Source organism: Micromonospora sp. NPDC049049 (genome assembly GCF_040649115.1).
In the GTDB taxonomy this organism is placed as follows: domain Bacteria; phylum Actinomycetota; class Actinomycetes; order Mycobacteriales; family Micromonosporaceae; genus Micromonospora.
In genome coordinates this window covers 1-56,275 of record NZ_JBEZEX010000028.1, presented here as the reverse complement: position 1 = coordinate 56,275, position 56,275 = coordinate 1, and the positions used below count along the sequence as shown (strand labels likewise).

The following is a 56,275-nucleotide window of genomic DNA, read 5'->3' as shown; positions in this document are numbered from 1 at the left end:
GCCGGAGCCGGGACCGGCCGTGCAGGTGGTGAGTCGTCCCGGTGAGACGCACGACCTGCGCCGCGATCCGGCCGGCACCGCCGCCGTCGTACGCGACTGGCTGTCCGCCCAGGGCTGGGCGGCCGGCTGACCCGTCGCGCCCGGCTCGCCGGGTCGACCGTTTCCGGGGCGGGCACGGGTCGTTGCATCCGTTGGTGCCGCCGGCCCGAGCAGGGCCGGTGACACCAGTCCTCCCAGGCCCTTCCTGGTCCCAGCGCCGGCCGCCGTCGGGGCCGGGACCAGGAACGGGGAGGGGCGGCCGGAATGCCCCAGTGGTCATCTCGCGTTACTACCCCCGGACGACTTTTCTGCGAGGGGGGTGACCGGTGCCAACCGAGACACGAAGCCTGGAACGGGACGAGCGGGACGCCCGGCAGCTGAAGCGGCTGCTGGACGGCCCGGAATGGCCCGCGACAGCGGGACCGGGCGGGGTGGGTGCGGTGAGCACGGGCACACCGGCCGGAAGTGAATCTGCGGGCAGGTCCGTGCGCGTATCCTCGGCGGGAAAGCATCCGACGCGAGGGGATGTGCGGTTGACCACCGAGAAGACGGACGAGCGCAGGGCCCGATTCGAGCGGGACGCGATGCCATTCGTCGATCAGCTCTACGCTGCTGGGCTGCGGATGACACGCAACCCGGCGGATGCCGAGGACCTGGTCCAGGAGACGTACCTGAAGGCGTACGCGGCCTTCCACCAGTTCGAGCAGGGCACGAACCTCAAGGCCTGGCTCTACCGGATCCTGACCAACACCTACATCAACTCCTACCGCAAGCGGCAGCGCCAGCCGATCCAGGCGCCCACCGAGGAGATCACCGACTGGCAGCTCGCCGAGGCCGAGTCGCACACCTCCAGCGGGTTGCGCTCGGCCGAGACCGAGGCACTGGACCGGCTGCCGGACAGTGACGTCAAGGAGGCCCTCCAGCAGTTGCCGGAGGAGTTCCGCCTGGCCGTCTATCTCACCGATGTCGAGGGCTTCTCCTACAAGGAGGTCGCGGACATCATGGGCACGCCGATCGGCACCGTGATGTCGCGTCTGCACCGGGGCCGTCGTAATCTGCGCAAGCTGCTCGAGCGTTACGCGGGCGAGCGGGGCTTCAGTGCGGCCCGCTCGGCGAAGGGCTCGACCGCCGCTGCCGGCCGGGAGGTGTGACGTGAGCTGTGGGGAGCCGCACGAGACGGACTGCCGCGAAGTGCTCGCGGAGGTGTATCTCTACCTCGATCTGGAGTGCGCCGACGAGCGTCGCTCGCTGATCCGGCACCACCTGGACGAGTGCGGGCCCTGCCTGCGCGAGTACGGGCTGGAGCAGGAGGTGCGGGCGCTGGTGGCGCGTTGCTGTGGCAACGAGACCGCGCCGGATGAGCTGCGTGAGCGGCTGCGGGTCAAGCTCACCGAGCTGGTGGTCTTCGAGACCAGCGACTCCCGTGAGCTGGCCGACTGATCGTCTGAGGACGCCGACCGAGCGTCGGCACCAGCTGGCAAGACCGGTGGCCCGGGTCGACATCGACCCGGGCCACCGGTGTACCCGGCCTGGGCCGGCTGAGCGACGACGGGCAGTTGGCCCGCCGACCCGTTCAGGAGTTGGGACGCTTGCCGTGGTTCGCGGCGCTCTTCTTACGAGCCTTCTTCTTCCTGGACTTCTTCGCCATGCTGACCTCCTCGTGATGGGTCGGATCCGTCCTGCGCACGACCTCGGCGCGGATGCGGCCACCGGCGGTCCGGCGTCGGGTCCGACCCGCTGATGGTAGTGCGGTCGACACCCGCCGCCTTCCCCAGGGCGGGCCTGTCATCCCGGCTGCGCCGCTGCCCGCCCACCGCCGGTCGACGCATGATTGGATACATCGGCAGGCACGTCGCGAAGAGGGAGGGCCTGGACATGGCCGAGGAGATCCGCGCCGAGATGGTGGCCAACGTCTGGAAGGTCGTCGCCACGGCGGGCGACACGGTGACCGAGGGCGACACCCTGGTGATCCTCGAGTCGATGAAGATGGAGATCCCGGTCGTCGCCGAGTCCGATGGTGTGCTCCAGCAGCTCGTCGTCAACGAGGGCGACGTCGTGCAGGACGGTGACCTGATCGCCGTGATCGCTTGACCGGGCTGCGCGTCCGTTCGGCCGAGTCGGTCGACTTCCCCGCGGTGGCCCGGCTGACAGTTGCCGCGTACGAGGCGGACGGCCAGCTCAAGGGCGAACACGGGTACGGCGAGGTGCTGGCCGACGTGTCGACCCGGGCGGCCAGCGGCGAGGTGCTGGTCGCTGTCGACGAGGTGACCGGGGCGGTGCTCGGCTCGGTCACGTTCGTGCTGCCGGGCAGCCCGTTCGCCGAGCTGGCCGGGCCGGGCGAGGCCGAGTTCCGGATGCTCGCTGTCGACCCGGGCGCTCAGGGGCGGGGTGTGGGTGCCGCACTGGTCGAGGCGTGTGTCGACCGGGCGACCGAGTTGGGTTGCACGGCGGTGGCGATCTGCGTCCGGGCGGGGATGGCCGATTCGGCGCACCGGCTCTACTCGCGGCGCGGTTTCGTCCGTTCGCCGGACAAGGACTGGTCACCTTTGCCGGGTGTGGACCTGCTCGGCCTCCGGCTGGAGCTGACGCGCGGCTGAGCCGGCGACCGGCGGGCTCAGGTCGGCCGGCCGGCGGACCACTGACGGGCCGGACCGGCCACATCGATCACGAGATGGTCAGGCGTCAGGCTGCGTGCCGATGGCGGCCAGCAGTTCGTCGGCCACCTCCAGGGCGAGCTTGCGGCGTTCGTCGTCGCTGATGTGCGGCGCGCGGACCGCGAACCAGCTGGTGTGCACCGCGAACAGGGACAGCGCGGCGCGTAGCTGGGCGGCGGGGGAGTCGTCGCCCCGGCAGAGCGCTTCGGCCAGCTCCATCATCCGGCCGCGCATCTTCTGGCCGGAGGAGAGGCTCTTGAGCGCGGTCTGGTTCTGCTCGAAGAAGCGCATCACCGACGGCTGAGTGCCGTCGAACATCGTGTCGGCGTAGCGGGAGATCAGTTCGCGCCGGGTGGCCAGGGTCGCGGGCTGGGTGGCGGCCCAGGCGGTCAGCGCGTCCATCCGCTCCAGCCGGTCCTCGACGAAGCTGGCGACGATGTCGTCCTTGCTCTTGAAGTGGTAGTAGAGCGCGGCCTTGGTGACGTTGAGACGCTCGGCGATCTCCCGAAGCGAGGTCTTCTCGTACCCCTGCTCGGTGAAGAGTTCAAGCGCGACGGCCTTGATCCGTTCCCGCGTTCCGCCGCCTGTGCTCTCGCTCACCCACGCCCCCCAAATGGCTTGACCGCTCCTCGTACCCAACTTACCGTGCGGCTAGTAAGGTGACTAGCCGGGCGGCAAGTAAGTACGGCAATCCTCGGGGGGAGCTTACCTATGACTCAGGCAACCCAGGCCGGCACGCGACCCAACAACATCAGGGTCGTGCTGTTCGGGCTGATGATCGCGATGATGCTCGCGATGCTCGACAACATGATCGTCAGCACCGCGTTACCGCGGATCGTCGGCGAGTTCGGCGGGCTCAACCACTTCACCTGGGTGGTTACCGCGTACGTCCTGGGCACCACCGTCTCCACCCCGATCTGGGGCAAGCTCGGTGACCTCTACGGCCGCAAGTCGGTCTTCCTGACCTCGGTCGTCGTCTTCCTGGTTGGCTCCGCCCTCTGTGGCATGGCCGGCTCCGGGATGTTCGGCGGTCCAGAGGACGGCATGGTCCAGCTCATCGCCTTCCGGGCCGTGCAGGGCCTCGGCGCCGGCGGCCTCATGGTCGGCGTGATGGCGATCATCGGTGACCTGGTCCCGCCCCGCGAGCGCGGGCGCTACCAGGGCATGATCGCCGGCATCATGGCCATCGCCATGGTCGCCGGCCCGCTGGCCGGCGGATTCATCACCGACCACCTCTCCTGGCGCTGGGCGTTCTACGTGAACCTGCCGCTGGGTGGTATCGCGCTGCTCGTGCTGATCAGCACCATGCACCTGCCGAAGTACCGCACCGAGCACCGGATCGACTGGCTCGGCGCCGGGCTGCTCTCGGTCGGCATCACCGCGATCGTGCTCATCACCACCTGGGGTGGCAACGAGTACGACTGGGTGTCACTGCCGATCCTCGGCCTGGCCCTGCTGGCCGTCCTCGCGTTGGCGGCGTTCGCAGTGGTGGAACGCCGGGTCCAGGAGCCGATCCTGCCGCTGGCGCTCTTCGCCAACCGCAACTTCGCGCTGATCTCGGTGATCGGCTTCCTGCTCGGTTTCGCGATGTTCGGCGCGATGAACTTCCTGCCGCTCTACCAGCAGACCGTGCAGGGTGCCTCGGCCACCAACAGTGGTCTGCTGCTGCTGCCCCTGATGTTCGGCATGCTGGTCGTCTCGCTGGTCATCGGCCGGGCGATCACCCGCAACGGCAAGTACCGGGCGTACCCGATCATCGGTGGCGTGGTGATGACCGCGGGCATGGCGCTGCTGTCCATGCTCGACACCGACACCAGCAAGCTGATGTCCTCGCTGTACATGATCGTGCTCGGCGTCGGCATGGGCTTCCTCATGCAGACGTCGATGCTGATCGCGCAGAACAGCGTGGAGCAGAAGGACCTCGGCGCGGCCAGCGGCGCTGCCACCTTCTTCCGGTCGATCGGCGGTTCGTTCGGCATCTCGCTGTTCGGCGCGATCTTCGCCAACCGGCTGGCCAGCTCCGAGGGCGGTCGGGCCTTCGGCGGCGAGTCCGGCGGCGCGGGGATGGACCTGGAGAAGCTCAAGGAACTGCCCGCCCAGGCGCGCGAAGCGGTGCTCGGTGGTCTCTCCGACGCCATCTCGCACGTCTTCCTCTGGGCGGTGCTGTTCACCATCGTGATCCCGGTGCTCGCCTGGTTCATCAAGGAGATCCCGCTGCGCACCGCGAACGAGGCGCCGCCGCAGGCCACCCCGGAGGAGGACGCCGAGGTCGCCCTCGGCAAGGCCCCGGTCGCGTAACCCCCAAACCCCGCGATCTTGCAGTTTGTGCGCGTGCACAAGCACTGTTTCCGACAAGACGGCGACAGTAAGTGCAAGATCGCGGGGTTGCGGGGAATCAGCGGCGGAGCAGGCGTTGCCAGAGGCGGCGCAGGGGGTTGCGGGGGCGGGGAAGCCGGGGGGAGTTGGCTCTCAGCAGCTCGGTGGCCAGTGCCGCCGTCGCCGGATCCAACTGCGGGGCGGCGAGTGCCAGGTGAGCCAGCGAGGCGGCGATCGGGACCGGTCGGCTCCGCGCCACGTCAGCCGCGTCGGCCAGCCGCTCCGCCACCACCCGGGCCACGTCCGGCCGCACCGAAGGGTCCACCCAGGCGGCGGTGACCAGGGCGAACAGGGCCGCCTCGGTGACCCAGTCCTCGACGCCCCAGATCAGATCGAGCAGCACCCGGCGTCGGGTCGAGCCCTCCCACGGCTCGTCGGTGCGGTGGTGCAGCAGCCCCAGACAGGCCCACACCTGGACTCCACGCACCCAGACCGACGGGTCGTGGGCCGCCAGCAGCCGACCCACCGCGTTCGCCGGTGCCGCCGGCGGGTGCACCAACAGACCGAGCAGGTCGTCCACGTCGAGGCCGGCCAGACCCACTGCCGCGTCGTACGCCGCCGGCGGGTGTGCCCACGCCGGATGGGCGATCTGCCCGATCCGTTCGACAGCCGTCGCCGAGGGCGCCGCCAGCGCGGGTGTGGGCACCGTGTCCGCGTAGTGCCACAACCGCTGAGCGGACTCCCGCCGGGGCTCGCGCGGGTCGGGCTCGGGCGCGCCGACGACCTCGATCCGCAGCCCGGGGGCTGTGGAGATCGCCGTCCCGACCGCGCTCGGCGGGGCGGCGGCGGAGAGGCGTACGGCACCGCCGAGACCGTTGTCGTCATCGGCCACCGCCTGGCGCATCGCGTCGACCAGGGGCCCGCCGGCCGGCGTGAGTTGGCCGAGCCAGGGCCGACCCCGGCAGCACTGGGCCAGGTCGCCGTGCTCGTGGCTGTCGTCCGGGTGGTCCCGTACGAAGTCGGCGAGCGCGACCAGGTGGGCGAGGTCGCCGTCGCGCAGGTGCCGCAGGCGGTGAGCGGTGTGCACCGCGCAGTCGAACGACGGATCGCGCGCCAGCGCCCGCTCGGTCCACTCCAACGCCTCGTCCAGCCGGCCGATCTCGGCCAGGGTGCCGGCGATGTCCGCGTAGATCGCCAGGTCGTCGGGGTCCAGCTCGACGGCCCGACCGAGGGCCGCGAGGCCGTCGCGGGTCCGGCCCGAGCTGCGGTACGCGTACCCGAGCCACACCTCGCCCATCTTCGAGGGCTGTGCGCGTACTCCGCGGGTGGCCCAGCGGACCGCCAGCTCGACCTCGCCGAGGCGCCGGGCCAGCGCGGACGCCGCGCCCAGCAGCAGGCCGTGTTCGGGGTGCACCGTCGCCGCGTTGCGGGCGAGCGTGAGGTACGGGGTCAGCGGAGCCCGGCCGATCCGTGGCACCGGGTCGGGCAGTGCGGCGCAGACCTGCATGAGGACGCGGGCGATGTGCTCCGGTTCCAGTCGTTCGACCAGCTCGGGCGCGGTGACCCAGGGCACGCCGGCCCACTCGGTGCCGGGCGCGTACGACGTCGCCGCGGCCAGCAGTTCCAGCCCTTCGGCGGGACGCCCGGCGGTGGCGAGGAGGTGGGCGCGGGCGACCACCGCACCGACGAAGGTGTGGTGATTGATTGGGAAGAGGTCGAGGCCGCCGCCGCTCGACACGGCGAGCCGGGCGAGGGTCTCGTGCACCTCCGGCAGGGTGGGGGCCCGTGCCAACGCGCCGGCGAGGTGGCCGGCGGCGTGGTGCAGGTCGCCCTCGTCGAGTGCCAGCCGGGCCAGCGCCAGCTCCTCCGTCGCGGAGAGCGCGGGATCGTCCGTTCCCTCGGGCACGTCGTCCTCTCGTGGCAGTTAGACCGGGTGCAACGGGTAAAGCGTAGTTGATATTGAGATCAACTGGTGATCAGCTGCGCAGTCCTGCTCGTTCGATTGCTGAGATACGCTTAAAAGTGCAAGACTGAGCAGGAATCGCGCGGCAACCGCGCAGGGGAGGGGTTTCCGTGACACGTGCAGGGGCTGGAATGGCCGCCGACATCGACGAGCAGCCGGCTGGCTACGCGCGCCTGCTCTCCGCCGCCAACGCCGCCGAGATCGCCCGGGTGGCGGCGGTCATCGCCGAACGTCGGCCACGGCACGTGGTCTTCACCGCGCGGGGCACCTCCGACCACGCGGCGCTCTACGGGGCCTACCTGACCGAGATCCGGCTCGGCCTGCCCGCCGGGCTGGCCTCGCCCAGCGTCGTCACCCTCTTCGGGGCCCGCCCCGACCTCTCCGACGCGCTGGTCGTCGGGGTCAGCCAGAGCGGCGGTTCGCCCGACCTGGCCGAGGTGCTGCGCGCCGCCAGGGCCTCCGGTGCGCTGACCCTCGCGGTGACGAACGCCCCCGACTCGCCGCTGGTCGACGTGGCCGAGCTGAGCGTCGACATCGCCGCCGGGCACGAGCGGGCGGTCGCCGCCACCAAGACGTACACCGCGGAGCTGCTCGCCCTGCTGATGCTGGTGGAGGGGATCCGGGCCGGCGACGGCGTGCTTCCGAACGCCGAACGGGAGGCGCTCGACGCACTGCCCGAGCTGGCCGCCCGCACCCTTGCCGACGGCACCCCGGCCCAGCTCGCCCCGCGCTACCGGTTCGCCCGTCAGCTGGTCACCACCGGCCGGGGGTACGCCTACCCCACCGCCCGGGAGGCTGCGCTGAAGCTGATGGAGACCTCGTACCTGCCGGCGCTCGCCTTCTCCGGCGCCGACCTGCTGCACGGCCCGCTCGCCATGACCGACCCGGAGGTCCCGGTGCTCGCCGTGGTCGGATCCGGCCCCGGCGGCCGGTCGATGGGTGAGGTGCTGCCCCGCCTCGGCGAACGCCGCGCCGACGTCGTGGTGGTCGGCTCCGCCGACGTTCCGGGCGCCACCCGGCTGGCCGTCCCCGAGGTCGACGAGCGGTACGCCCCGCTGCTGGACATCCTGCCGATGCAGCGCTTGGCGCTGGCCCTGGCGCTCACCCGGGGCGAGGACCCGGACGCGCCGCGCGGGTTGAAGAAGGTCACCGCGACGATGTGAGGCGTGGCGTGGCACCCTGGTCACCGTGTCCACGCTGCGCGACCTCGCCGAGGAGCACACCCATCTCCGTCCGGCCGACATCGACCACCTGCACCGGATCGCGGGCGACTGGCAACTGCTCTCCGATCTGTCCTTCGCTGACCTGCTGCTCTGGGTGCCGGTCGACGCCGAGGGCACGTTCCTCTGCGTCGCCCAGGTGCGCCCGACCACCGCACCTACCGCCTACCAGGACGACCAGGTGGGTCGGATCGTCGGCGGGCCGGAGGTGGCCCACCTGGGGGTGGCGTACTCCCAGGCTCGGATCTGGCGTGAGGGCGACCCGGTCTGGTACGGCGACGTGCCGGCCCGGCACGAGGCGATCCCGGTCCGGCTGCGTACCGCCGAGGGGGAGGCCGGCGAGGTGATCGCCGTGGTGGGGCGGGACACCAACCTTTCCACCGCGCGTACGCCCAGCCAGCTGGAGCTCAACTACCTCACCACCGCCGACGACCTGGCGCAGATGATCGCGGACGGCACCTTCCCGCCGCCGCGGCATCCGGGCGAGACCACCTCGGCGCCCCGGGTCGGCGACGGACTGGTCCGGCTCGACGCCGGCGGCAAGGTCACCTACGCCAGCCCCAACGCCCAGTCCGCGTACCGCCGACTGGGCTACGCCTCGCACCTGGTGGGGGAGGACCTGGCCGCGCTGCACCGCCGGTTGGCCGGTGACCCGCTGGACGGCACCGAGGCCTCGAACGGCATCCTGGCCGCGCTGCGTGGTGAGGCGCCACCCCGCCGGGAGATCGACGCACGAGGTGCCACGATGCTCACCCGGGCGCTGCCGCTGATGCCGGCCGGGGTGCCGATCGGAGCGTTGGTGCTGGTCCGGGACATCACCGAGGTCCGCCGCCGGGACCGGGCACTGATCACCAAGGACGCCACCATCCGGGAGATCCACCACCGGGTGAAGAACAACCTCCAGACCGTGGCCGCGCTGCTGCGGTTGCAGGCCCGCCGGGTGGCCATGCCGGAGGCGCGGGTCGCGCTGGAGGAGTCGGTACGCCGGGTCGCGTCGATCGCCCTGGTGCACGAGACGCTCTCCATGTCCAGCGACGAGGCGGTGGAGTTCGACGGCATCGTCGACCGGGTGGCCAGCGCGGCGACCGAGGTCGCGGCGACCGAGGTGAGCGTCGGCATGCGTCGGCGGGGCAGCTTCGGGGTGCTGCCGGCGGAGATCGCCACCTCGCTGGTGATGGTCCTCAACGAGTTGCTGCTCAACGCCGTCGAGCACGGCTTCCCGCCGGCCGACGAGGCGGAGGAGGAGGCCCCGGTGGCCTCCGCCTCCGGCATGGTGCCGGTCGCCGCTCCCGAGGTGGACCCGTCGCTGCGGCCCGAGGTCGTGGTCTCCGCGCACCGGTTCCGCAAGATGTTGCACGTCTCGGTGACCGACAACGGGCGCGGCCTACCCCCGGACTTCGACGCCGAACGCGGGAGCCGGCTCGGCCTCCAGATCGTCCGAGCCCTGATCACCGGGGAGCTGCGCGGCACCATCGAACTGCGCGCCGGCGCCAACGGTGGCACCGAGGCCATGCTGGTAATCCCGCTGGCCCGCACCACCACCCACGACGGCCGCTCGCAGACCTGACCCGCTCTGCCGCCTCCGGTGGGGCGGGCGACCGGGCCCGCCCACCTCGATGCGCCTGGTGACGGTGAGTCATCGTGATGACTGAGAGGCATCACGCCCATCCTGATGTCCGCTCCCGCCGCAGACCCCCGCCGGCACCTGGGGGTCGGGTCAGCGGTCGGGGCGGCTGGTCAGCAGGGCGACGGTCAGGCCGGGGCGCTGCCAGACCTGGGCGACGGTGAAGTCCCTGCGGAGCGCGTCGCCCTTGGCGTCGGGCACGGCGGCCAGCGGCTCGGCGTGCCGGCCCGAGACGACGAGCCACACCCGTGTCGTACCGGCCAGGCACGGTGCCGGCTGGGGGCACTCGGCGGCCCACAGATCGCCGCGGCGGACCTCGTCCTCGGTGACCAGCACGTCGCGTGGTGGACCGCTGAGGTGGTACTCGATGCCGAGATCGAGGAAGAGCCAGCTGTGCCGGGGTGAGTAGACCACCGCGTCACCGGGACGTTGACCGTCGGCGATCACCCGGGCCGCCCCCGCGTAGTCCACCGGCGCGCTGCGCGGCCACTCGTGGGTCCGTCGCAGCGCGGCCTGATCGGGCAGGCCGAGCAGCCCGGCCAGCACCACCACGACGAGCGCCGCCGGAGCGGCCACGGCGGCCAGCGCCGCGCCCGCCAGCAGGCACGCGAAGGGCACCACGAAGACCAGATACCGAGGCACCCACAGCGGTACGACAGCGCCGGCGGCGAAGAGCAGCAGTACGGGCAGCAGCACCGCGCTGACCGGCAGCAGGGCGCGCCGCCCGAGCCGGGCCGCGCCCAGCGCGGCGACCCCGAGCAGCAGGCCACCCACCACGCTGCTCTGTGCCACGCCGCCGGGCAGCGCGGTCAGGTCGTCCAGCCGGGCCAGGTGGACCCAGTTCAACTGCCGGGACTGCTGGGTCCGCGCCTTCACCAGCAGCGGGCCGGCCAGCAGCGCGACCGGCAGCACGGCGACCAGCCACCGCCACACCCGCCGGTCCCGCGTGGCGTCGGGCTGGGCCGGGGTGGCGATGCCGGCCGGGGTCGGGCCGCGCCACCAGGCGACGAGGACGACCAGCGCATGGGCGGCCAGCAGTGTGAGCGCGATCAGGTGGATGAGCCCGAGAGCGGCGACGGCGGCCGCGTAACCGGCCCAACGGGCCCAGCTCGGTCGGCGCAGCGCGCTCACCAGCAGCAGTGTGGCGAGCACGGCGAGCATGGTGGCCAGCGCGTACGGGCGAGCCTCCTGGCCGTAGCGGGAGGTGCCGGGGAGCACCGCGAACAGCAGCCCGGCGAAGAGGCCGCCGCGCCGGTCGACGAGCCGCGCGCCGAGCACGGCGAGCAGCCCGGCGGCCACCGTCATCGCCAACACCGCCGGTACGCGCAGGGCGATGGTGGAGTCGCCGAAGACCCCCGTCCAGAGGTGCATCAGCAGGTAGTACGGCCCGGTGGCGGCGTCGATGGTGCCGGCCAGTCGGGCCAGGTCGCCGGGCGACCGGGTGGCCGCGCTCCACGTCGCCAACTCGTCGCGCCAGAGCTGGGCGGAGCCCAGCCCGGTCACCGTCACCGCCACTGTCACCAGCGCCGGGGGGAGCCAGACCGGCAGGCGGCGCAGGTGCTCCCACGCCGCCCCGGCCGACCTCTCGGACAATTGCCCCACGGTTCGAGCCTGCCACGGCCGGCCGGAGAACTCGGCCCGTGATGTGGGATCCAGCACGCGGACATTGGCCGGCCCCCATGGGGTGTGGCAGCATGGGGCCCATGACCGCCGCAGTCGTCCGCCGCTTCGTGGCACGTCGCCACGTCGATTACGGCCGCGTGCGCAGCGCGATCTGTCCGGCCTACTGACGACGCCCGACCAATCCGTCTCGGGCGCGCTCCGCGCCGGCTGTCTGAAGACACCGTTGTCCCGCCCGCTTCGCCGGGCCGGCCGCCGCGCCCCGCGTATCCCGAGGCACAGCAGACAACGGAGGACGCCGCGATGGCGGTCAGCAGCATCCCGGCCCGTTCCGAGGACCCGACGGCTCGTCCGACCCGAGCGCCGCGCCGGCCACGGGGTGAGGGTCAGTGGGCGCTCGGCCACCGCGAGCCGCTCAACCCCAACGAGCGGATCAAGAAGGACGACGACCCGCTCAATGTCCGGGCCCGCATCGAGACCATCTACGCGCACCGGGGCTTCGCCTCGATCGACCCACAGGACCTGCGGGGCCGGTTCCGCTGGTGGGGCCTCTACACCCAGCGCAAGGCGGGCATCGACGGCGGGCGTACCGCAGTGCTGGAGCCGCACGAGCTGGAGGACGAGTTCTTCATGCTCCGGGTCCGCATCGACGGCGGGCAGCTCAGCCTCGCCCAGCTGCGGGTGATCGCGGACATCTCCCGGGAGTTCGCGCGGGACACCGCCGACATCACCGACCGGCAGAACATCCAGTACCACTGGATCCGGGTCGAGGACATGCCGGAGATCTGGCGTCGGCTGGAGTCGGTCGGTCTGCAGACCACCGAGGCGTGCGGCGACTGCCCGCGCATCGTGCTGGGCAGCCCGGTCGCCGGGGTGGCCCGCGACGAGCTGCTCGACCCGACCCCCGCGATCGACGAGATCGTCTCCCGGTACGTCGGCGACAAGCAGTTCTCCAACCTGCCCCGCAAGTTCAAGACGTCGATCTCCTGGCTGGTGGACACCCCGTACGAGTCGAACGACATCGCCTTCCTCGGCGTCGACCACCCGGAGCACGGGCCCGGTTTCGACGTCTGGGTCGGCGGGGGCCTCTCCACCAACCCGATGCTCGCCAAGCGCCTCGGCGTCTGGGTGCCGCTGGCCGAGGTACCGGACGTGTGGGCCGGGGTGGTCGGGATCTTCCGCGACTACGGCTACCGCCGGCTGCGCAACCGGGCCCGGTTGAAGTTCCTGGTGGCCGACTGGGGCGTGGAGCGCTTCCGTGAGGTCCTGGAGAAGGACTACCTCGGTCGTACGCTGCTCGACGGCCCGGCACCGGTCCTGCCATCGAAGCCGGTCGACCACGTGGGCGTGCACGAGCAGGCCGACGGGCGGCACTACGTGGGCGCCGCTCCGGTGGTCGGGCGGGTCTCCGGCGCGCAGCTCAGCCAGCTGGCCGACGTGGTCGAGGCACACGGCAGCGACCGGGTGCGGCTCACCCCGTACCAGAAACTGCTGGTGCTCGACGTGCCGTCGGAACGGACGGAGTCGCTGATCGACGGGCTGCGTGCGATCGGTCTGGAGGCCCGGCCGTCGGCCTGGCGGCGCGGCACGATGGCGTGCACCGGCATCGAGTACTGCAAGCTCGCCATCGTCGAGACGAAGGCCCGCGGCGAGGAACTGGTGGCCCGGCTCGAGCAGCGGCTGCGCGACTTCGACGCGGACATCTCGATCCACATCAACGGCTGCCCGAACGCGTGCGCACGTACCCAGGTGGCCGACATCGGGCTCAAGGGTCAACTGGTGGTCGGCCCGGACGGCCGACAGGTCGAGGGCTTCCAGGTGCACCTGGGCGGCGGGCTGGGCATGGCCCAGGGGCAGACCGCCGGTTTCGGCCGCAAGCTTCGCGGCCTGAAGACCACCGCCGACGAACTTCCGGAGTACGTGGAACGGCTGGCCCTTCGCTACCTGGCCGGTCGGAGCGAGGGCGAGACGTTCGCCAACTGGGTGATCAGAGTCGACGAGGAGGAACTGCGGTGAGCAGCGAGAACCGAGCGGCACCCCTGTACTGCCCGTACTGCGGCGAGGAGGACCTGCGGCCGCACGAGGCGGGTCACGGCGCCTGGGAGTGCCACGCCTGCACCCGGGTCTTCTCGGTGAAGTTCACCGGGCTGCTGAGTCGGGCGGTGACCTCATGAGTCTCGTCTCGGCCGCGAACCTGCGCCTGGTGGGCCCGGGCGGCTCGACGTCGGTCGACCCGGCCCGGCGTGACCCGGACGAGCTGCGGGCCCTGGCCGAGCAGGCCGCTCGGGACCTGGAGGGCGCCCCGGCGCTGGAGATCGCCCGCTGGGCGGCGCAGACCTTCGGTGAGCGGTTCTGCGTGACCAGCTCGATGGCCGACGCCGTGCTGGCGCACCTGGTCTCCCGGGTGGCCCCCGGGGTGGACGTGGTCTTCCTCGACACCGGCCTGCACTTCCCCGAGACGCTGCGGGTACGCGACGAGGTCGCCCGGACGCTGCCGGTGAACGTCCGGTCGATCCGGCCCCGGCTCACCGTCGGCCAGCAGGACGGCCAGTACGGCCCTCGACTGTTCAACAAGTCGCCGGACGACTGCTGCCAGTTGCGCAAGGTGGAGCCGCTGGAACGGGCGCTGACCGGGTACGACGCCTGGGCTGCCGGGCTGCGCCGGGACGAGTCGCCGAGCCGGGCCAACACACCGGTGGTGACCTTCGACGCGCGTCGGGGCAAGGTCAAGGTCAACCCGATCGCGGCCTGGTCGCAGAAGGATGTGGACTCCTACATCGCCCGTTACAACGTGCCGGTCAACGAGCTGTTCAAGCAGGGTTACGGGTCGATCGGCTGCTGGCCGTGCACCCGCCGTACGAAGGCCGGCGAGGACGCGCGGGCCGGCCGGTGGGCCATGTTCGAGAAGACCGAGTGCGGGCTGCACGTCTGACCTCCCCGGCGACGACCCCGACCGGCCTCGGTGCGGCCGGCGGGGCGGATCCGGTGGTGTTGGTCGCGCACGGCAGTCGTGATCCACGGGCGGCCGATGCCACCCGGGCGCTGGCTCGGGCGGTGTCGGCGGCCCGGCCGGGCACACCGGTGTGGGCGAGTTGGCTGGACCACACCGAACCGGGGCCGACCGAGGTGCTGCGCGACCTGGCCGTGGCCGGTCACCGCCGGGCGGTGCTGGTGCCGCTGCTGCTGACTGCCGCGTACCACCATCGGGTGGACATTCCGGCGGCGGTCGCCGCGGCGGCGCGGTCCGGGCCACCGCTGTCGGTACGGGTCACCGATGTGCTCGGGCCGGCAGACGACACGCCCGATCCTGGGCTGCTGGCCGGGCTGTGTCGACGGCTGGGCGAGACGCGTGAGGGCCGCTTCGACGCGTTGGTGCTGGCCGCGGCGGGCACCCGGGACGCGCGGGCGCGACGGTCGGTGGGCCGGGTCGCCGATGCGCTCGGTGTGGAGTTCGGGGTGCCCTGCCGGGTGGCGTACGCCTCGGCGGCTCCACCGGCTGCCGGTGTGGCGGTGTCCCGCTTGCGGGCGTCCGGCGCGCGACGCGTCGCGGTGTCCGCGTACTTCCTGGCGCCGGGGCTGTTCCACGACGCGGTGACCGAGGCGGCCGGGGCGGCGGGTGCGGTGGCGGTCGCCGCGCCGTTGACCGACGCGCCGGAGCTGGTCGAGTTGGTGCTGCGTCGGGTCGACGACCGGCCCGCGCTGGCGTCCACGGGCTGACCCATGCCGGCCGGCACTGTGGGATCCACGGTGCCTACACTGTGTGATCCGGTGCCGGACGGCAGAACGCCCCGGCGGGCGAACCCACCGGGGCGTGCAGCTGTGTCGTTGGGGATCAGGCGGAGTGAGCGCGCAGCACCCGGAGACCGCCGCGCCGCTTGACGGCGCGCCGCTCTTCCTCGCTCATTCCGCCCCAGACGCCGGCGTCCTGACCAGACTCGAGTGCCCACTGAAGGCACTGGTCGGTCACGGAGCAGCGCCTGCAGACGGCCTTGGCCTGCTCGACCTGCAGGAGAGCCGGACCGGACGTCCCGATCGGGAAGAACAGCTCGGGGTCCTCGTCGCGGCAGACACTATGGTGACGCCAGTCCATGGCGGCAACACTCCTCATTCTGGATGGGTGGCGAACAATTGCTTGTCGTGCTTTTCCTATATGCATCCGCAGTGCCGATGGTGACAGTTAGCGTCTGTCCATTCGGCAGTGCGTGAGCAGGCGTTCAGCGCCGGGGACCTGCTGGAACAGCTCAACCTGACGAGCATATCCAGGCAATGTCCCGGTAACTCAAGTTCGCTTGTGAATACTTTCACGAACAGTCGCGATGTCAAGGGTGACGCTCGGAAAAACTCCGGGCGGTGAGCAAGCCCACAACCCATTTGTCCGGGTTCCAGTGCTTTCCTGGTTACCCGCCGTGCCACAGTCGAGGATCAATATAGTACAGTCCGCGTGACATTGCTGACATTTCCGGCACCTGCTCCTCGGTGTGGCGGCGACCAGGTCGATCGGTTGTGGCCACCGTGTCGACCAAGGGCAGTACCCGAGACCTAGCAGATTACTCTCAGTGCGGCGGGAACGGAGGTGAATCTGACTTTCTCCCGCTCGCCGAGATAGTCCCCGTCCAGCTGGAACGCCTGCGGACGGCCTGAGACCAGCGTGAACTCCGGCGTGTCATGGAGTCGTAACACCTGCCGACCGCGTGGATCCGGTTGCCGGGACAGGAACTGCGTCACTGTCCGTGTTGTGCTAGCCACCCGGAGCTGACGCAGCGCCAGCACATCGAGCCCGAGATCGAACGACGCCGCCGGGTTCGGGTTGACCTCGCGGTCGCCCAGGTACGTCCACGGCGCCGTGTTCTGGATGATGACGGTGGCCAGCTCGGTCTCCGCCGGCTCGCCCGGACGCTCCAGGACGATCGCCGGGTGCCGGCGGTCCGAGGCGAAGAAGTACTGATTCATGATCGAACGCAGATAGAGCGACGGCGTCGAGACCCGACCCTTCCGCCGGGCCTGCTCCACCCGGTGGATCACCGCGGCGTCCAGGCCGAAGCCGGCGCAGAAGGTGAAGTAGCGGTCGTCGGCGAGGCCCAGCCCCACCGTCCGGCTCCGGCCCAGCCGCAGCCCTTCCAGGATCATGCTGGTCGCCTCCGGCCACTCCCGGGGCAGACCCACCGCGCGGGCGAACACGTTGGTCGAGCCACCGGGGACGGTCGCCAGCGCGGGCAGCCGCTCGGCCATCGGCGCGTCGTCGCCGCGAGTCGGCGGTTCGGCCGTCATCAGGCCGTTCACCACCTCGTTCACTGTGCCGTCGCCACCCAGGGTGACGACCAGGTCGACGCCCTCAGCGGCTGCCTCCCGGGCCAGCGCCACGGCGTGCCCACGCCGACGGGTGTAGCGCACGCTGAGATCGACTTCGCTGCGCAGCGCCCGGACGAGCACGTCCCGGCTGCGTTCGCTGGTGGTGGTGGCCTTCGGATTGACCACCAGGACGGCCCGCATGGGCGGCACTGTACCTTCCGGCAGCCCGGGTATCGTGGCGCGCGTGACCATCGACTCGGCCCCGATCCCCGTCACGCTCCGCTGGGCGGTCCGGCTGCTGTGGGCGGAGGCCGCCGTCGTCGGGCTGATCGCCGTCTGGCTGGTCTGGGCCGACCTCACCGCCACCCGCACCGACCTGCTGGCGGCACTGCTGGTGACCGTGTTCGCCGTCGGGGCGGCCGTCGCGCTCTGGGCCCTGGGTCGGGCGCTGCTACGGCGTCAGGCGGGCGCACGAGCCCCCGCGATCGTGCTTCAGCTGATGCTGCTGCCGATCGGGTGGTTCATGATCCAGGCCGGCCTGGGCTGGCTGGGCGTGCCGCTGATGGTGTTCGGCCTGGGCGTGGCCTGGCTGTTGATCTGCCCACCGACGACCCGCGCCCTCGGCTTCGAGTGACCGCGCCGGTGCGTCGGACCGGTCAGTAGCCGCCGGAGCGACGGGTGAGCAGCGCGATAGTGGCCCGATCGCCGGCGGAGGTGGCGGACGCCGAGGTGGTCAGCGCGGTGAGCACCTTCCAGGCGAAGGACGACTCGGCGGGCAGGGTGGCACCGCGCACCGTCGGCACCGTCACCTCGACCGTCAGCGCGTCGTCGGTGACCGCGAAGCGGCACTCCAACTCGGCGTCGCGGGTGGCGATGGCGAGCAGCATGGCGCACGCCTCGTCGACAGCGATCCGCAGGTCCTCGATCTCGTCGAGCGCGAACTGCAACCGGGCCGCGAGACCCGCGGTGGCGGTGCGGAGCACGCCGAGGTAACCGCCGTCGGCAGGCACCGTGAGGTGCACCACGTCGTCGTCGGTCGCTGGCTGGCCAGTCAGTTGAGTCACGCCTCATCCCCCCGGTCGGGGACTCTACCCGGTCGGTCGCCCATTACGCGTGCCGGCGGTGGTGGCTTGCTCGGCCAGCTCGCGGAGCGCGGTGCCGCTGAGCCGGTAGGCAACCCACTCGCTCATCTGTTCGGCGCCGATCGAAGCGTAGAAGCCGGCAGCCGGATTCCAGTCGATCATCTGCCACTCCAGCCGCTGGTAGCCCCGCCGTACGCAGATGTCGGCCAGCGCGGCGAGCAGCAGTCGACCCGCTCCGGTGCCCCGGGCGGACGGCCGGACGTAGAGGTCCTCCAGGTGGATGCCGTGCACGCCGGCCCAGGTGGAGAAGTTGAGGAACCACAGCGCGAACCCGACCGGCTCGTCGTGCTCGTCGACCGCGACGTGACCGAAGAGCGCCGCAGCGGTCGTACCACCGCTGCCGCTCGGCGTGCCGCTACCTGGAGCAGCCGCGAAGAGCGCCGAGGTCAGCTGCTCGTTGGTGAGGTGGCACTGCTCCGGGGCACGCTCGTACTCGGCCAACTCGTGCACCATGGCGACGACGGCCGGCACGTCCTCGGGACGTACCGGCCGGATCGTCGGAATGACCGGGGAGGTCACGCCTTCTTGGTCTCCCAGAAGATCTTCGAGATCTCGTCGATCTTCGCGAGCAGCTTGTCGGCGGTGGCCGGGTCGAGGCTGCCCTTGACGCCGCCGGCGCCGGCGAGCTTGGTGGCCTCGTTGAACAGGCTGTGCAGGTTCGGGTACTTCTCGAAGTGCGGCGGCTTGAAGTAGTCGGTCCACAGCACCCAGAGGTGGTGCTTGACCAGCTCGGCGCGCTGCTCCTTGATGATGACGGCGCGGGTGCGGAACTCCGGGTCGGTGTTCGACTGGTACTTCTCGCAGATCATTTTGACCGACTCGGCCTCGATCCGGGCCTGTGCCGGGTCGTAGACACCGCACGGCAGGTCGCAGTGAGCGCTCGCGGTGACGCGGGGCGCAAGGATGCGCGGAAGTCGCATCAGGATCCTCCATGGGAAGTTTGCGATGATCAAAGGCGACATTACTCCTGGGAATGCTCCCCGAACCGGGTGGAGGTGAAACCAGTGGCCGCCGATCACCCGGCTGAGGTGCCCCGGTTGCGGAGGCCGCTGACCGCCGTCCTGGTGACCGGCCCGTCCATGGCCCCGACCCTGCGCCACGGTGACGCGGTGCTGGTTCGTCCCGGTGGCCGCCCGATCCGAGCCGGCGACGTGGTGGTCGCGGTCTTCCGGACCCGGCCCGATCTGCTGGTGGTGAAGCGTGCGGTCCGGCCACAGGACGGCGGCTGGTGGCTACGCGGCGACAACGACCTGATCACCGATGACTCCCGGGCGTACGGGGTGGCCGACGTACGTGGACGGGTGGTGGCCCGCTACTGGCCGCGCCCCGGACGGGTGCCTCGTCGTCAGTTATGACCCTGCTCACATCCGGGGGGTGGTGCCGACACTATGCTCGGAAAGTGCCCGGGTGACCCCCCGCACCGCGTGCCACCGCTCGCCGCCCACCTCGCGGCGGGGCAGGCCGCCTCACATCTGCTCGACAGATCCTGGAGTCACCACCATGTCTTCGTCCACCGTGGACCCCGCTGATCCCGTCTTCCTGCTGCACCGGGGCGGCAAGATGGCCGTCACCTCGACCGTGCCGCTCACCAGCCGGGAGGACCTCTCCCTGGCGTACACCCCGGGGGTGGCCCGGGTGTGTGAGGCGATCGCCGCCGACCCCGCCCTGGTGGACGACTACACCTGGGTGTCGCACACGGTCGCGGTGGTCACCGACGGCTCGGCGGTGCTCGGGCTGGGCAACATTGGCCCCCGGGCCGCGCTGCCGGTGATGGAGGGCAAGGCGGTGCTGTTCAAGCAGTTCGCCGGGGTGGACGCGGTGCCGGTGTGCCTGGACACCCAGGACGTGGACGAGATCATCGCGGTGGTGCGGGCACTGGCGCCCTCGTTCGGTGGGATCAATCTGGAGGACATCAGCGCGCCGCGCTGCTTCGAAATCGAGCGCCGGCTCGACGAGGCGCTGGACATCCCGGTCTTCCACGACGACCAGCACGGCACCGCCATCGTGGTGCTGGCCGCGCTGCGCAACGCCGCGATGTTGCTCGACCGCAAGCTCGGTGACCTGCGGGTGGCGGTGAGCGGCGCGGGCGCGGCCGGCGTGGCCGTGACGAAGATGCTGATCGCCGGGGGCGTCAACCCCGACCAGGTGGTGGTCTGCGACTCCAAGGGGATCATCGGCCGGCACCGCACCGAGCTGACCGGCACCAAGGCCGAGTTGGCGGCGAGCACCAACGCCGACGGCCGCCACGGCGACATCACCGAGGCGCTACGCGGCGCGGACGTGCTGATCGGGGTCTCCGGCGGGCAGATCCCCGAGGCCGCGGTGGCTCAGATGGCACCCGGCGGGATCGTGTTCGCGCTGGCGAACCCGACTCCCGAGGTGCACCCCGAGGTGGCCGCCCGGCACGTCGCGGTGGTCGCCACCGGGCGCAGCGACTACCCCAACCAGATCAACAACGTGCTGGCCTTCCCCGGGGTGTTCCGCGGCGCGCTGGATGCCGGTGCCACCCGGATCACCGAGGCCATGAAGGTCGCCGCCGCGGACGCCATCGCCGGCGTGGTGGCGGAGTCCCTGACCGCCGACGCGATCGTTCCGTCCCCGCTCGACCCGCGTGTCGCGCCGGCAGTGGCCGAGGCGGTCGCCGAAGCCGCCCGCCGCGACGGCGTCGCCCGCCGGTAAACCGCACGCGTAGGCCCGGGGTGCCCAGGCGCAGCATGCGCCGCTGGTCTGCGCGCACGCGTGGGCCAGGGGCGCTCCGGCGCAGCACGCGCCGCTGGCCTACGCGCACGGCTTCTTAACGAGCGCTCAGCTTGTTACCGTGCCGATCATGCGTGCTGCCTTTGCCTCCCGTTTCGACGACGCCGACCCGCTCGCCGCGCTCACCGTCGGCGAGCGGCCCGAGCCGACCCCGCCGGCCGACGACTGGGTGACCGTGCAGTTGCGGGCCACCTCGCTCAACCACCACGACCTCTGGTCGCTGCGCGGGGTCGGTCTCACCGAGGCCCAGCTACCGATGATCCTCGGCTGCGACGCGGTCGGGCTGGACCCGGAGGGACGCCCGGTGGTCGTGTACCCGGTGGTCGTCACGCCGGGTGACCCGCGCGGGGTTTCCATCCTCTCCGAGCACTTCGCCGGGACGCTCGCCGAGCGGGTGGTCGTACCCCGGTCGAATCTGATCCCGCTGCCCGACGGCATGGCGGCGACCGACGCGGCGTGCCTGCCCACGGCCTGGCTGACCGCGTGGCGGATGCTGACCACCAAGGGACGCGTCGCGGACGCCGACAGCGTGTTGGTCCAGGGCGCGGGCGGCGGCGTGGCCACCGCGGCCGTCGCACTCGCCGTCGCGATGGGCAAGCGGGTGTACGCGACCAGCCGCGACGCCGTCAAGCGGGACCGGATCTCGGCCCTCGGCGCCACCGCCTTCGAGCCGGGTGCCCGGCTGCCGGAGCGTGTCGACGTGGTGATCGAGACGGTCGGCGCTGCCACCTTCGACCATTCGCTGAAGTCGGCCGCGCCGATGGCCCGGATCGTGGTCTCCGGCGCGACAGCCGGGCACGAGCCATCGGTCAACCTGCGCCGGGTCTTCGCCATGCAGCTGGAGATCCTGGGCACCTCGATGGGCACGCCCGGCGAGCTGTACGAGCTGCTGGCGTTCTGCTCCGACAACGAGGTGCGCCCGGTGGTGGACAGCGTCATCCCGTTCAGCCGGGTCGAGGACGCCTTCGCCCGACTGCACTCCGGCGACGCCTTCGGCAAGGTCGTCATCGACCACACCGCCTGACGCGCCGCACCGCAACGCCCGCCCGGCCCCGCGCCGTCCAGCCGGGCCCGCCGCAAGATCGCGCAACATCATGGAAATAGTGGCCTCCACGTCGTGGGAGGCCACTATTTCCTGGTTACTGCACGATCGTGGGCGTGGGCGTGGGCGTGGGCGTGGGCGTGGGCGTGGGCGCGGCGCAGCGGAGCGCTCGGGGCGCGGGGCGCATCGGGCGCGCGGTCAGAGGTGGTCGTCGAAGGTGGCTATGTCGCCGCGCGTCGCGTCGGTGGAGATGCGCTTCTTGGCATCCGCGTCTCCGTAGAGCGACCAGCGCAGGAACTCGATCGACGTGTCCGACACCACCCGCAGCGCGGCCTTGTCCTTGAGCATCGTCCGCCCATGGTCGCCCTTCGGCAGGCTCAGCATCGCCTTTGGCCAGGGCACCTTGTCGTACGCGGCCCTGCCCGCCGCGTACTCGACCACCTCGTCCAACTCGCCGTGCACGAACAGTTGCGGTGCGGCGGCACCGGCGAACGCGGTGCCCACGCCCAGCGCCGTGCCCGCGAACACCACACCCGCGTCCAGCCGCTTGTCCCGGCTCGCGGTGAACAGCCCGATGGTGGTCACCCCGCCCGCCGAGTGCCCGGCCGCGGCCACCCGGTCGGCGTCCAGCCGGCCCTGCAACTGGTCGTCGGCCTTGCTGTCCAACGCGAGCACCTGGTCCAACGCGTACGACACATCGGCGGGTTGGTTGAGCACGTCGAGGACGTTGTTGTCCGCGCCCCGCGAGGTGTGCGGGAACGTCGGCGCGGCCACCACGAACCCTGCTGCCGCCCAGCGGGTCAGTAGCGTGGCGTAGTCGTCCGGCCGGCCACCCAGGCCGTGACTGAACATCACCACCGGGAACCGGCCGTGCGCCCCCAGCAACCCCGGCGTGACGGGGCCGTTCTCGCCGAGCGCCGGGTACCAGATCCGCACCGGCAGCGCCCGGCCGTCGCGGTTCAGCTTCAGGTCGCGTACGCCGACGGGGTAGGGATTTTCTGGCGCGTGCCCGGCCGGGACCTGTGGCGTCGCCGGGGCGGTGGGCTCCGGCGCGGCCGGCGCCCGCCGAACCGGGGCGTCCGTGGAGCACCCGACGAGAGCGACCAGAAGCAGGGCGGTGATCAGCATTGTGGGGGTGACGCGACGCGGCATGAATCTGATTGTGCCCTGCCCGGCGGACCCGCCCGGCTGGCTTCGTCGCGCTGTGCCCACCCGGTCACCGGCCGCTGCGTCCCGGCATCAGGCTCAGTCAGGCCGCAGCACGTTCGGTCAGCGGACGTCGCCGTCGTGCGGTGTCGGTCAGCGCGCGCGGAGGGAAGGCGGCGTTGGGGTCGTACCGGTTCGTTCCGGGCGGAACGATCTCGTCGATCCGGTCGAGGGTCGCGTCGTCCAGGGTGAGCGTGGCGCCCTTGAGCAGGTCCTCCAGGTGCGGCATGGTCCGCGGTCCGATGATCGCCGAGCTGACGGCCGGATGGGCCACCGTGAAGGCGATGGCGAGCTGCGGGAGCGTGCAGCCGATGCTCGCCGCGAGGTCGACGAGCTGTTCCACGATGTCGAGCTTGGCGGCGTTCTCGGCGATCGTGGGGTCGAACTGCGCCGGCCGGAGCACGGCCCGCCCGGTCGACAGGTCGATGGGCTGGTCCCTGCGGTACTTGCCGCTGAGGAACCCGAAGGCGAGCGGGCTCCAGACCAGCACCCCCATGCCGTAGCGCTGGCAGACGGGGAGGATCGACGCTTCGACGCCGCGGGCCAGGATCGAGTACGGCGGCTGCTCGGTGCGCAGGCGTCCCAGGCCACGACGCTCGGACACCTGGTGCGCCTCGACGATCTCCTCGGCCGGGAAGGTCGAGCAGCCGAAGGCGCGGATCTTCCCGTCGCGGACGAGGTCGCTGAGTGCCGAGAGCGTCTCCTCGATGTCGGTCGAGGGGTCGGGACGGTGGATCTGGTAGAGGTCGATCCAGTCGGTGTTCAACCGCCGGAGGCTCCCCTCCACCGCTTTGAGGATCCACCGCCGCGAGTTGCCGCCCTGGTTGGGTCCCTCGCTCATCGGAAAATGCACCTTGGTGGCGAGCACGACGTCGTCCCGGCGGCCCCGCAGCGCCTTGCCCACGATCTCTTCGGACTCGCCCCGGCCGTACATGTCGGCGGTGTCGATGATGTTGATGCCCTGGTCGAGGGCGGTGTGGATGATGCGGGCGCAGTCGTCGTGGTCGGGGTTGCCGACGGCGCCGAACATCATGGTCCCGAGGCAGTGGGTGCTCACCTGGATGCCGGTGCCGCCGAGGTTGCGATAACGCATGTCGATGCTCCTTGGCTGATGTGCTAGCGATCACCGCGCACCCTAGGAGCTAGAGTCAGCTCTAGGTCAACTCCTCGTTACCCTGCTCGGCATGGCCGAGATCACCGCGGGTCTGAGCATCGGGCAGGTCGCCGAACGCACCGGCTTGAGCGTGCACACCCTCCGCTTCTACGAGCAGGAGGGCCTCTTCGTCGGCCCGGTGCGGCGTGGCCCTGCCGGGCGTCGCAGCTACAGCCAGGACGACGTGGACTGGCTGACCGTCTGCATCATCCTTCGCGCCTCCGGGATGCCCCTGCCCGCGCTCCGGCGGTACACCGACCTCGTCCGGGAAGGCGCCGGCAACGAGGAGGAACGGCTCGCGCTGATGCGCGAGCACCACAGTCGCGTCACCACCCAGATCGACAGGCTCACCCAGAGCCTGGACCTGATCACCTTCAAGGTCGGGGTGTACGAGGACCTACTCGACCCGCACCGGAGCGCAGCCGAGCTAGATCCTCGGCGTCCTTCGGGCGACGGGGACGTTCCGGCATCCAGACCGGGTACATCTGCTTGAACTCGATCTGAGCCGCCACCGAGATGGTCGGCGCGCAGAGCGGGCCGATCCGGCCGGGTGGGGCGTCCAGCATCCCGGCCGGCAGCGGGGTGCCGGTCCAGGACCCGGCGCCCACCGTCGGTCGGCCGGCGGCGTCGCGACCCAGGTACGCGAAGCTGACCTCCACGTCGGCGGCGAACAGGTCGAGCTGCGACTCCACGGGCATCCTCGGGTCGGGAAGCCAGCCTCGGGCCAGCAGCAGGTCGGCCAGCCGGTCGGCGTCGTCGCGCCAGCAGTACCAGTCGACGTCGAGGTGCGGGCGGGTCACCGCGCCGAGCTGGAAGTCCATCGCCCAACCGCCGCGCAGCCACACCGGGATGCCGTCCGCCCCGGTCACCTCGATGACCTCGGCGATGCTCGCCAACTGCCGGCGCGCAAGCTCGTCCATCGGACGACCGTACCGACATCGACAGGGTCAGTGGGCCGGGCGGGACTCGTAACGGGTCAGGATGGGGGAGTGGGCGTCGGCGGGGAGCCGGGCAGCGGCGGCCCGGTCGCCGTAGAGGGTCCAGCGTAGGAAGTCGGTGGTGGTGGCGAGGACCGGGGCGAAGCCCGGGTGGCCCGGCGCGAGGTACGCGCCGTGGTCCCCGCCGAGCAGGCTGAGGAACGCGGCCGGCCCTGGGGTGCGCGCGTACGCCGCCCGGCCGACCGTCACCGGCACCACCGGGTCGGCGGTGCCGTGCACGAAGAGCACCGGCGCGGCCGGTCCGGCGAAGCTGCCCGGCAGCCCACCGCCGGCGATCACGATCCCGGCCCGTAGCCGGGCCGGGTGGCCCTCGCTGAACATGCCGGAGGTGGTGAAGCCGCCCGCCGAGTGCCCGGCGGCGGCGACCGAGGTCAGGTCGAGGTGCCCGGCGAGGGGATCGGCAGGGCGCCGGTCGAGGTCGCCCAGATAGCGGATCAGTCGCCAGGCGTCGGCCGGCTGGTGGCGCACGTCGGCCCGGGTGAAGTGGGCGGCACCCTGTCGGGTGTGCGGATACGCGGGTGCGGCCACCACGAAACCGGCGGCCGCCCAGCGGCTGGTCAGGCCTGCGTGCAGCTCGGGTCGGCTGCCCAGCCCGTGGCTGTAGATCACCACCGGGAACCGTCCGGCCGCCACCCGGCCGGTCGACGCCGGGTACCAGATCGTCACCGGCAGAGGGCGCGCCGAGCGCGGATCGAGGGTGAGCGTATGCACGCCGACGGCGTACGACCCCTCGGGCGCCCGACGCGCCGACGCCGGCCCGGTGGCCCCGCCAGCCACGGCGGTGGCCGGCGCACAACCGGTCAGCAGCGCTGTCACCAGTACGGCCATCAGCCGGCCCGCCCCCATCGTTCCACGGTAGGTGCCTGGGCGGGCGTAGCGTCCCCGCCGTCCGGCTCGGGTGCACCCGCCACCCGGTCGGGTCACCTCCGCCGGCCGGGTCCACCCCTGGGACGCAGCGGGCCAGGGACGGTGCGGCGTGACCAGCTTCGCTAGGGTCACCGACATGCCTGAGAACTACACGGACCCCAGCGGCAACACCGAGGCGTTCCGCGCCTTCAACCAGACGCCGGAGACTGCGACGCCGACGGAGGCTCCGTCCCGCCTGCCGCTCATCATCGGTGCGGCAGTGGTCGTCGTGGTGCTGGTGGCACTCGTCGCCTGGCTGGCGACCGGCTGACCGAACCGACCGGCTGGCCTAGCTGCCTGGCTGGCCCCGGCACTGAATGGGCTTCACCGACTCGCGCGCACCCTCGGGCCTCCCGGGGGTGCGCGCCTCAGTGGTGTCAGGCCGCCCCGACCACGTCCCGGGTCTGCCGGGCGATCTCCCGCTCCTCGTCGGTGCGGATGACGCAGACGCTCACCTCGGCGCCGTCGGGTGAGATGAACCGGTCGCCCTCGCCGTCGTTGCGGGCGTCGTCCACAGTGATGCCGAGCCGGCCCAGGCCGGCCAGCGCGGCGGCCCGGACCGGCGCGGCGTGCTCGCCGACCCCGGCGGTGAAGGTGATCGCGTCGACCCGGCCGAGCAGCGCGTAGTACGCCCCGACGTACTCGGTGATGCGCCGGCAGTACACGTCGAAGGCCAGCGCCGCCGCCCGGTCACCGGCGGCCCGGCGTTCGAGCACCTCGCGCATGTCGTTGACGCCGGTCAGCCCGAGCAGGCCGCTGCGGTGGTTGAGCAGGTCGTCGATGTCGTCCACCGACAGCCCGCCCTCCCGGCGCAGATGGAAGATCACGGTCGGGTCCACGTCGCCGCTGCGGGTGCCCATCACCAGCCCCTGCAACGGGGACATGCCCATCGAGGTGGCGACGCTGCGGCCGTTCGCCACCGCGCAGGCGCTGGCCCCGTTGCCCAGGTGCAGGGTGATCGTGTTGACCTGCTCGTACGGGCGGCCCAGCAGCTCGGCGGTGCGCCGGGACACGTACGCGTGTGAGGTGCCGTGGAAGCCGTACCGGCGGATGTCGTACCGCTCGGCGGTGTCCCGGTCGATCGCGTACGTCGCGGCGGCCTCCGGCAGGGTGTGGTGGAACGCGGTGTCGAAGACGGCGACCTGCGGCACGTCGGGCAGCGCCGCGCGGGCCACCTCGATGCCGGCCAGGTTGGCCGGGTTGTGCAGCGGGGCGAGCGGCACCAGATCCTTGATCGCGGCCAACACCGCGTCGTCGACAAGCACCGGCGCGCTGAACGTCCCGCCACCGTGCACCACCCGGTGTCCGACCGCCGTCAGCCCGGTCAGGTCCAGCCCGTCCAGGATCTGCCGGACCGCCTCGGCGTGGTCCGCCGGGCCGCCACCGGGCTCACCGATCCGCTCGACGGTGCCGTGGTCGATTGCCTGGTCCCCGTCGTAGCGGCGCCACTTCACCGACGACGACCCGCAGTTGAGCACCAGCACCCGACTCACGACGCCTCCTCGGTGGCCGCCTGGATGGCGGTGATCGCCACGGTGTTGACGATGTCCGGCACTGTGGCACCCCGCGACAGGTCGTTCACCGGCCGCCGCAGGCCCTGCATGACCGGGCCGACGGCGACCGCCCCGGCCGAGCGTTGCACCGCCTTGTACGTGTTGTTGCCGGTGTTCAGGTCCGGGAAGATGAAGACCGTGGCGTGCCCGGCGACGGGGCTGTCGGGCAGCTTCGTGGCCGCCACCGCCGGGTCGATCGCCGCGTCGTACTGGATGGGCCCTTCGACCAGCAGGTCGGGCCGGCGCTGCCGGACCAGCGCGGTGGCCGCGGCGACCTTCTCCACGTCGGCGCCCGCGCCGGAGCTGCCGGTCGAGTACGACAGCATGGCCACCCGGGGTTCGATGCCGAACCGGGCGGCGGTGTCGGCCGACGAGATCGCGATGTCGGCGAGCTGGGCCGCGTCCGGGTCGCGGTTGACCGCGCAGTCGCCGTAGACCAGCACCCGGTCGGCGAGCAGCATGAAGAAGACGCTGGAGGCCACCGAGACGTCCGGCAGCGTACGGATGATCTCGAACGCTGGCCGGATGGTCGCGGCGGTGGTGTGGGTGGCGCCGGAGACCATGCCGTCGGCTCGGCCGGTGGCCACCATGAGCGTGCCGAAGTAGTTCGGCTGCGCGACGATGTCGTGCGCCAACTCGGCGGTGACGCCGCGGTGGGCGCGCAGCCGGGCGTACTCGGCGGCGAAGTCGTCGCGCCACTCGCTGGCCCCCGGGTCGACGACCCGCACGTCGCCGAGGTCGATGCCCAGCTCCCGGGTGCGTCGGGCGATGTCGTCCGGCCGGCCGAGCACCGTCAGCTCGGCCACTCCACGCCGTAGCAGGATCTCCGCCGCGCGCAGGACCCGCTCGTCGGTGCCCTCCGGCAGCACCAGGTGCCGGGGCTTCGAGCGGGCACGGTCGATCAGCTCGTTCTCGAACATCAGTGGGGTGACCCGCGCCGACCGGCTGACCCGCAGCCGACGGGCCAGGTCGTCGGTGTCCACACAGCGCTCGAACGCGCCGAGCGCGGCCTCCACCTTGCGGGGATTGGTCGCGCTGGGCCGGCCCTCGATGCGACTGGACGCGGCCACCGTGTCGTAGCTGTCGCTGCGTACGGAGAGCACCGCCAACCCGGTGTTGAGCCCCTCCACCAGCCGCATGACCCTGGGGTCGGGCTGCTCGCCGAGGGTGAGCACCAGTCCGGCCACCGACACCTGTCCGGCCACGTGCGCGGCGCTCGCGGCGACGAGCAGGTCGGCCCGGTCCCCGGGGGTGATCACCAGGGCGCCCTCGGTGAGGTGGCCCAGCAGGGTCGGCACGTGTGCCGCGCCGACCACGAAGTCCAGCACGTCGCGACCGAGCGCGGCGTCGTCCCCGGCCAGCAGGGTGGCGCCGAGGGCCGTCGCCACCTCGGCCACCGTCGGCGCGGACACGCTCGGCACCTCGGGGATGGCGTACGCGGGGACCGGCAGCTCGGGCAGCGTCATCGGCTCGGTGACCCGGTTGGCGATCACCGCGAGCACCGTCGCGCCGAGGTCGGCCAGATCGTGGTACGCCCCCCGCATCGCCGACGCGACAGCCGCCGGCTCCTGCCCGAAGCCGTCCACGACCGGCACCACCACGCTGCCGAACTCGGTGGCCAGCCGGGCGTTGAACGCCAGCTCCCGGGGGTGGGCCGGGTCGCCCGGCTCGTCGAAGTCACTGCCCACCACGACCACCGCCGGGCACTGCCGCTCCACCGCCCGGTAGCGCTCGACGATGGCGGAGATGAGCTGCTCCCGTCGGCCGTCGGCGACCAGTGCCGAAGCCTCGGCGTAGCTCGCCCCGGCCAGTTCGGACAGCGGCACCTCGACGCGATAGCGCTCGCTCAGCAGGGCGAGGATCGGGTCCTGGCCGGTGTCCGCCACCAACGGCCGGAACACGCCGATCCGCCCGACCTGGCGGGACAGCAACTCCGCCAGCCCGAGGGCAATCGTCGACTTGCCCCCGCCGGACCCCACGCTGGTCAGGTAAACACTCCGAGCCACGTTCCCACCCCCTGCCCGTTGATCAAGAAGTTTGCGTCAGCCCCGGCCCCCATCGTGACCGAAGTTTCTTGATCACCGGGTGCCGAACGGGGTCAGGCGTCTTCGTCGTCGGGGTCCTCCAGGCGGGCGAGGTAGGTGGCCAGGCGTTCGATGGGAGTTTCGAAGTCGGGGTTGAGGTCGACGAAGTCGCGCAGCCGCTCGCCGAGCCACTCCAGGGTCACCTGCTCCTCGCCCCGGCGCTCGACCAGCTCCTCAATGCCACGGTCGGTGAAGTACATGGGTACGTCCTCGTGCTCGGCCCGGCACGGGCCGGGCGGGTGGTGGGTGGATGGTCAACGGCTGGCGGGACCTACGAGAGCCGGGGCAGGACCGTGGTGAAACGGCCCTACCCCGGCTTCCGTGCTCAGGTCAGGTCACGGGCGGGGGAGAGCCGCCTCGATCAGCGCGTTCTGCTCGACCTCGTGGGTCTTGGCCGAGCCGACCGCCGGAGCGGCGGCGGCCGGGCGGGAGATCCGCCGCAGCCGAACGTCCGTGAGGTGCTCCAGCAGGTTGAGCGCGACGAACGACCAGCCACCCTGGTTGGCCGGCTCCTCCTGCACCCAGGCGAAGTCCTCGGCGTTCGGGAACTGCGCGAGGGCGGCCCGGATCTCCTCCACCGGCAGCGGGTACAGCTGCTCCAGCCGGAGGATTGCGGTGTCGGTGACGCCGCGATCCTGCCGGGCCTGGAACAGGTCGTAGTAGACCTTGCCGGAGCAGAGCAGCACCCGCTTCACCGCCTCCGGTGCCGGGGCGGCCGTGTCGCGCAGCACCGGCTGGAAGGTGCCGGTGGTGAAGTCCTCCACCGACGAGACGCAGAGCTTGTGCCGCAGCAGCGACTTCGGCGTGAACACCACCAGCGGCTTGCGCTTGGGCGACAGGGCCTGGCGGCGCAGCAGGTGGAAGTAGTTCGCCGGGGTCGTCGGGATGGACACCCGCATGTTGTCCTCGGCGCACATCTGCAGGAACCGCTCGGGCCGGCCGGAGGTGTGGTCCGGGCCCTGACCCTCGTGGCCGTGCGGCAGCAGCAGGGTGATGGCGGAGCGCTGGCCCCACTTCACCTCACCGGACGAGATGAACTCGTCGATCACCGACTGGGCGCCGTTGACGAAGTCGCCGAACTGGGCCTCCCAGGCGACGAGGGCGTTGATGTTCTCCACCGAGTAGCCGTACTCGAAGCCCATCGCCGCGTACTCGCTGAGCAGCGAGTCGTGCACGAAGAACCGGGAGCGGTCGCCATCGCCGGTGAGCGACTTCAGCGGCAGGTAGTCGTCGCCGGTGCGGGAGTCGACCACCGAGGCGTGCCGCTGGACGAACGTGCCGCGGCGGGAGTCCTGCCCGGCGAGCCGGACGGTGACCCCGTCGTGCAGCAGCGCCCCGAGCGCGATGATCTCGCCGAAGCCCCAGTCGATGTTGCCCTCGACGGACATCTTGGCCCGCCGGTCCAGCAGCTGCTGGATCCGCTTGTGCGGGGTGAAGCCCTCCGGCAGGTTGATGTGCGCCTCGCCGATGGCCTTGACCACTGACGCGTCGGTGGCGGTGTCGACCTGCGGCTCCGGCTCCTCCTCGCGGCGCGGCCGGTTGAGCTGGCGCGGTGCCGAGGCGGCGTCCCGGGTGGCCTTGAAGACCTTCTCCAGCTGCGCCTGGTAGTCGCGCAGCAGCTCCTCCGCGTCCTCCACGGTGATGTCACCGCGACCGATGAGCTCCTCGGTGTAGAGCTTGCGGACCGAGCGCTTCGAATCAATGATCTTGTACATCTGTGGGTTGGACATCGACGGGTCGTCGCCCTCGTTGTGCCCGCGCCGGCGGTAGCAGACCATGTCGATCACGACGTCCTTGTTGAACGTCTGCCGGTATTCGAATGCCAGGCGGGCCACCCGGACCACTGCCTCCGGGTCGTCGCCGTTGACGTGGAAGATCGGCGCCTGGATCATCCGGGCCACGTCGGTGCTGTAGAGGCTGGACCGGCTGTACTCCGGTGCGGTGGTGAAGCCGACCTGGTTGTTCACCACGACGTGCACGGTGCCACCGGTGCGGTAGCCGCGCAGCTGGGACAGGTTGAGCGTCTCGGCGACCACGCCCTGCCCGGCGAAGGCGGCGTCACCGTGCACCGCCAGCGGCAGCACGGTGTAGCCCTCCAGCTTGAGGTCGATCCGGTCCTGCTTGGCCCGGACGATGCCCTCCAGCACCGGGTCGACGGCCTCCAGGTGCGACGGGTTGGCCACCACCGACACCTTGACCGCGTGCTCGCCGTCCGGGGTGGTGAACTTGCCGTTCTGACCCAGGTGGTACTTCACGTCGCCGGAGCCCTGCGTCGAGCGCGGGTCCAGGTGACCCTCGAACTCCGAGAAGATCTTCTCGTACGGCTTGCCGACGATGTTGGCCAGCACGTTGAGCCGACCCCGGTGGGCCATGCCGATGACGACCTCGTCCAGCCCGTTCTCGGCGGAGGATTCCAGCACCTCGCCGAGCAGCGGGATCAGCGACTCGCCGCCCTCCAGCGAGAAGCGCTTCTGGCCGACGTACTTCGTCTGCAGGAAGGTCTCGAACGCCTCGGCGGCGTTGAGCCGGTTGAGCACGTGCTTCTGCTCGTCGGCGGACGGCTTCTCGTACTTGCGCTCGATCCGTTCCTGGACCCAGCGACGCTCCTCCGGGTCCTGGATGTGCATGTACTCGATGCCGACGCGGCGGCAGTACGAGTCGCGCAGCACGCCGAGGATCTCGCGCAGCTTCATCCGCTGCCGGCCGGCGAAGCCGTTGACGGGGAACTCGCGGTCCAGGTCCCACAGGGTGAGCCCGTGCTGGAGGACGTCCAGGTCGGGGTGCTTGCGGATCTTGAATTCCAGCGGGTCGGTGTCGGCCATCAGGTGACCGCGCACCCGGTAGGCGTGGATCAGCTCGTGCACCCGGGCGGTCTTGTTGATCTGACCCTCGGAGTTGACAGCGACATCGCGCATCCAGCGCACCGGCTCGTACGGGATGCGCAGCGCGGTGAAGATCTGGTCGTAGAAGCCGTGTTCGCCCAGGATCAGCTCGTGCATCACCTTGAGGAACTCGCCGGACTGCGCGCCCTGGATGATCCGGTGGTCGTACGTGCTGGTCAGCGTGATGATCTTGCTGACCGCCAGCTCGGCGAGGGTGGCCTCGGACATCCCCTGGTAGGGGGCCGGGTACTCCATCGCGCCGACGCCGATGATCGCGCTCTGCCCCTGCATGAGCCGCGGCATCGAGTGCACGGTGCCGATGCCACCCGGGTTGGTCAGCGAGATGGTGGTGCCGGAGTAGTCCTCCATGGTCAGCTCGTTGCGCCGCGCCCGCCGGACCACGTCCTCGTACGCCTGCCAGAACTGCCGGAAGTCCATCTGCTCGCAGCCCTTGATGGAGGGGACCACCAGGTTGCGGCTGCCGTCCGGCTTGGCGAGGTCGATCGCGATGCCGAGGTTGACGTGTGCCGGGCGGAGCACCGCCGGCTTGCCGTTGGCCTCGGTGAAGGAGTTGTTCATCTCGGGGTGCTGGACCAGCGCGCGCACCATCGCGTAGCCGACAAGGTGGGTGAAGCTGACCTTGCCGCCCCGCCCACGGGCGAGGTGGTTGTTGATCACGATGCGGTTGTCGACCAGCAGCTTCGCCGGGACCGCGCGAACGCTGGTCGCGGTGGGCACGCTCAGCGAGGCGTCCATGTTCTGGACGATCTTCGCGGCGACGCCCCGCAACGGCGTGGTCTGCGGGCCGTCGGCGGTCGGCGCGGCGGCCTTGGCGGCCGGCTTGGCCGCAGCGGCCTTCTCCGGCGTCTTGTCCGGCGCGGCCTTCGGCGTGGCCGGGGCGGCGGGCTTGGCCGGCGCCGGCTGGGCGGCGGCCGACTTGCTCGTGGTCGCCGGCTTGGCCGGGGCGCTCGGCTGGGTGACGGTGGCGGCTGCCTCCGGCTGACCGTCCGGCTCCGGGGCGGCGGCCGGCTTGTCCGACGACTCGGCGCCGCGCGGGGTGCCCGCTCCCGGTGCCGGTCGGTAGTCGGCGAAGAAGTCGTGCCAGGCCGAATCAACGCTCGATGGGTCGGCGAGGTAACGCTGGTACATCTCCTCGACGATCCACTCATTCGGGCCGAAACCCGCCAGTGGGTTCTCCTGCGAAGTCTGCTGGGTCGACACGGCCGGTAATCGCCTCTTTCACGCGGGTTTGTGTGGCACGCGGTGGGTCCGTCGCGCCCGATTAGGAGCACGGACTAGACGTCTCCCAGGCTACGCCGTACCGATCCCGCAGGCATTTCCGCCTCGGTCCCGTGGCCGGTTTCACAGAAGATGCCAGAAGTTCAGCAACGCCTGCGCCCACCGTGTCGAACTGGTAACACCAGGGGTCGGACGCCGAGCGGACGCCCGACCCCGGAACGGCCAGCTCGTTGCCGCCCCGGGGTCGCAGACGCCGTCAGGCGATGTCGCGCCGTCGGGTGAGCAGGATTCCGACGACTCCGCTGACCAGCGCGTAGCCGATCAGCACCAGGGCCCCGACCCACCAGGACGGGGTGAACTCCGAGGTGCCCTCCGTGATCATGACCTGGGATGCCACAGCGGGCCAGACCACCTGCCACTTGAGCACCGCCTCGCTGTCGAGGAGGTTCGACAGGAGCAGGAAGAGCAGACCCACCACCTGGGTGCCGATCAGGTAGAGCACCGCCGCCGTGATCACCGCTCCGAGCTGGTTGGTGATCAGCGTGCCGATGCCCACCCCGAGGATCGTCCAGATGGCGTAGGCCAGCAGGTTGAACAGCAGCGCCCGCTGCACCGGCCACTCACCGAGCTGAGTGCCGTAGTCGTTCGCGGACAGGAAGATCGCGCCGGCGGCCAGGTCGATCAGCGTTGTGGCCAGCCAGAACATGAAGCCGAGCAGGCTGGCGGCGACGAGCTTGCTGACGATGACCGACGTTCGCCGGGGGGTCGTCAGGAACGTCGTGGTCGCGGTCTGGTGGAAGAACTCGTTCGTGACCATCAGGATGCCGATGAGCATCACGAACATCAGCCCGAGGTACTGGCCCGAGGTGTAGAGGTTCGCCGCCTGCGCCGGCGCGGTCGCCTGCTCGGGGCTGACACCGATGTTCTCGGCGTCCCCGCCGAGCGCCGTGACGGCCAACCACGCGTTGATCGCGAACGCCAGGGCGATCGAGAGGAGCGCGCCGATAGCCAGCCACCACCAGGTGCTGGTGGTACGGATCTTGAGTAGCTCGGATCGGACCAGGTTCATCGGATGCCCGCCTTTCCGGCCGTCAGCTCCAGGAAGACCCGTTCCAGATCGGGCCGTTCGGTGGTCAGTTCGTGCAGCTCGACCCCGGCCGCGAGAGCGGATCGGCCGATCGTCGGAGCGTCCACCCCGCCGACCAGCAGCACACCCTGCTCGTCGGTCTCGACGGTCGCCGACTGCGCCTTCAGGGCGGCGGTCAACACCTCGGCCTGCGGGGTGCGGACCCGGACCCGGGCGCCCTGGGCCATCGACCCGAGCACCTGGTCGACCGGACCCTGCCGGACCAACTGCCCAGCCGCGATGATCACCACGTCGTCGGCGAGCAACTGCATCTCCGACAGCAGGTGGCTGGAGACCAGCACCGTACGACCCTCGTGGGCGAGGTTCTTGAGGAACCCACGCATCCACCGGATGCCCTCCGGGTCCAGCCCGTTGGCCGGCTCGTCGAGGATCAGCACGCGGGGGTCACCGAGCATCGCGGCGGCGATGCCGAGCCGCTGCTTCATGCCCAGCGAGTAACCCTTGAACTTGCGCTTCGCCGCCGGGGTCAGCCCGACCAGGGCCAACGCCTCGTCGGCCCGCTGCTTGGGCAGCCCGGCCGCGGCGCAGATGACCCGCAGGTGGTTGATGCCGGTGCGGCCCTTGTGCGCGCTGGAAGCCTCCAGCACCGCCCCGACCTGCCGCAGCGGGGTGGCGAGGTCGGTGTACCGCTGGCCGCTGATGGTGGCCGTGCCGGCGGTCGGCGTGACCAGGTTGAGCAGCATGCGCAGCGTGGTGGTCTTGCCTGCGCCGTTCGGGCCGAGGAAGCCGGTCACCCGTCCCGGCGCCACTGTGAAGGACAGGTTGTTCACCGCCCGGACGTTCTTGTACTGCTTCGTCAGACCGGACACCACGATCTGACCGTCGCTGGTGGGGCTTCGCTGCCCGTCAGTCATCGTTCTCCTCCCGTGTGTGGCGTAGAGGTACGCCGTGGCACAGCGTGACGGCCCGTGGCAACAAGGTCAATCAGGCGCGGTCGGTACGTCTGCCTCCGTCGCGGGGCGGAGGCGACTCATCCCTGCGGACTACGGCCCGGGTTCAGCGGGCGATCCAGGTTGCCCGCGCCGCGCCGAGCAACGACCCGTCCGGGCCGTACAGGCTGGTGTGCACGAGCGCCTTGCGCCCATCGACGCGTAGCAACGCCCCGGTCACCACACACTCGTCGCCCGGCTCGGGCAGCGCCGCGACCACGGCGGCGATCCGGCCCAGCAGGTACGGGCGGCCCGGCGCGAGCACCGCCCAACCACCGGGACAGTCCAGCGCAGCCCACACCGTTGCCGCGCCGACCTGGGCGGGCGCGCGGAACGGGGCGGCGGTCCGCCCGTCCGGCAGTCGGCCGGGGAAGATCCGCAGCCCGTCGGCCCGCTGCGGCCCGCAGACGTAACAGGTGGGGAACGGATGCTCGACCAGGCCGGGGTATCGGGCCGCGGCGGCGACCGCCGTCTCCAGGTCGACAGGGGGTACGACGGCGTCGATCACCCCGGCCGGGCGTACCTCGGCCACCAACTCGCCGGCCGGGTCCCGGACCTCGCCGTCGACAAGGGTCAGCTCGGTCTCCAACGGTGGTGGCCGGCGCAGCGTCACCTCGACCGGCCCGTCGCCGCCCGCCTCGGCGGCGAAGATCCCCGCGCTCCAGCCGCCGTTGCCGGAACCGGCGGGCCCGTTGTAGCGGGTTTCGATGCGCATTGTCGGCCTCCGGTGGAACATGCCGGCGTCGTCGCCGGGCCGTACCGCAGCCTCGCACGATCGCGGTGAGAGCCATCTGCCGGCCGGCGTTCATCCTGCCGACACCAGTGGTCCCCGTGAATGGCAACCCGGGCCCTTACACAGATCCCATGGCCGTTCTGCATGCCGCTGGCGCACCCCTGAAGACCAGCGGATACACCCTGCTGATCGCCGACGACCCCACCCAGGTCGCGGCCGCGCAACGCCTGCGCCACGAGGTGTTCGCCACCGAGCTCGGCGCCACCCTCCTGCCCGGCGAGACCGGGTTGGACGTGGACCCCTTCGACGCGTACTGCGACCACCTGATCGTCCGCGAGGACAGCACCGGCGAGGTGGTCGGCACGTACCGGCTGCTACCGCCGGGGCGCACCAGCCGGCGCTACGCCGAGGACGAGTTCGACCTGAGGCCGCTCGACCCGCTCCGCGACGACCTGGTCGAGGCGGGCCGGTCCTGCGTGCACCCGGACCATCGCTCCGGCGCGGTGATCAACCTGATGTGGGCCGGCATCATCCGGTACCTGCACCTACGTGGCTCCCACTGGCTCGGCGGCTGTGCGTCGGTGCCGGTGGCTGACGGCGGGCGGACGGTGGCCGAGGTGTGGACCCAGGCCCAGGCCCGGCACCTGTCGCCGCCGCCGCTGCGGGTCCGCCCGTTGCGGCCCTGGTCTACCGAGGTGGCTGCCGCCGGCCCGGTCGGCGGTGCCCCGGCCGGGCGGGTGGCGGTTCCGCCGCTGCTGCGTGGCTACCTCCGGCTCGGCGCGTGGATCTGCGGCGAGCCGTCCTACGACAGCGACTTCGGGTGCGCGGACTTCTACGTCCTCTTCTCCCTGGACCGGATGAACCCTCGCTACCTGCGGCACTTCCTGGGCGGTGAGCAGCGGTGAGCGCCGTGCCGCTCGACCTGTGGCGGCCCTCCTCGGGCTGCGACGACGACTGCCTGCCAGCGGCCGGCGAGGTGCCCACGGTGCCGCTGGCCCGCCGGGTGCTCCGGCTGGTCGCCGTGCTCGGCATGCTGCTGGCCGGGATTCCGGTGGTGGCGCTGCTGCCGGTGCTTCCCACTCCGGAACGGCAGGCGCTGGTCAGTGGCTGGGCGCGGACCACTGTGCGCGCCTTCGGCGTCCGCCTCGTGGTTCGGGGTCGGTTGCCCCGGCGGCGCGCGCTGCTGGTCGCGAACCATGCCTCCTGGCTGGACATCCTGGCAGTGCTGGCGGTCGCGCCCACCCGGATGGTGGCGAAACGGGAGATCCGCTCCTGGCCGGTGGTTGGTCTGCTGGCCGCGGCGGCGGGCACGGTCTTCGTGGACCGCGCCCGGCCGTTGGCGCTGCCGAGGACCGTCGCCCGGGTCGCCGACGCGCTGCGCGCAGGGCGGTCGGTGGCGGTCTTCCCGGAGGGTACGACGTGGTGTGCCGGGAAGGATGCCACCGACTGCCGCCCCGGCGGTGGCTTCCGGCCCGCGACGTTCCAGGCGGCCATCGACACGGGCAGCCCGGTCGTCCCGCTGCGGCTCACCTACGGCTGTGCGACCACCGGGGCGGCCACCACGGCAGCCGCCTTCCTTGGCGCGGACACCCTGCTGCGCTCGATGGCACGGGTGGTGGCGGCGCGGGAGCTGGTGGTCTCGGTGACGATCGCCGCCGCGTTGCACCCGGCCCGTGACGCCGACCGGCGGTTGCTGGCCCGGGCCGCCGAGTCGGCCGTACACCTGGTGCCCACGGCGGGTGTCGTGGCGCGGCCCCGGCTGCGGCCGGTCCCGACGGCGACCCCGGCCGTTTCCGTGCCACCGCCCGCCACGGGCAGCGACCTGGACCTGGCCGCCTAGGGGGAGGCACGCCCGCCGCCTCCGCCCCGGCGGCGCGAGAGGCGCGACAGTCTTGTGATGTCGCGATGTATCGCGTTACAGTCTCCTTCTGTTCGGCGTGCCTTCCGCGCGTCGTCGAGAGGGGGACGCCATGGCCGGTTGGACGGTCGAGAGCCCGCAACGGCTCACAGTGGACGCTCCGGTCGTCCGGCTGGACGTTCGACTGATCAGTGGGCGGCTCAACGTGGTCGCCACCGACGGGCCGACCCGGATCGACGTGACCCAGGTCGGCCGTCGGCCGGTCCTGATCGACCACACCGACGGTCGGCTCAGCATCCGCCAGGAGCGTGATCGGGGCTGGTCGGACGTCCTGCGCTGGTTCCGGATGATCCACCGCTACCCCCGGGTGGACGTCTCCATCGCCGTGCCCGCCGACGTCCTCGCCGATCTGGGCCTGGTCGCGGGTTCGCTGGTCGCCTCCGGCCTGCGTCGGGAGACCACCGCCCACGTCGTCGCCGGCCAGATCACCCTGATGGGGTTGCGCGGCAGCACCTCGGCGAAGCTCACCTCGGGCCCGGTGGAGGCGCTCGGCGTCCGCGGTGACCTCACAGTGGAGACGATCTCCGGGGAGGTGATCCTCGCCGACAGCGCCGCCGACCGGGTGCGGGCCCAGACCGTCTCCGGCGCCATCACCTGCGATCTGGACAACCCCCGGGGCAGCGAGATCCGGTTGACCACCATCTCGGGCAGCATCACCGTCCGGGTCCGCGCGGACAGCGACCTCGCCGTCCAGTTGAACACCGCCTCCGGCCGGATCACCAGCGGCTTTCCCCAGCTGCGCAGCTCGACGTTCCCGCTGCCCAGCAGCGAGGGGGTGCTCGGCGCCGGCGACGGTAAGCTCTGGGCTTCCGCGACCTCGGGGAGCATCGCCCTGCTCGCCCGAGCCGTCGACGACGATGGAGAGGAGCTGCCGTGACCGCCGTGTTCAGCCACGGGCGGCTCCGGCTCTACCTGCTCAAGCTCCTCGACGACGGCCCGAAGCACGGCTACGAGCTGATCCGCCTGCTGGAGGACCGCTTCCTCGGTCTGTACGCGCCCAGCGCCGGCACCATCTACCCCCGCCTGCAACGGCTGGAGGTCGAGGGTCTGGTCAGCCACACGGCGGCCGGCGGCCGCAAGACGTACGACATCACCGACGCCGGCCGGGCGGAGCTGCGCCAGCGGGCCGGTGAGTTGACAGCGCTGGAAACGGACATCGCGGCCTCCGTGGCGGACCTCTCCAGTCTGGCCGGCGAGATCCGCAGCGAGGTCCGCGGATCGGCCCGCGACCTCAAGCGGGAGTTGAGCGAGGCCACCCGGCAGACCCGGCGGGCCCGGTGGGAGGCTCCCGCACCGCCGCCCAGGCCGGCGTCGACCGCCGGGCCGCAGGCCGAGCTGTTCGACGAACTCGATCAGCGGCTGGCCGCGTTCACCGCCGAGGTGGGCCGGCTGATGCGCGCCCGACAGTTCAGCGACACCCAGCTGCGCACCGCGATCCGGCTGCTCGACGGCGCCCTGGACGGGTTGCGTCGCCTGCTGCGCTGACCGGCGCCGCCGGACGGTCGGTGACTCACAGCCTTTTTGCAGGAAGCGTCCAGCGGTGGCGCAGTGACGTCACCGATGATGGGCGCATGCCCGCTACCCAGACCGAGGCGCGACTGCTTGTCGTCGAGGACGACCCCAACATCCTCGAACTGCTCTCCGCGAGCCTGCGGTTCGCGGGCTTCGACGTGGCCACCGCGACAAGTGGAAGCGCGGCGCTCAACGCCGCCAAGGACCACCGGCCCGACCTGGTGGTACTCGACGTGATGCTCCCCGACCTCGACGGTTTCGAGGTCATCCGGATGCTCCGCGAGGGCGGCACGCGTACCCCCGTGGTGTTCCTGACCGCCCGGGACGCCACCGACGACAAGATCCGTGGGCTGACCCTGGGCGGCGACGACTACGTCACGAAGCCGTTCAGCCTGGAGGAGCTGACCGCCCGGATCCGCGCCGTGCTGCGTCGCACCACCACCGGCGAGCAGGCCCCGTCCCGGCTCACCTTCGCCGACCTGGAGCTGGACGAGGAGACCCACGAGGTGCACCGGGCCGGCCAGCGGGTGCAGCTCTCGCCGACCGAGTTCAAGCTGCTGCGGTACCTGATGCTCAACGCCAACCGGGTGCTGTCCAAGGCGCAGATCCTCGACCACGTCTGGAACTACGACTTCCGTGGCGACGACAACATCGTCGAGTCCTACATCTCGTACCTGCGGCGCAAGGTCGACACCACCCAGCCCCGGCTGATCCACACTCTTCGCGGGGTCGGGTACGTCCTGCGCAAGCCGGCGGCGTGAACGCAGTCCAGCAGGCGAAAGGGCGGGTGCGCAGCGTTCCGCTGCGGGTGAAGCTGGTCGCCTCGGTGCTCGCGCTGGTCGCCGTCGCGCTTCTGGTGATCAGCTCGTTGACCGCGTACTTCCTCCGCAACTACCTGGAGGGCCAGGTCGACGGGCAGGTCCGGTCGACCGCCCAGGGCCTCGGCCAGTTTCTTCAGAAGCTGCGCAGCGGTGAGGTCGGCGCGATGCTGCCCAGCGACTACGTCGTGATCGTGGCCGACGAGCGGCAGGTGTACGACCCCCAGTACGACACGCGCAACTTCTACCCCGCACAGCTGCCCACGTTTCCCGCCACCCGCAAGGACTTCGAGGCGGCGGAGGGCGAGCCGCGCACCGTCATCTCACACGATCGCCTCACCCGCTGGCGGGTGTACTACGCCCCCCAACCGGACGGCTCGGTGCTGGCCGTGGGTCAGCCGCTGACCGAGGTGGACCGGGCGGTGAAGCAGCTCGTCTGGATAGACCTCCTGGTCGGTGGCGCAGTGCTGATCATGCTGGCCTCGGTCGGCGCCGCGATCGTCCGGACCAGCCTCAAGCCCCTCGTCGAGATCGAACAGACCGCCGCCGCGATCGCCGGCGGTGACCTGACCCGCCGGGTGCCCGACCCGGAGGAGGGTCAGGCCGAGCCAACCTCGGAACTGGGCCGGCTGTCGCGGGCGCTGAACGCGATGCTCACCCAGATCGAGGCGGCGTTCACCGCCCGAGCCGCGTCGGAGACCTCGGCCCGATGGGCGGAGAGCGCCGCCCGGGATGCCGCCGCCGCAGCTCAGGCGTCCGAGGCGCGGGCCATCCGCTCCGAGGAACGGATGCGGCAGTTCGTCGCCGACGCCTCGCACGAGCTGCGGACTCCGCTCACCACGATCCGCGGCTTCGCCGAGCTGTACCGGCAGGGTGCGGCCCGTGAGCCGGAACAGACCGCCGGCCTGTTGCGCCGGATCGAGGACGAGGCGTCCCGGATGGGTCTGCTGGTGGAGGACCTGCTGCTGCTCGCCCGGTTGGACATGGAACGGCCGCTCTCGCTGACCCCGGTGGAGTTGCCGGTGCTCGCCTCCGACGCGGTGCAGGCCGCGCGGGCGATGGCACCGGAACGGCGGATCGAGTTGGAGATCGCTCCCGAATCGGGCCCGCTCGTCGTCTCCGCCGACGACGCGCGGCTGCGGCAGGTGATCGGCAACCTGGTCACCAACGCGCTCACGCACACCCCACCGGAGGCTGAGGTCCGGGTACGGCTGCGCGCCGAACCCGGGGGCTTCGCCGTCGTGGAGGTGGTCGACACCGGCCCCGGTCTCTCGGCCGAGCAGGCGGAACGCGTCTTCGAACGGTTCTACCGGGCCGACGCGGCCCGTACCCGACGAGCCGACGGCAACACCGGGACCGGCCTTGGCCTGGCCATCGTGGCGGCGCTGGTCGCCGCCCACCACGGCTTGGTCGAGGTGGCCGAGACGCCTGGCGGCGGGGCCACCTTCCGGGTGCGGCTGCCGCTGCTGGCGCAGGTCGACAGCGCGGGGGAGTGACTTTCAGCCAACTTCCAGGACGGTTCCAGGTTGATTGCAGTGCGGAGGGAGAAGGTAGTCCCATGACCGAGTTCGAGTCCGACCCGCAGCGCCGGCCGGCCCCCACCGACGCCGAGCCGTCGCACCCCACCGCCGAGCTGCCGCGCGACGAGCGTGTGCAGTCCGACTCCCCGACCACTCCCGTACCGGTCGTCTCGACCGGCGGCGACCCGACGGTCGCCTCCACCACCGGTGACGCGGAGACCACCGCCGCCACCCAGGCCGCCTACTCCGCGCCCGCCGGCCAGCCGACCGGGTACGAGCCGTCGACCGGCTACGAGCGCCCGGCCGCCACGCCGTCCGCACCCCCGTACCCGGTCTCCGGTCACCCGGCGCCCGGCCAGCCCGGCTACCCGCAGCCGGCCGGCCACTACCCCGGTGCCCCCTGGTACCAGGGCCAGCAGTCCGGCTGGGCCGGCGGGGGCCAGCCGGGCATGCCGTACGCCCAGCACCAGCAGCACCCGGGGCAGCACCCGCAGCACCCCGGTCAGCAGGCCCAGCACCCCGGGCAGCACCCGGGCCAGCCGGTCCCGCCGTGGGGCCCGCAGGTCGCGCCGCCCGGCAGCGGCCCCCGGCCGGGGCGAATCGCCAAGTTCGCCGGTGCCGGCGTCGCGGTGTTCGCCCTGATGCTCGGTTCCGGTGTCGCCGGTGGTGCGCTCGCGCTCGCCCTCGACGGCGACGGCGGCGGCATCACCCGCACCTACTCCGCGGCTCCCGTGATCAATGGCGCGGACCTGCCGAAGATCGCCGCGTCGGTGCAGGACAGCGTCGTCTCGATCACCACCGGCAGCGGTGAGGGCTCCGGGGTGGTGCTCAGCGTCGACGGGTACGTGCTGACCAACAACCACGTGGTCGCGTCCGCCTCCGGCGACGCAGTGCGGGTGGTCTTCGCCGACGGCAAGACCGCCGACGCGAAGATCATCGGCACCGACCCGAAGACCGACCTGGCCGTGGTGAAGGCCAACGGGGTGAGCGACCTCAAGCCGGCCAAGTTCGGCGACAGTGACGCCATGCAGGTCGGCGACCAGGTGCTCGCCCTGGGCAGCCCGCTCGGTCTGCAGGGCTCGGTGACCTCCGGCATCCTCAGCGCCCGGGACCGCACCATCCGGGCCGGTGAGGGTCAGCCGCAGGACCCGACCCAGCAGCAGGGCCAGGCGGTCTCCTCGATCTCCGGCCTGCTCCAGACGGACGCCCCGATCAACCCCGGCAACTCCGGCGGCGCGCTGGTCAACACCCGGGGCGAGGTGATCGGCGTCAACACCGCCATCGCGACCTCCGGGCAGAGCACCGGCAACATCGGTGTCGGGTTCGCCATCCCCAGCAACAAGGCCAAGGACGTCGCGGGCAAGCTCCAGCGTGGCGAGAAGGTCAGCCACCCGTCGCTCGGAGTCGGCGTCAACCCGGCCGAGGGCGGCGGCGCCCTCGTCGCGTCGGTCACCCCGGGCAGCCCGGCGGAGAAGGCCGGCCTCCAGCGCGGCGACGTCGTCACCCGGTTCGGCGACAAGCCCGTCAACGACTCGGACGACCTGGTCGGCGCGGTGCAGGCCGGCAAGGTCGGCGACCGGGTCGAGGTGCAGTTCAAGCGCAACGGTGTCGAGAAGTCGGCGACCGTGACGCTCGCCGAGACGTCCTGACCAGTTACTGAACCTGCTTCCTCCCTCCGGCGGCGGGTGGCGGGGCCGAGGGGGTCGGCTCCGTCACCCGCCGCTTCTTTACGCCCGGACGGCGGTTCACCCGGATCGGGTGAACCGCCGTCACCCGTCCGCCCGGCAGGTTCGGAGGGCGACGACCGGAACCGGGGGTGGAGTGCCATGACCGAGGTGGTGGGTGTCCGCGAGGACCAGCGGATCCAACGCGACGTCCTGGCCGAGCTGGCCTGGGACCCCCAACTGCAACCGAACGAGATCGGAGTGACCGTCGACCAGGGCGTGGTCACCCTGACCGGCTTCGTGGACGGTGCCGCTCGCGGTTGGGTCGCGACGCGATGCGCACAGCGGGTTCGCGGCGTACGGGCGGTGGCCGACGAGGTGGAGGTGCGGCTGCCCGGCACCCCGGGGCGTACCGACGCCGAGATCGCCGACGCCGCCACCCGCGCCCTGGAGTGGGACAGCTTCGTGCCCGCCGAACGGCTGGACGTGACAGTGGCCAACGGCTGGCTGATGCTGCGCGGCGAGGTCGAGTTCGGGTGGCAGCGGCGGGCCGCCGAGGGCGAGGTGCGCCGGCTCGACGGCGTACGGGGGATCACCAACCTGATCGAGGTACGACCCGCGGCGCCACCGGACGCCGAGCGCCTGCGGCGGGACGTCCAGCGGGCGCTGCTGCGCACGCTCGGCGGCGAGCGGGTGACCGTCGAGGTGGACGGCGACACGCTGGTCCTCGCCGGGGTGGTCCGTTCCTGGTGGGAACGTGACCAGGTCGAGCGGGTGGCGTGGTCCGCGCCCGGGGTGCGGGTGGTCCACGACCAGATCCTGGTGGGCGGGTGATCGTCGTCCGCCATGTCCGGTTTACCTGGGACGCTACTGGGAAACCGCCGCCGACCAGCGGTGCCGCCGTACCGGGGAGCAACGGGGAGGACTCGTGGCCGTGAACCACCCGCCTGCGGGCCGCCACGAGGAGCGGTCACTGCGCATCGCGATGGTGGTTCCGCCGTGGTTGTCAGTGCCGCCGCCCGGCTACGGCGGCCTTGAGCAGGTCGTCGCCGCACTGGTGGACGCGCTCTGCGGGCAGGGGCACTCGGTGACCCTGTTCGGCGCCGGAGGTGACCACGGCACGGCGGCCGACGGCTTCGTCTCCACGGTGGCCGAGGTCCAGTACGAGCGGCTCGGCGAGTCCCTGCCCGAGCTGGCACACCTGGCCCGGGTGAATCGGCTGATCAGCCCGGCCGACTTCGACGTGATCCACGACCACACCACGATCGGTCCGCTGGTCGCCGGCCGTCGGGCCGTGCCGACGGTCGCGACGGTGCACGGCAACCCCGTGGGGGAGTACGGCGACGTGCTGAGCGACATCGACGCGGGCGTGTCGCTGGTGGCCATCTCGCACGCCCAGCGCCGGCTGAACCCGAACCTGCCCTGGGCCGGTACCGTGCACAACGCGCTCGACATCAGCGGTTTCCCGCGCAAGCACACGCCTGGCGCGGGGCCGGTGCTGTGGCTGGCCCGGTTCAGCCCGGACAAGGGCCCGGACACCGCCATCAAAGCGTGCCGGGCGGCCGGACTGCCCCTGCTGTTGGCCGGCAAGTGCAACGAGCCGGCCGAGCGCCGCTACTACGAGCAGGTCGTCGAGCCGATGGTCGACGAGGACGTGACAGTGGTGCTCAACGCGGACCGCGCGACGACGCTGCGGATGCTCGTCGACGCGCGCTGCCTGATCATGCCGATCCAGTGGGACGAACCGTTCGGCATGGTGATGCTGGAGGCGATGGCCACCGGCACGCCGGTGGTGGCGCTCAACCGGGGTGCGGTGCCGGAGCTGGTGCGACCAGGGCTGACCGGGCTCGTCGTCGAGCGGTCGGAGGAGCTACCCGCGGCGTTGCTCGCGGCGGAGCGACTCGACCCGGAGGACTGCGTGACGCACGTGGCCCGGAACTTCTCGGTCGAGCGGATGGCGAGCGGCTACGCCGAGGTCTATCGGCGATTCGCCCTCGGCCGGCACGACGTCCGTGAACCGGACCGGGTGCCGGTGCGCTGACCCACCGGTGACTCCGGGTCAGGCCCCGGTCGCCCCCAGCTCGGCGATGGCGGCGTCGAGTCGGGAGGCGTACGCCGGGCTGATGCCGCCCTCACCGAGACGGACGGCGACCTTGGCACGTAGCCGGGCCACCGGCGGTGCCAGCTCTTCGCGGCCGGAGCTGACCGCGACGGTCAGGTTGCGCAGCTCGTTGCGCAGGTCGAGGGCCACGTCGTCGCGGATCTCGCCGGCGCTCAGCCCGGTGCCGATCAACCCGTCGACCCGGTTCGCGACCTCGGTGAGGGTGCCCGGGTTCGAGGTGGGAGCCCCGGTGGTCGGCTTCGTCGAGGGCGTCGGGGTCGGCGGGGCGGACGTGATCGGCGTGGACGGCTGGGGGGCCGGCGGGTCGGTCGACGGGGTCGTCACCGGCCCGGCGGAGGGCTGCGCCCGGCGGGTCGGCTGCTGTTCGGGCAGCAGCGCCACCCCGGCCACTGTCACCCCGACGGCCAGCACCGCCAGCAGCACCACCAGTCGCCGCCGCGACCAGCCCGACCCGGTCGGCGGCTCGCCCGCGTTGGAGGAGGCTCCGCCGTCCGAGGCGGCTCCATCCAGCCGCGCCGCCGCCGGGACGCTGGCCGTCGCGACGGCTGGCGACTGCGGTGGCAGGGGCTGGGTGGGCACCCGGATGGTCGCCGTCGGGGGCTCGGCGGGCAGCGAATGGTCGCGGAGCGCGGTGGCGACCTGCCGGGCGGTGGGCCGGTCGGCCGGATTCCGGGCGAGGCTGCGCAGGCAGATCTCGGCCACCGGCGCGGGCAGGTCCGGTAGATCGGCCAGCGTCGGCGGCGGACCACTGGCCAGCGCGGCGCTGAGCTGCTCCCAGGTGTCCGCCGGATACGGGACCCGGCCGGTGAGCGCCTCGTGCAGCAGCACGCCGAGCGAGTACACGTCGGTGGACGGCTGGGCCGGCGCGCCGTCGAGACGTTCCGGTGCGACGTACGCCGGGGTGCCGAAGGTCTCGCCGTCCTCGTCCTCGTCGGGCGCGCCGATCCGGGTGGCGATGCCGAAGTCGAGCACCTTGACGCCCGTCCCGGTCATCATCACGTTGGCCGGGGTGATGTCCCGGTGCACGATGCCGAGCCGGTGCGCCGCCGCCAGGGCGTCCGCCACCTGTGCGCCCACCTGGACCGCCTCGGTCCACGGCAGCGGCCCCTCGGTGAGCCGAAGCTTCAACTCCTCGCCGCTGAGCAGCTCCATCACCACGAACGAGGTGATCGAGCCGTCCGGGTCGACAGTCTCGCCGTAGTCGTGCACGGAGGTCAGGTGCGGGTGCACCAACTGGGCGGCGGCCCGTGCCTCCTCGCGCACCATTCCCCGGAACCGCGCGTCCGCGGCGAGTGACGGGGCGAGCACCTTGAGCGCGACCACCCGGTCCAGTACCTCGTCCCGGGCACGCCAGATGACCGACATGCCACCGGCGCCGATCTGGTCCAGAAGTCGGTATCTGCGAGCCAGCAATCGGCCCGGATGCAGCGCTGCCTTCACGGATCGCACCTGCCTCAGGGGTGGGAGCGGTATCAGGTTGCGCGAATGTGTCCTGCCTGTCAACGCCGTCGCCACCGGCCGTCGACGGACGGTGCCTGCCGTGCGCCGACCGCCGGCCGACAGCGGCCCACCGGTCGGCGGCGGGCCCGTGCCAGGATGGACGACATGGCGGGGGGACCGGTGGCGTTCGTGCTCGGCGGCGGGGGAGTGCTCGGCGCGGTCGAGGTCGGCATGTTGCGTGCCCTGTTCCGGGCCGGCATCCAACCCGACATGGTCCTCGGCACCTCGATCGGCGCGGTCAACGGCGCGCTGGTCGCTGCGGACCCGTCCGAGGCGGTGACCGACCGGCTGGTCCGGCTCTGGGCCTCACCCGAGGCGAGCGAGGTGTACGGCGACTCGGTCGCCCGGCAGCTGCGCCGTTTTGCCGCCCGTACCCACCTGCACTCGCCCCGGCCGCTGCGTCGCCTGTTGGAGACCGAGCTGGGGGTGGACACGACCTTCGCCGATCTGCGGGTGCCGTTCCGGTGCTGCGCTGCCCACATCGAGCGGGCCGCCGAGCACTGGTTCGACAGTGGTCCGGTGGTGCCGGCGGTGATGGCGTCGGCCTCGGTGCCGGGCCTGCTTCCGCCTATGGAGATCGACGGCGCGCACTACGTGGACGGCGGCATCGTCAACTCCATCCCCATCGGCGAGGCGGTGGCCGTTGGCGCCCGCCGGATCTACGTCCTCCAGGTCGGTCGGATCGAACGGGAGCTGACTCCACCCCGTCGGCCGTGGGAGATCGCGCAGGTAGCGTTCGAGATATCCCGCCGGCACCGCTTCTTCCGGGAGTTGGCGGCACTGCCGGAGGGGGTGGAGGTGCACGTCCTGCCGACCGGCGGGCTCAACCCCCGCGACGACACGCCGTGGGCGTACCGGGACATGGCGGCGGTGGGACGGCGGATCAGTCGCGCGTACACGGCCTCCCGGCGCTACCTCGCCGCCCACCAGGAGCGTTGATGCCGTTACCTCCGCGGTGGCTGCGTCGGTTGCTGTTCGCGCCCGCCGTCGTGCTGCTCGCCGTCGTGGTGGTCACCACGCTGCCGATCTGGGCGCTGCTGGCCGCTGCCGCGTCGCCGCTGGTCCCGGGCCGGTTGCGTCCACTGCGACTGCTCTGGATCGGCTGTTTCTACCTGGTCTGGGACGCTGCCGCGCTGCTCGCGCTCTTCGTGCTCTGGGTCGTCTCCGGGTTCGGCTGGCGGACTCGGTCGCCGGCCTTCCAGCGCGCGCACTACGTGCTGGCCGGCTGGTTCCTGCGGGTGCTGTTCTGGCAGGCACGTTGGACACTGCGGTTGAGCATCGACGTGGTGGGCACCGACCCGGACACTGCGCTGCCCGGCCGGCCCGAGCTGGTGCTCTGTCGGCACGCCGGGCCGGGCGACTCGTTCATCCTGATCCACGGGCTGGTCAACTGGTTCCACCGGGAGCCTCGGATCGTCCTCAAGGACAGCCTCCAGTGGGATCCGGCGATCGACGTGCTGCTCAACCGGCTGCCCAACCGGTTCATCGCGCCGACTCCGGAGCGCGGCGAGGAGACGGTACGCCAGGTCGGGCACCTCGCCACCGGCCTGGACGACAACGACGCATTCGTGATCTTCCCCGAGGGCGGCAACTTCACCCCTCGGCGACGGCTGCGCGCCATCGCCCGGTTGCGCTCCCTCGGCCTGGAACGAATGGCCCTGCGCGCCGAGCGGATGCGCCACGTGCTCGCCCCGCAGCCCGGTGGGATGCTCGCCGCGCTGGACGCCGCACCCGACGCCGGGGTCATCTTCGTCGCCCACACCGGTCTGGACCGGATGCTCACCGTCGCCGACGTGTGGCGGGAACTGCCGATGGACAAGCGGATCGTGATGCGGTTCTGGTCCGTGCCGCCGGAGGACGTACCGACGGGACGGCAGCAACGCATCGACTGGCTGTTCGACTGGTGGGCGCAGATTGATGCCTGGATCGCCGCTAATCGGTAAATGTCCGCGTAGGGTGCGGGCGTGGACGAGATCTGCGTGGTGACAACGGTGGTGGACGCGCGTTCGGTCGCCGACGTGCTGGCGGCTGCGGCCGTCGCCGGCAGGCTCGCCGCCTGCGCCCAGGTGGGTGGTCAGGTGGACAGCACCTACTGGTGGCGGTCCGGAATGGAGACGAGCACCGAGTGGTCGGTGCAGTTCAAGACCGCACCGGATCGGCTCACCGCGTTGCTGGACCAGATCCGGGTCAGCCACCCGTACGAGGTACCGGAGATCCTGGTGTCCAGGGTGGAGAGCGGCAACCCCGACTACGCCACCTGGGTGTACGAGCACACCCGATCCTGAGTACGCGCACTCTGGGTCGCACCCCGGTCGGTTGTCGATGATGACCCGGTGGACGACACCCGTTACCCCTGCCCCGCCTGCGGCGCACCGGCCGATCTGAGCGCCGGATGCTCCGGCTGCCGGCGCGCACCCGACCCGATCGCCGCCGAGGTGGTTCGGCTGAGCCGGGAGGTCGCCGAGCTTGAGCCGCAGGTGGAGCGGGCTCGTCGCACGTACACCGAGCTGGCCGGACGGCTGTCGACAGTGTCCGGGCGGCGAGCCGAACTGGCCGCGGTCGTCCGCGCCGGGCTGGCGGCCCCGGTCGTGGCGCGCCCGATGCCTGCCGCCGGACCGGCGCCGTTCATCGGCCCGGGCCCCGGAGTCGCGACGGGTTCGCGGCCGGGTGCGGCGGAAACCTCGACCCGGACGGTCCAGGGTCTGCTCTTCGTCCTCGGTGGACTCCTGCTGGGCACCGCGGCCGTGGTGTTCACCGCGGTCGCCTGGGCGGCGGTGGGGGTCGCCGGCCGGGCGTTGATCCTGGCGGCGTTCACCGCGCTCGCGCTGGGCGTACCGCTGCTGGCGGTCCGCCGAGGGCTGCGCGGCACGGCGGAGACGTTCGCCGCGGTGGGGTTGCTGCTGGTGGTGCTGGACGGTTACGCGGCCTGGTCGGTGGACCTGGCCGGCGTGGCCGGCTGGCCGGGCAGCCGGTACGCCGCGCTGGTCGGGGGGGCCAGCGCGGCGGTCGCCGTGGCGTACGGCCGGTGGAGCGGGTTGACGGGGCCCTGGTTCGCCGCCCTGGTGGCCGCCCAGCCGGCGTTGCCGCTGCTCGCCGCCGAGGCCGGGCTGGGTGCGGCGGGGTGGGCGTTGGTCCTGCTCGGGGTGGCGTCGCTGAACCTGGCGGTGCTGGCCGCGCTGCGTGGCCGGGGAGGGGCGGCGCAGCTCGTCGGCCGGGTGTTGGCCGGCGCCGGTCACGTCGCCGCGTTGGTGGGCGCTTCGGCGTGCGCGGTGGTGCCGCTGGTCGGTGGGCGGGCGGGGGGCTCGCCACTGCTGGCCGGGGTGCCGCTGTTGCTGGTCGCGCTGACCGGGTTCGGCGCGGCCTGGCTCGTCGGGGGGCGGGCGCTGCGGGCGGTGGCGGCAGGGCTGCTGGTGCCGGTGCTCGCCGCCGCCCTGCTGCGTCCGGTGGCGGAGCTGCGGCCGTCAGTGCTGCTGCTCGCGGCGGCGACTGTGGCGCTGGGGATCGCCGCCGCCGTGCGGTTCCTGCCGGCGTTGGCGGCGGTGGACGGTGGCGGCGGTTGGCGGACCGGTCCGCGGGCCGGCGCGCTGTTCGTCGCGGCCGGCACGGCGCAGGTCACCCTGTTGATCACTGTCGGGCTGGCGGTCGCCGCCGTCGGCCGGTCGTTGCCGCCCTGGGGCGGGGCTGGGACGGGGCCGGACCTGAGCTGGGGTTGGCAGCTGGCTCCGGCGGTGGCACTGACGATCGGTGCCACGGTGCTGCTGCTCCCTGCCAGCACGCGGGCGGTGCTCGCCACGGCCGGCGCGGTGGCGGTGCTGTTCGCCGTACCCGCCGGCTGGACGTCCTCCTGGCCTCAGGTGGTGGCCATCGACCTGGTCGGCGGGGTCGCGTTGCTGCTCGCCGTACTGGCCCGTCCGACCACCCCGCCCGTCGCCCTGCGCTCGCGTGCGCTCGGCGGTGCAGTCCTGCTCGGGCACGGGCTGCTGGTCGCCCTGGCCGCCCCGGCCGGTGCCCTGGTGGCGCTCGGCGTGCTCGCCGTGGTCGGGCTGGCGCTGGCCGTCCGACAGGGGGCCGGCGCGTACCGGGAGGTGGCCGGTACGGGTCTGCTGGTCGGGCAGCTCGCGCTGCCAGCGATCGCGGCGGTGGCGACGTTCGCCGTGGGCGGGCCGCCCTGGTGGCAGGCCCGGCTCGCGCTGGCCGCCGCCGGGTTGTCGCTGGTCGCGGCCCTCGCGGTCCGTCGCCACCGGGTGAAGCTGATCGGGTACGCGGTGACCGGCGCCGTCGCCGCGGTGACCGTGCCCGGCCTCGCGCCGCTGGTCGCGGCGGGTGACGAGCCGCTCGCGCCGTACGCGGCGCTGGCCGCGTTGGGTGTCGCGCTCGTCGCCGGCTGGCTGCCGTCGGCGAGCGCCTCCGGCCAGGCGGCCCTCGGGGAGCGGCCGGCGGTTGACGGGCGCGAGTCGGCCCGGTCGGCGTTGTTGCTGGCGGCCGGCGGAACGCTGGCGGTGGTCGCCGTCCTGGCGGCCCTGCCGACAGTGCTGACCGCGCTCGGGTCGCCCTACGGCGGCTGGAACCGGGTGTGGTCGGGGGCGCCCACCGTCGTCGCCGACCCGACGGTGCTCCCGGTCGGGTTCGCGCTGGTCGTGCTGGCGGTGGCCGGTGCGCTGGCTGGTCGGCGGGTCGGCCTGCCGGTGCCGGCCGCGCTGCCGTTCCTCGCGGCGGCGCTGCCGGTGCTGCTCATCGCGATCGGCGCGCCGTGGCCGGTGCTGCCGGCCGCAGTTCTGCTCGCCGGCTTGGCGGCGCTGCTGTTCACCGCGCTGGCCGCCGCCCGCCCGGCGCTCACACCGGTCGCCGTGCCGGTGGGCGTGGTGCAGGTGGCCTCCGGTGTGCTCGGTCTGCTGGCCACCCGGGCCGGGACGCTTGCCGCCGAGGGGGCGCTGCTGGTGGCGGCGGTCGCGGTCGCCGCCGGCGCGCGCCGGTTCGAGGTACGGGTCGCCGGCTGTCTCGCCGCCGTGGGCGCGGCGTCCGCGTTGGCGGTGACCGCGCCCCTCGCCGGTGGGCTGCCCCTGCGGGCTGCCTCGTACCCACTGCTGGGGGTGGCCGCGTTGGTGCTGACCGCTGCGGCGGTCACCCCGGCGCGGGTCCGGCTGGGACGGGTGCTGGACGCCGCCGCGCAGGCCGTCGCGCTGGTGGCGGCGGTGTTCGCCGTCGAGGCGGCGCGGCACCTCGCCACCATCTGCGTGCTCTGGGGTGCCGCCGTCGCGCTGCGGCTGCTGCGCCGGGGTGAACCGGCCGGCCGGCGGTGGGCGTTCGCCGGGATCGCCGCCGGCAGCGAGTTGCTCGGGGCCTGGGTGCTGCTGGCCGCCGGAGGGGTGACAGTGCTGGAGGCGTACACACTGCCGGCTGCGGCGCTCGCCGTCGGAGCGGGTCTGCTGGCGCTGCGCACCCGGCCGGGGCTGACCAGCTGGCCGGCCCTCGGCCCGGGGTTGGTCGCGGCGTTGCTGCCCAGCCTCGTGTCGGTGCTGGCCGGGGCGGACCCGCAGCCGTGGCGGCGACTGCTGCTCGGCGCGGCGGCGACCGGCGCGGTGCTGGCCGGCGCGACCCGCCGGTGGCAGGCGCCGGTGCTGCTCGGCGGCGGGGTACTGACGCTGCTGGCGCTGCACGAGCTGGCCCGGGGGTGGGATCTGCTGCCCCGGTGGATCTACCTGGGGATCGGCGGGCTGGCACTGGTGGGGCTCGCCGCCACCTACGAGCGGCGTCGACGTGACCTGGCTCGACTGCGTGCCGCGGTGGGCCGACTGAGCTGAGCCGGACCCGTAGGGGTAGGGCCTGCCCTACCCCCCATTCGGGGGCTGTCGGGGTTACTCACCGCTACCGCGATCGGGAGACTTGACAGCAAGCCCGAACCATCCTGGCGCGGGCGCAAGAGGAACGGGAGCAGCGATGGCGCTCGGAGCGGTGGCGGAACCGCCGGTACGACGGCGAGGCAGTGACTACGCACAGTTGTCCCGACGGATCAGCCAGGCGGGCCTGCTGGAGCGGCGCCCCGGCTGGTACGTCACCCGCATCGTGCTCACCCTCGGTGCCTTCGTGGCGGGCTGGGTGGCCGTGTTCCTGCTCGGCGACTCCTGGTGGCAGCTTCCCCTCGCGGCCCTGATGGCGGTGGCCACCACGCAGGTCGCGTTCCTCGGCCACGACGCAGGGCACCGCCAGATGTTCCGTCGGCGTGGCCCCAGCGAGCTGGTGGGCCTGTTCGCCGGCAACGCGGCGGTCGGGCTCAGCTACGGCTGGTGGGTCGACAAGCACAACCGGCACCACGCCAACCCGAACCACGAGGACGAGGACCCGGACGTCGGCGCGGGCGCCCTGGTGTGGACGCACGAACAGGCGTTGGAGACCCGCGGGGTCGGTCGCTGGATGGCCAAGCGGCAGGCGTACCTCTTCTTCCCGATGCTCCTGCTGGAGGGCCTGAACCTGCACGTGGCGAGCATCCGGGCCATCGTCGGCCGGGAGCCGAACGGCGGGTACACCGTGCCGATGCGGCACCGGGCGGCCGAGGCGGCGCTGCTCCTCGCGCACACCGTCGGCTATGTCGCGCTGCTGCTGGCGGTCATGTCCCCGGTCAAGGCGTTGCTCTTCGCCGTCGTGCACCAGGCCCTGTGGGGTCTCTACATGGGTTGCGCGTTCGCGCCAAACCACAAGGGCATGCCGATGCCGACCGCCGAGGACGAGTTGGACTTCCTGCGTAAGCAGGTGCTGACCTCCCGCAACGTACGCGGCAGCCGGCTCGTGGACACCGCCCTCGGCGGTCTCAACTACCAGATCGAGCACCACCTCTTCCCGAACATGCCCCGCGCCAACCTGCGCCGGGCCCAGCCCATCGTCAGGGCCTACTGCGTCGAGCAGGGCATCCCGTACGCCGAGACCGGGCTTGTCGAGTCGTACCGGCAGGCACTCGGTCACCTGCACGAGGTGGGTCGGCCGCTGCGCGGCTGACCAGACCGGCCGTTGCGCGGCCGTGACGACATCGATCGGCGGGGCGGCATCTGATGATGCCGCCCCGCCGTCGTGTTCCTGGCCGGCAGCGCTTGGCGGAAACCCTGGGCTCGAGGGAGCGGATCCGGCTCGCCGGACGCGCCACCGGTAGGGTCTGGTCATGGCAGACCTGCTCACCGCGGACGCGGTGCGAGAAGAGCTGAGCCGGTTGCCCGACTGGTCGGGTGACCCGACCGGCATCGGTCGTACCGTCCAGCTCGGCAGTTTCCCGGCGGCCATCGCGATGGTGGACCGGGTGGCGACGGTGGCCGAGAAGCTCGACCACCATCCCGACATCGACATCCGATGGCGGACCCTGACCTTCCGCTGTGTCACGTACTCGGCCGGTGGGGTCACCCACCGGGACATCGAGCTGGCCCGGCGCATTGACGACATCGTCCGGAGTGCGGCATGAGATTCGAGATCAGCAAGGTTCTGGATGCCATCGAGGGCCGGGTCTGCACGGACCCGTCACTGGCCCGAGCCGTGATCGACCTGGCCGAGGTGATCCGCTACCAGGACATCGACGGTGGTCGGCCGGCCAGCCTGCTGCGCCTCGGCATGGTCATCGACGCGCTCTCCCGCGAGCTGGAGGAGGACAGCGTCCAGGTCTACGCGGTGGTGCACCGGGCGTTGCTCTCCGACGCCGACCTCACCTCCAACGAGCGGATGGTCGTCCGCCGCTGGGCCGACGACGGGCTCGTCGAGGTGCTGGACAACCCGGGTGACCGGATGTTGGAGGTCGCCGACCTGCTCGGGTTGCCGGTGCTCAGCCGGGTCCGCTTCGACGGGCTGCGCGGGCGTTTCCCGTGGCTGGTCGAGCAGCCCGGTCGGGTGGTCGCGCCGGTGCCGGGCGCCGGCGGGCCGGTGTTCATCGCGCACGTCGGTGGTGGCCACTCGCCGGTGGCCGGCAAACGGTCGCCGACCGGCGTCAAGCTGCTGGCCCGCCAGTGGCGCTGCCCGGAGTCGGGCTGCGCGCTGTTCGGCGGCGGTGGTGGGGGTGGCGCGTTCGCCGACCTGGCCGGGGGTGCCGACCGCAGCCCCGCCGCGCAGCCGCCGCCCGCGCTGCGCAACGGCGTGCCGACCTGCCCCCGACACGGCGTACGGCTCGGTGACGGCGGCCCGCGTCCGCGTACCGAGGTGCTCGCGGTGCGCGTCGGCGGCCTGGTCCGACGGCGGTTCGTGCTCAGCGAGGAACAGCCGATCGTGGCCGGTCGGGCTCCCGAGCAGGACGGCGGGATCATGCTCGGCCAGTGGCTCAACGACGAGGCCCGGCGCTGGATCAGCCGGGGTCACGTCCGCTTCGAGCTGCGGGTCGGCGAGGTCATCGTGACCGACGTCAGCACCAACGGCTCGGGCATCCGGCCGGGCGGTTCGATTACCGAGTCGGACCGGATCCCGCTGGCGCCGCAGCAGTCCCGGGTGCTGGGCGAGAACGACATGATCGAGCTGTACCCGGGAGTGCAGATCGGTCGGGCCGAGGAGCTGCCCACCGGTGCCCCGTTCACTCCCACCTCGGTGATGGCCGAGGCACCCACGATGGCGATGCGCCTGCCCCGCCCCTGACACCCACCCGGTCGATCATGAAGTTATTGCCACGACACGCCGAGGCGCAGGGCAGGCGCAACGCCATCGTGGGTGCCTCGGCCATCACCGAGGTGGGAGTGAACGGGGCACCGGTGGGCAGCTCCTCGGC

55 protein-coding genes (1 of these 55 cut by a window edge) are annotated in these 56,275 nt (G+C 72.1%); 34 read left to right on the top strand and 21 right to left on the bottom strand.

What is annotated here, in order from left to right; all coding sequences use genetic code 11:
* The 3 genes from AB0B68_RS25080 to rsrA all read left to right on the top strand — a co-directional run.
* Positions 1–130, top strand: partial view of an alpha/beta family hydrolase gene (locus AB0B68_RS25080; protein WP_357202983.1) — the final stretch only. It extends 488 nt beyond the left edge of the window; the window shows 130 of its 618 coding nt (coding positions 489–618); its start codon lies off the left edge, out of view; the stop codon is at positions 128–130.
* Between the two features lie 235 nt (positions 131–365).
* Positions 366–1,190, top strand: coding sequence for a sigma-70 family RNA polymerase sigma factor (locus AB0B68_RS25075; protein ID WP_112583674.1), 825 nt, complete (start codon positions 366–368; stop codon positions 1,188–1,190).
* Position 1,191: 1 nt separating this feature from the next.
* Entirely contained in the window at positions 1,192–1,479 is a 288-nt protein-coding gene (rsrA, locus tag AB0B68_RS25070) for a mycothiol system anti-sigma-R factor (RefSeq protein ID WP_030336658.1), read from the top strand.
* A 133-nt stretch (positions 1,480–1,612) separates the two neighbouring features.
* Here the strand turns inward: rsrA and AB0B68_RS25065 are convergent, their stop codons facing one another.
* Positions 1,613–1,798 carry a hypothetical protein gene (locus AB0B68_RS25065; protein ID WP_357263079.1) on the bottom strand — a complete coding sequence of 62 codons (186 nt, stop codon included), beginning with the start codon at positions 1,796–1,798 and terminating at the stop codon, positions 1,613–1,615.
* 110 nt (positions 1,799–1,908) lie between these two features.
* Here AB0B68_RS25065 and AB0B68_RS25060 point away from each other — a divergent pair, with 110 nt between their 5' ends.
* The gene (locus tag AB0B68_RS25060; RefSeq protein ID WP_181518367.1) at positions 1,909–2,130 is read left to right on the top strand and encodes a biotin/lipoyl-binding carrier protein; all 222 of its coding nucleotides are present in this window, start codon (positions 1,909–1,911) and stop codon (positions 2,128–2,130) included.
* Positions 2,127–2,636, top strand: coding sequence for a GNAT family N-acetyltransferase (locus tag AB0B68_RS25055; protein ID WP_357263076.1), 510 nt, complete (start codon positions 2,127–2,129; stop codon positions 2,634–2,636). Before AB0B68_RS25060 ends, AB0B68_RS25055 begins: the two co-directional genes overlap by 4 nt.
* A gap of 78 nt (positions 2,637–2,714) precedes the next feature.
* On the opposite strand, the gene AB0B68_RS25050 is transcribed toward AB0B68_RS25055, so the two are convergent.
* Positions 2,715–3,293 carry a helix-turn-helix domain-containing protein gene (locus AB0B68_RS25050; RefSeq protein ID WP_355008158.1) on the bottom strand — a complete coding sequence of 193 codons (579 nt, stop codon included), beginning with the start codon at positions 3,291–3,293 and terminating at the stop codon, positions 2,715–2,717.
* A 111-nt stretch (positions 3,294–3,404) separates the two neighbouring features.
* Between AB0B68_RS25050 and AB0B68_RS25045 the strand changes: the two genes are divergently transcribed.
* On the top strand, positions 3,405–4,991 hold the full coding sequence (locus AB0B68_RS25045; protein WP_357263073.1) for an MDR family MFS transporter: 1,587 nt from the start codon (positions 3,405–3,407) through the stop codon (positions 4,989–4,991).
* A 97-nt stretch (positions 4,992–5,088) separates the two neighbouring features.
* On the opposite strand, the gene AB0B68_RS25040 is transcribed toward AB0B68_RS25045, so the two are convergent.
* Positions 5,089–6,915, bottom strand: coding sequence for a tetratricopeptide repeat protein (locus AB0B68_RS25040; protein ID WP_357263070.1), 1,827 nt, complete (start codon positions 6,913–6,915; stop codon positions 5,089–5,091).
* A gap of 188 nt (positions 6,916–7,103) precedes the next feature.
* Between AB0B68_RS25040 and AB0B68_RS25035 the strand changes: the two genes are divergently transcribed.
* Together AB0B68_RS25035 and AB0B68_RS25030 are read left to right on the top strand one after the other, a co-directional pair.
* Positions 7,104–8,135, top strand: coding sequence for an SIS domain-containing protein (locus tag AB0B68_RS25035; protein WP_357202824.1), 1,032 nt, complete (start codon positions 7,104–7,106; stop codon positions 8,133–8,135).
* Positions 8,136–8,160: 25 nt separating this feature from the next.
* A complete protein-coding gene (locus AB0B68_RS25030; protein ID WP_357263066.1) occupies positions 8,161–9,759 on the top strand; it encodes a histidine kinase N-terminal domain-containing protein in 1,599 nt (532 codons plus the stop codon).
* Positions 9,760–9,909: 150 nt separating this feature from the next.
* On the opposite strand, the gene AB0B68_RS25025 is transcribed toward AB0B68_RS25030, so the two are convergent.
* Complete coding sequence (locus AB0B68_RS25025; RefSeq protein WP_357263063.1) at positions 9,910–11,418, bottom strand: glycosyltransferase family 39 protein; 1,509 nt, start codon at positions 11,416–11,418, stop codon at positions 9,910–9,912.
* 321 nt (positions 11,419–11,739) lie between these two features.
* Here AB0B68_RS25025 and AB0B68_RS25020 point away from each other — a divergent pair, with 321 nt between their 5' ends.
* The 4 genes from AB0B68_RS25020 to AB0B68_RS25005 are packed head-to-tail and all read left to right on the top strand — an operon-like array spanning position 11,740 to position 15,153.
* Positions 11,740–13,452: a nitrite/sulfite reductase gene (locus AB0B68_RS25020; protein WP_357202791.1), complete on the top strand. Its 1,713-nt coding sequence runs from the start codon at positions 11,740–11,742 to the stop codon at positions 13,450–13,452.
* Positions 13,449–13,610, top strand: coding sequence for a hypothetical protein (locus AB0B68_RS25015; RefSeq protein WP_165435836.1), 162 nt, complete (start codon positions 13,449–13,451; stop codon positions 13,608–13,610). Before AB0B68_RS25020 ends, AB0B68_RS25015 begins: the two co-directional genes overlap by 4 nt.
* On the top strand, positions 13,607–14,368 hold the full coding sequence (locus AB0B68_RS25010) for a phosphoadenylyl-sulfate reductase (RefSeq protein WP_357202794.1): 762 nt from the start codon (positions 13,607–13,609) through the stop codon (positions 14,366–14,368). The genes AB0B68_RS25015 and AB0B68_RS25010 overlap by 4 nt, the downstream gene beginning before the upstream one ends.
* On the top strand, positions 14,365–15,153 hold the full coding sequence (locus tag AB0B68_RS25005) for a CbiX/SirB N-terminal domain-containing protein (protein ID WP_357202827.1): 789 nt from the start codon (positions 14,365–14,367) through the stop codon (positions 15,151–15,153). The genes AB0B68_RS25010 and AB0B68_RS25005 overlap by 4 nt, the downstream gene beginning before the upstream one ends.
* Before the next feature lie 115 nt (positions 15,154–15,268).
* On the opposite strand, the gene AB0B68_RS25000 is transcribed toward AB0B68_RS25005, so the two are convergent.
* A complete protein-coding gene (locus tag AB0B68_RS25000) occupies positions 15,269–15,526 on the bottom strand; it encodes a WhiB family transcriptional regulator (RefSeq protein ID WP_088950012.1) in 258 nt (85 codons plus the stop codon).
* 449 nt (positions 15,527–15,975) lie between these two features.
* The gene (locus tag AB0B68_RS24995) at positions 15,976–16,926 is read right to left on the bottom strand and encodes a diacylglycerol kinase family protein (protein WP_357202797.1); all 951 of its coding nucleotides are present in this window, start codon (positions 16,924–16,926) and stop codon (positions 15,976–15,978) included.
* Positions 16,927–16,969: 43 nt separating this feature from the next.
* Between AB0B68_RS24995 and AB0B68_RS24990 the strand changes: the two genes are divergently transcribed.
* Positions 16,970–17,359 carry a hypothetical protein gene (locus AB0B68_RS24990; protein ID WP_355008150.1) on the top strand — a complete coding sequence of 130 codons (390 nt, stop codon included), beginning with the start codon at positions 16,970–16,972 and terminating at the stop codon, positions 17,357–17,359.
* Positions 17,360–17,381: 22 nt separating this feature from the next.
* Here AB0B68_RS24990 and AB0B68_RS24985 read toward each other — a convergent pair whose 3' ends face one another.
* From AB0B68_RS24985 to sodN, 3 genes are read right to left on the bottom strand one after another with little or no spacing between them, the layout of a single operon-like run.
* Positions 17,382–17,789 (bottom strand): ATP-binding protein, encoded by a 408-nt coding sequence (locus tag AB0B68_RS24985; RefSeq protein ID WP_355008149.1) that lies wholly within the window; start codon positions 17,787–17,789, stop codon positions 17,382–17,384.
* A 24-nt stretch (positions 17,790–17,813) separates the two neighbouring features.
* Positions 17,814–18,386: a GNAT family N-acetyltransferase gene (locus AB0B68_RS24980; RefSeq protein ID WP_357263059.1), complete on the bottom strand. Its 573-nt coding sequence runs from the start codon at positions 18,384–18,386 to the stop codon at positions 17,814–17,816.
* Positions 18,383–18,787: a superoxide dismutase, Ni gene (sodN, locus tag AB0B68_RS24975; RefSeq protein ID WP_030490383.1), complete on the bottom strand. Its 405-nt coding sequence runs from the start codon at positions 18,785–18,787 to the stop codon at positions 18,383–18,385. Before sodN ends, AB0B68_RS24980 begins: the two co-directional genes overlap by 4 nt.
* 84 nt (positions 18,788–18,871) lie before the next feature.
* Between sodN and AB0B68_RS24970 the strand changes: the two genes are divergently transcribed.
* From AB0B68_RS24970 to AB0B68_RS24960, 3 genes are all read left to right on the top strand, one after another.
* Positions 18,872–19,222 (top strand): S24/S26 family peptidase, encoded by a 351-nt coding sequence (locus AB0B68_RS24970; RefSeq protein ID WP_220090464.1) that lies wholly within the window; start codon positions 18,872–18,874, stop codon positions 19,220–19,222.
* A 145-nt stretch (positions 19,223–19,367) separates the two neighbouring features.
* Positions 19,368–20,546, top strand: a complete 1,179-nt coding sequence (locus AB0B68_RS24965) for an NADP-dependent malic enzyme (RefSeq protein ID WP_357202806.1) — start codon at positions 19,368–19,370, stop codon at positions 20,544–20,546.
* 139 nt (positions 20,547–20,685) lie between these two features.
* Positions 20,686–21,648, top strand: a complete 963-nt coding sequence (locus tag AB0B68_RS24960) for a zinc-binding dehydrogenase (RefSeq protein ID WP_355008145.1) — start codon at positions 20,686–20,688, stop codon at positions 21,646–21,648.
* 216 nt (positions 21,649–21,864) lie between these two features.
* On the opposite strand, the gene AB0B68_RS24955 is transcribed toward AB0B68_RS24960, so the two are convergent.
* On the bottom strand, positions 21,865–22,818 hold the full coding sequence (locus AB0B68_RS24955; protein WP_357263056.1) for a chlorophyllase: 954 nt from the start codon (positions 22,816–22,818) through the stop codon (positions 21,865–21,867).
* A gap of 97 nt (positions 22,819–22,915) precedes the next feature.
* Entirely contained in the window at positions 22,916–23,965 is a 1,050-nt protein-coding gene (locus AB0B68_RS24950) for an aldo/keto reductase (protein WP_357263053.1), read from the bottom strand.
* A gap of 91 nt (positions 23,966–24,056) precedes the next feature.
* Here AB0B68_RS24950 and AB0B68_RS24945 point away from each other — a divergent pair, with 91 nt between their 5' ends.
* Positions 24,057–24,518: a MerR family transcriptional regulator gene (locus AB0B68_RS24945; protein ID WP_357202815.1), complete on the top strand. Its 462-nt coding sequence runs from the start codon at positions 24,057–24,059 to the stop codon at positions 24,516–24,518.
* Here the strand turns inward: AB0B68_RS24945 and AB0B68_RS24940 are convergent.
* Together AB0B68_RS24940 and AB0B68_RS24935 are read right to left on the bottom strand one after the other, a co-directional pair.
* Positions 24,400–24,945 carry an aminoglycoside adenylyltransferase gene (locus AB0B68_RS24940; protein WP_357202818.1) on the bottom strand — a complete coding sequence of 182 codons (546 nt, stop codon included), beginning with the start codon at positions 24,943–24,945 and terminating at the stop codon, positions 24,400–24,402. The genes AB0B68_RS24945 and AB0B68_RS24940 overlap by 119 nt on opposite strands.
* Positions 24,946–24,972: 27 nt before the next feature.
* Positions 24,973–25,869: an alpha/beta hydrolase gene (locus AB0B68_RS24935; protein ID WP_357263049.1), complete on the bottom strand. Its 897-nt coding sequence runs from the start codon at positions 25,867–25,869 to the stop codon at positions 24,973–24,975.
* Positions 25,870–26,026: 157 nt separating this feature from the next.
* Here AB0B68_RS24935 and AB0B68_RS24930 point away from each other — a divergent pair, with 157 nt between their 5' ends.
* Positions 26,027–26,200 (top strand): hypothetical protein, encoded by a 174-nt coding sequence (locus AB0B68_RS24930; RefSeq protein ID WP_355008141.1) that lies wholly within the window; start codon positions 26,027–26,029, stop codon positions 26,198–26,200.
* Between the two features lie 106 nt (positions 26,201–26,306).
* Here the strand turns inward: AB0B68_RS24930 and AB0B68_RS24925 are convergent, their stop codons facing one another.
* The 7 genes from AB0B68_RS24925 to AB0B68_RS24895 all read right to left on the bottom strand — a co-directional run bounded on the left by AB0B68_RS24925 (position 26,307) and on the right by AB0B68_RS24895 (position 36,478).
* A complete protein-coding gene (locus AB0B68_RS24925; protein ID WP_357263046.1) occupies positions 26,307–27,422 on the bottom strand; it encodes an acetate kinase in 1,116 nt (371 codons plus the stop codon).
* Positions 27,419–29,488, bottom strand: coding sequence for a phosphate acetyltransferase (pta, locus tag AB0B68_RS24920; protein WP_357205118.1), 2,070 nt, complete (start codon positions 29,486–29,488; stop codon positions 27,419–27,421). Before pta ends, AB0B68_RS24925 begins: the two co-directional genes overlap by 4 nt.
* 92 nt (positions 29,489–29,580) lie before the next feature.
* The gene (locus AB0B68_RS24915) at positions 29,581–29,766 is read right to left on the bottom strand and encodes a DUF6104 family protein (protein ID WP_355008138.1); all 186 of its coding nucleotides are present in this window, start codon (positions 29,764–29,766) and stop codon (positions 29,581–29,583) included.
* Positions 29,767–29,901: 135 nt separating this feature from the next.
* Positions 29,902–33,669 carry a multifunctional oxoglutarate decarboxylase/oxoglutarate dehydrogenase thiamine pyrophosphate-binding subunit/dihydrolipoyllysine-residue succinyltransferase subunit gene (locus AB0B68_RS24910; RefSeq protein WP_357205121.1) on the bottom strand — a complete coding sequence of 1,256 codons (3,768 nt, stop codon included), beginning with the start codon at positions 33,667–33,669 and terminating at the stop codon, positions 29,902–29,904.
* Positions 33,670–33,943: 274 nt separating this feature from the next.
* Positions 33,944–34,756: an ABC transporter permease gene (locus AB0B68_RS24905; protein WP_355008136.1), complete on the bottom strand. Its 813-nt coding sequence runs from the start codon at positions 34,754–34,756 to the stop codon at positions 33,944–33,946.
* Positions 34,753–35,688, bottom strand: coding sequence for an ABC transporter ATP-binding protein (locus AB0B68_RS24900; protein WP_355494508.1), 936 nt, complete (start codon positions 35,686–35,688; stop codon positions 34,753–34,755). Before AB0B68_RS24900 ends, AB0B68_RS24905 begins: the two co-directional genes overlap by 4 nt.
* Before the next feature lie 142 nt (positions 35,689–35,830).
* Positions 35,831–36,478, bottom strand: a complete 648-nt coding sequence (locus AB0B68_RS24895) for a hypothetical protein (RefSeq protein WP_357205126.1) — start codon at positions 36,476–36,478, stop codon at positions 35,831–35,833.
* Between the two features lie 149 nt (positions 36,479–36,627).
* On the opposite strand from AB0B68_RS24895, the gene AB0B68_RS24890 reads away from it, so the two are divergent.
* The 9 genes from AB0B68_RS24890 (at position 36,628) to AB0B68_RS24850 (ending at position 45,969) form a co-directional block, all read left to right on the top strand.
* Positions 36,628–37,401, top strand: a complete 774-nt coding sequence (locus tag AB0B68_RS24890) for a GNAT family N-acyltransferase (protein ID WP_357205129.1) — start codon at positions 36,628–36,630, stop codon at positions 37,399–37,401.
* On the top strand, positions 37,398–38,336 hold the full coding sequence (locus AB0B68_RS24885; protein ID WP_357205132.1) for a lysophospholipid acyltransferase family protein: 939 nt from the start codon (positions 37,398–37,400) through the stop codon (positions 38,334–38,336). The genes AB0B68_RS24890 and AB0B68_RS24885 overlap by 4 nt, the downstream gene beginning before the upstream one ends.
* Positions 38,337–38,466: 130 nt before the next feature.
* Positions 38,467–39,291 (top strand): DUF4097 family beta strand repeat-containing protein, encoded by an 825-nt coding sequence (locus AB0B68_RS24880; RefSeq protein ID WP_357263043.1) that lies wholly within the window; start codon positions 38,467–38,469, stop codon positions 39,289–39,291.
* Positions 39,288–39,899, top strand: a complete 612-nt coding sequence (locus tag AB0B68_RS24875) for a PadR family transcriptional regulator (protein WP_357205138.1) — start codon at positions 39,288–39,290, stop codon at positions 39,897–39,899. The genes AB0B68_RS24880 and AB0B68_RS24875 overlap by 4 nt, the downstream gene beginning before the upstream one ends.
* A gap of 86 nt (positions 39,900–39,985) precedes the next feature.
* Positions 39,986–40,687, top strand: a complete 702-nt coding sequence (locus AB0B68_RS24870) for a response regulator transcription factor (RefSeq protein WP_030336721.1) — start codon at positions 39,986–39,988, stop codon at positions 40,685–40,687.
* A complete protein-coding gene (locus AB0B68_RS24865; RefSeq protein ID WP_357205140.1) occupies positions 40,684–42,240 on the top strand; it encodes a HAMP domain-containing sensor histidine kinase in 1,557 nt (518 codons plus the stop codon). The genes AB0B68_RS24870 and AB0B68_RS24865 overlap by 4 nt, the downstream gene beginning before the upstream one ends.
* A gap of 62 nt (positions 42,241–42,302) precedes the next feature.
* Positions 42,303–43,913, top strand: coding sequence for a trypsin-like peptidase domain-containing protein (locus AB0B68_RS24860; protein ID WP_357205143.1), 1,611 nt, complete (start codon positions 42,303–42,305; stop codon positions 43,911–43,913).
* Positions 43,914–44,090: 177 nt separating this feature from the next.
* Positions 44,091–44,762, top strand: coding sequence for a BON domain-containing protein (locus AB0B68_RS24855; protein WP_357206996.1), 672 nt, complete (start codon positions 44,091–44,093; stop codon positions 44,760–44,762).
* 151 nt (positions 44,763–44,913) lie between these two features.
* Positions 44,914–45,969, top strand: a complete 1,056-nt coding sequence (locus tag AB0B68_RS24850) for a glycosyltransferase family 4 protein (RefSeq protein ID WP_357207006.1) — start codon at positions 44,914–44,916, stop codon at positions 45,967–45,969.
* An 18-nt stretch (positions 45,970–45,987) separates the two neighbouring features.
* Here AB0B68_RS24850 and AB0B68_RS24845 read toward each other — a convergent pair whose 3' ends face one another.
* Positions 45,988–47,490, bottom strand: a complete 1,503-nt coding sequence (locus AB0B68_RS24845) for a protein kinase (protein WP_357206998.1) — start codon at positions 47,488–47,490, stop codon at positions 45,988–45,990.
* 165 nt (positions 47,491–47,655) lie between these two features.
* On the opposite strand from AB0B68_RS24845, the gene AB0B68_RS24840 reads away from it, so the two are divergent.
* The 7 genes from AB0B68_RS24840 (at position 47,656) to AB0B68_RS24810 (ending at position 56,145) form a co-directional block, all read left to right on the top strand.
* Complete coding sequence (locus AB0B68_RS24840) at positions 47,656–48,489, top strand: patatin-like phospholipase family protein (protein WP_355008125.1); 834 nt, start codon at positions 47,656–47,658, stop codon at positions 48,487–48,489.
* Entirely contained in the window at positions 48,489–49,493 is a 1,005-nt protein-coding gene (locus AB0B68_RS24835) for a 1-acyl-sn-glycerol-3-phosphate acyltransferase (RefSeq protein WP_357207001.1), read from the top strand. The genes AB0B68_RS24840 and AB0B68_RS24835 overlap by 1 nt, the downstream gene beginning before the upstream one ends.
* Positions 49,494–49,514: 21 nt before the next feature.
* Positions 49,515–49,835 (top strand): divalent-cation tolerance protein CutA, encoded by a 321-nt coding sequence (cutA, locus tag AB0B68_RS24830; RefSeq protein ID WP_091406014.1) that lies wholly within the window; start codon positions 49,515–49,517, stop codon positions 49,833–49,835.
* Positions 49,836–49,883: 48 nt separating this feature from the next.
* Positions 49,884–53,351, top strand: a complete 3,468-nt coding sequence (locus tag AB0B68_RS24825) for a hypothetical protein (protein ID WP_357263039.1) — start codon at positions 49,884–49,886, stop codon at positions 53,349–53,351.
* Between the two features lie 136 nt (positions 53,352–53,487).
* Positions 53,488–54,540 (top strand): acyl-CoA desaturase, encoded by a 1,053-nt coding sequence (locus tag AB0B68_RS24820; protein WP_357207005.1) that lies wholly within the window; start codon positions 53,488–53,490, stop codon positions 54,538–54,540.
* Between the two features lie 160 nt (positions 54,541–54,700).
* Positions 54,701–54,994 carry a 4a-hydroxytetrahydrobiopterin dehydratase gene (locus AB0B68_RS24815; RefSeq protein ID WP_357208562.1) on the top strand — a complete coding sequence of 98 codons (294 nt, stop codon included), beginning with the start codon at positions 54,701–54,703 and terminating at the stop codon, positions 54,992–54,994.
* A complete protein-coding gene (locus tag AB0B68_RS24810) occupies positions 54,991–56,145 on the top strand; it encodes an FHA domain-containing protein (protein WP_357263036.1) in 1,155 nt (384 codons plus the stop codon). Before AB0B68_RS24815 ends, AB0B68_RS24810 begins: the two co-directional genes overlap by 4 nt.
* Positions 56,146–56,275: the final 130 nt, after the last annotated feature.

Bases quoted from the DNA above. Each gene is read 5' to 3' on its own strand.
- AB0B68_RS25045 (WP_357263073.1), top strand. From the start codon at position 3,405: ATGACTCAGGCAACCCAGGCCGGCACGCGACCCAACAACATCAGGGTC.
- AB0B68_RS25035 (WP_357202824.1), top strand. From the start codon at position 7,104: ATGGCCGCCGACATCGACGAGCAGCCGGCTGGCTACGCGCGCCTGCTC.
- AB0B68_RS25020 (WP_357202791.1), top strand. From the start codon at position 11,740: ATGGCGGTCAGCAGCATCCCGGCCCGTTCCGAGGACCCGACGGCTCGT.
- AB0B68_RS25010 (WP_357202794.1), top strand. From the start codon at position 13,607: ATGAGTCTCGTCTCGGCCGCGAACCTGCGCCTGGTGGGCCCGGGCGGC.
- AB0B68_RS25000 (WP_088950012.1), bottom strand. From the start codon at position 15,526: ATGGACTGGCGTCACCATAGTGTCTGCCGCGACGAGGACCCCGAGCTG.
- AB0B68_RS24995 (WP_357202797.1), bottom strand. From the start codon at position 16,926: ATGCGGGCCGTCCTGGTGGTCAATCCGAAGGCCACCACCACCAGCGAA.
- sodN (WP_030490383.1), bottom strand. From the start codon at position 18,787: ATGCGACTTCCGCGCATCCTTGCGCCCCGCGTCACCGCGAGCGCTCAC.
- AB0B68_RS24965 (WP_357202806.1), top strand. From the start codon at position 19,368: ATGTCTTCGTCCACCGTGGACCCCGCTGATCCCGTCTTCCTGCTGCAC.
- AB0B68_RS24955 (WP_357263056.1), bottom strand. From the start codon at position 22,818: ATGCCGCGTCGCGTCACCCCCACAATGCTGATCACCGCCCTGCTTCTG.
- AB0B68_RS24950 (WP_357263053.1), bottom strand. From the start codon at position 23,965: ATGCGTTATCGCAACCTCGGCGGCACCGGCATCCAGGTGAGCACCCAC.
- AB0B68_RS24945 (WP_357202815.1), top strand. From the start codon at position 24,057: ATGGCCGAGATCACCGCGGGTCTGAGCATCGGGCAGGTCGCCGAACGC.
- AB0B68_RS24940 (WP_357202818.1), bottom strand. From the start codon at position 24,945: ATGGACGAGCTTGCGCGCCGGCAGTTGGCGAGCATCGCCGAGGTCATC.
- AB0B68_RS24935 (WP_357263049.1), bottom strand. From the start codon at position 25,869: ATGGGGGCGGGCCGGCTGATGGCCGTACTGGTGACAGCGCTGCTGACC.
- AB0B68_RS24930 (WP_355008141.1), top strand. From the start codon at position 26,027: ATGCCTGAGAACTACACGGACCCCAGCGGCAACACCGAGGCGTTCCGC.
- AB0B68_RS24915 (WP_355008138.1), bottom strand. From the start codon at position 29,766: ATGTACTTCACCGACCGTGGCATTGAGGAGCTGGTCGAGCGCCGGGGC.
- AB0B68_RS24905 (WP_355008136.1), bottom strand. From the start codon at position 34,756: ATGAACCTGGTCCGATCCGAGCTACTCAAGATCCGTACCACCAGCACC.
- AB0B68_RS24900 (WP_355494508.1), bottom strand. From the start codon at position 35,688: ATGACTGACGGGCAGCGAAGCCCCACCAGCGACGGTCAGATCGTGGTG.
- AB0B68_RS24895 (WP_357205126.1), bottom strand. From the start codon at position 36,478: ATGCGCATCGAAACCCGCTACAACGGGCCCGCCGGTTCCGGCAACGGC.
- AB0B68_RS24890 (WP_357205129.1), top strand. From the start codon at position 36,628: ATGGCCGTTCTGCATGCCGCTGGCGCACCCCTGAAGACCAGCGGATAC.
- AB0B68_RS24880 (WP_357263043.1), top strand. From the start codon at position 38,467: ATGGCCGGTTGGACGGTCGAGAGCCCGCAACGGCTCACAGTGGACGCT.
- AB0B68_RS24870 (WP_030336721.1), top strand. From the start codon at position 39,986: ATGCCCGCTACCCAGACCGAGGCGCGACTGCTTGTCGTCGAGGACGAC.
- AB0B68_RS24860 (WP_357205143.1), top strand. From the start codon at position 42,303: ATGACCGAGTTCGAGTCCGACCCGCAGCGCCGGCCGGCCCCCACCGAC.
- AB0B68_RS24855 (WP_357206996.1), top strand. From the start codon at position 44,091: ATGACCGAGGTGGTGGGTGTCCGCGAGGACCAGCGGATCCAACGCGAC.
- AB0B68_RS24850 (WP_357207006.1), top strand. From the start codon at position 44,914: ATGGTGGTTCCGCCGTGGTTGTCAGTGCCGCCGCCCGGCTACGGCGGC.
- AB0B68_RS24840 (WP_355008125.1), top strand. From the start codon at position 47,656: ATGGCGGGGGGACCGGTGGCGTTCGTGCTCGGCGGCGGGGGAGTGCTC.
- AB0B68_RS24835 (WP_357207001.1), top strand. From the start codon at position 48,489: ATGCCGTTACCTCCGCGGTGGCTGCGTCGGTTGCTGTTCGCGCCCGCC.
- AB0B68_RS24820 (WP_357207005.1), top strand. From the start codon at position 53,488: ATGGCGCTCGGAGCGGTGGCGGAACCGCCGGTACGACGGCGAGGCAGT.
- AB0B68_RS24815 (WP_357208562.1), top strand. From the start codon at position 54,701: ATGGCAGACCTGCTCACCGCGGACGCGGTGCGAGAAGAGCTGAGCCGG.
- AB0B68_RS24810 (WP_357263036.1), top strand. From the start codon at position 54,991: ATGAGATTCGAGATCAGCAAGGTTCTGGATGCCATCGAGGGCCGGGTC.